Raw genomic sequence first — 57,671 nt, 5'->3', positions numbered from 1 at the left:
GCCGGCGAGCAGGCGCACCCCCGCGTAGGCCGCGAGGGCGAACGAACAGGACAGCAGCAGGAGATGCAGAGGGCTGCCGAGCGGGAGCCGCGGTGCGCGCATCACAGGTCTCCGAACGTCATGCGGGCCACCCACTTGGTGTTCAGCACACCGGGCGCCGCGGGCACGATGATCCGCGCCGGGTAGCCGTGGTCGGGGGACAGCTCCTCGCCGTTGACGTACAGGGCGAGCAGGGAGCGCGGGTCGGCCACCTGGTCGGCGCTCAGGGCGGCCTTGCGGAAGGCTCCGCGCCGCTGGAGGGACTCGACGAACACGTCCGGCGGGTCGTCCTCGTGGCCGACGAGGGCCGCGAGGTCGCGCAGCCTCACCCCGCGCCACCACTGGTCCGGTGTGGACCAGCCCTCCACACAGGCGATGGGCAACGCCGAGCTGTGCAGGGGAAGCCCGGCGAGCCGGGCGCGGCTGAGGCGGACCGTGCCCGTACGCCCCGTCAGCACGAGCCGCCACGCGTCCCCGGCCGTTTCCGCCGTGTCGATCCCGGCGTAGGCGGCGGTCTTGTTGATCTGGAAGCCGTTGGGGCCGTCACCGGGTTCGGCGCCGCCGTGCGGGGCGAGGAGGGCGGTGCGCCGGAGCGGGCCCCCGAAGTTCTGCCCCACGGTCGTGGCGAACAGCAGCAGTGAGCCGCCCCCGACGAACCACAGGGCGCCCCGCCGGGAGACGGTCGGCTCGGCGGGACGCGGGGACACCAGGTCGTTCCCCTCCTCCCGCAGCCGCCGCAGGTTGCGCAGTGCCGTGGGCGCCTTCAGCAGGGCGTGGGCCACGAAGGCGGCGAAGAACACCCAGGCGCCGTAGAAGTGCAGGGGGTAGAACGAGCCCGGGAAGACGTAGTCGAGCTGGACGTTGAGGACACCGGTCACGAACTCGAACAGCGCGCCGCCGACCAGCAGGAGCAGCGAGATCCGCTCCAGGGCGTGGGTGAGGGAGCGGGCCGGGGGCAGGGTGAACAGCCTCGGCACGACGGACCACAGCTTGGCGAGCAGGACGGGGATCAGGGTGATGCCGAGGGTGACGTGGACGCCCTGGTTCAGCCGGTACAGCCAGTGCGGGTTCGTCGGCCAGGAGAAGAGGTAGAAGCCGAGGATCCCCTTGTCCGGGGTCTTGTCGTTGACCGGCGACAGGTCCGGGTTGTAGGCGGCGTACGAGAGAAGTCCCGTCACGAACAGCACCGTGATGCCGACGAGCAGGACCAGCCCGAGCACCGAGGTGAACCAGGGGCCGCGCAGGGGGCTGCGCCAGAAACCGGGGGACGTGGGGAGCCGTGGATCGCGTGGATCGTCTCGCATGAGCCGACGGTAGGCCGGGAGCACCCCGCGGGAGGGTGTGCGACCCATGACGAAACGCTGACGTCGGGCCCGGTCGGCGGCCCGCGGCGGGCAGCGCGGCCTAGCGTGCCGGTGTGATCCGCACCCCGCCCTCCGCCCAGCCGTCCCGGGACCTGCGCCGTGACCTGTACGCCGCCGCGGCCGCCGTGCTGCTCGTGACGGTGTCCGTGGCGGCCGGCCGCCACATCGAGGACACCCGCCGGACGCTGTTCGTCGACTGGCCCCCGCTGCTGGCGTCCTGGGCGCCGCACCTGGGCCCCGGCACGCCGGCCGCCGTCCTGGTGGCGGTCGCCACCGTCGCCCAGGGTCCCGCGCTGGCGGCCCGCCTCCCCTGGCGAGCCCTGCTCCCGGCCGCCTGGGGCACGGCCATGGCGTGGATCTTCTCCCTCGCCCTGATCGACGGCTGGGACCGGGGCATCGCGCGCCGGCTCACCACCCGCCACGAATACCTCCAGGTCATCGACCGCTTCCATGACATCCCGGCGGCGCTGCGGGGCTTCACCGGGCACATCCTGCTGGACTCCCCCGACAACTGGCCCGCCCATGTCGCCGGGCATCCGCCCGCCGCCCCCCTCACCTTCGTGCTGCTCGACCGGATCGGGCTGGGGGGCGGGGGGTGGGCGGGGGTGTGGTGCATCACCGTCGGGGCGACCGCCTGCGTGGCCGTGCTGGTCACGATCCGCGCGCTGGCCGACGAGACGCTCGCCCGCCGGTCGGCTCCCTTCCTGGTCCTGGCCCCGGCGGCCGTGTGGATGGGCACCTCGGCCGACACGTACTTCGCGGCGGTGGCGGCGTGGGCGGTGGCGCTGCTGGCGCTGGCCGTCACCCGGGGGTCCCTGGGGTGGGCGGGCGCGTCCGGGCTGCTGTTCGGCCTGACCTGCTACCTGTCGTACGGCCTCACGCTCGTCGCGCTGATCGCCGCGGCGGTCCTGGTGCTCGGCCGCCGCGGGATCCGGGAGCGCCCGGCCCTGCCGGTGCCGTGGCTCGCGGGGCTGGCCGTGGTCCCCGTGGCGTTCACGATCGCGGGCTTCGACTGGTGGGAGGCCTACCGCCTGCTGGTCACGCGCTACGGCCAGGGCGCGGGCGGCATCCGCCCCTACGGCTACTGGGTGTGGGCCAACCTGGCCTGCACGGTGCTGGTCACGGGACTGGCGACGGCGGCGGGACTGCGGCGGACGGCGGACGCACTGGTCCGGCGTCGCACCGGACCCCGAGCCGGCGTCCGCCTGGCGTTCCTGGTCTCCGCCGCGCTCCTCGCCCTGCTGGTCGCCGACCTGTCCGGCATGAGCAAGGCGGAGACGGAACGCATCTGGCTCCCCTTCGCCCTGTGGCTGCTCCCGGCATGCGCGTTCCTCACCCGCCCCCGCGCCTGGCTCACCGCCCAGGCCCTGCTCGCGCTGCTCCTCAACCATCTGCTGATCACCGGGTGGTGACCGCTGCCTGCGGCAGGTCTCGTCATGGGCGTCAGGCGGCCGGGTTGGCGTCGATCTCCGCGGCGGTATCGACGTCGGGGGCGACGTCCGGTGCCGTGCGCAGGTAGGCGGTGACCTGCTTGCCGGTGCCCAGGGGCGCGACGGCGACGTCCGCGCTGACCGTGTGCACCACATGCATGCCGTGGCCGCCGAAGCGCTGACCGTCGCGTTCCCTGACCACCGGCTGCTCGGCGGAGGTGTCCCACACGGTGATGGCCAGCCCGTCGTCGGAGAACCGAATGATCATCCCGCAGGGGCCGGGTGCGTGCCGGATCGCGTTGGTGACGAGTTCGCTGACGACCAGTTCGGCGTCGATCGCCAGCGGCGCCGGTACGGCCGTGCGGCCGGTACACGGTACGTACGCCAGAAGCGCCTGCAGCGCCCGGCGCGCCTCGACGGCGCAAGCCGCGCCGTCGGCCCAGACCGCGCCGCAGCGCAGGGCGGCCTGCTCGTCCGTGCCCGGCTCATCTGCCGCCTGCTTCATAAGCGGGATGACCATATGGGGCTCTTTCGTTGTGGTTCATGTTGCTCAGGGGTGCTTCGGACGCTCGTCTACCCCGGCGCGGACCGGGCATACTGCCCTCCGCCCGCCGTTGTGATGTGCTCGCGCACACACTCGCCCGTCCGCGCCTCCCGCCACCGCGCGCGGCTGCACCCGGCCGAGCTGCTCATTCCTGCGCCAGGAGGTCCTTGAGCGCGATGTCGAGTTCCCGGACGTTCACCCGGGGCTCGCCCATGAAGCCCGGCGTGCGGCCCTCGGTGTGCCGGTCGACGAGCCGTTGCACCCGGGCGACGGGGAGGTGGTTGCGTTCGGCGACCCGGTGGCCGGCGGTCGAGTTCTCCTTCACCACCTCGGCCTTGGCCGCCCGCACCGCTGCGACCAGCTTCTCGTTGTCGGCGGAGAGGTTGGTGGCGCCGGACAGGATCAGCTGGTACCGCGTGTTGAGGGAGTTCTCGCTCAGGCCGTTCGCGGGGCGCGGCTGGAAGTAGTCCGGGCCGTAGTCCTGCCGGCCGATCAGGGACGAGCCGACGATCCTGCCGTCCGACGTGATCTCCGAGCCGTTGGCCTTCCGGGGAACAGCCCCTGGGCGATGCCGGTGACGGCCAGCGGGTAGAGGACGCCGGTCGCCAGGGTCAGCGCGAGCAGGGCGCGCAGGCCCGCCCCGAGCAGCCGGGCGGTGTTCTTGACGGAGTTGTTCATGGCGGTCAGCACGCTTTCGGAGATTTACAGCCCGGGGATGAGGGAGATGAGCAGGTCGATGGCCGGATCGGCCATCGCGAACTCCTGGGGTGAGGTCGGGTGTGTATCGGACGCTCGGAGGAAAACGCCCCCACGCCCCGATCCGGTCGGCGTTGACGGCTCCCATACGCCGACGGCCCCGGCTTGACGGGATGTTGACGCCCCTCCCCCAGCCCCTGCGCCGGCTCCTCCCGCTGCCCCTGACGGGTGTCTTCGTCAGCCGGACACCGGTGCGAGGAGGTCCGCGCACCAGGTGAAGCTCGCCGTCCCCGCTTCGTGCGCGACGACGAATCCCGTGGCGCAGGCGGCGATCGAGGAGACGGCGGTGGGCAGGTGGTACGGCGTGGCCAGCTCCTGCCGGGTCACGAGGTCCCAGACCACGACCCGCCGGTCCTCGCCCCCGCCCACGGCCAGGACTCGGCCTCCCGGCAGCCGCGCGGTGGCCAGAGCGGTCACCCGGCGCCGCAGACCGGTGAGCCGTTCGGCCACCCCCGGACGGCCGAGGTCCCACACGAGGACCTCTCCCCCGTCCCCGCCGGACAGGGCCACCGTCCCTTCCCCGGGCAGCTCCGCGGTGGCCACCGCGTCGATCCGTCCGCCGGAGCGGGTCAGCGCCGCGACCTCACGCCCGGTCGACACGTCCCACACCAGCAGGGCGCCCCGGCGGTCGCCGCTGATCGCGAGGCCGGGGGTGGGGCCGCCGTCGGTCAGGGTTGCCGCCAGCAGCCAGCCGCGGTGCCCGGTGAAGGTGCGCAGCGGCGCCCCCGTCGCCAGGTCCCACACCGTCGCCAGGGCCATGTCCCCACCGGCGACCAGTACCTGCCGGCCGTCCGCGGCACGGCCCGCCGCCACGGCCCTGATCCGTGCCGTGCCGTTGGGGAACGCGTGGACCAGACCGCCGTGCGTCAGCTCCCACATCCGCAGGGAACCGTCCCGGCCGCCCGCCACGGCGACCGGCCCCACGTCCGGCAGTTCGGCCGTCGCCAGCGCCCGCACCAGCAGCCGTCGCCCCGAGTCGTCCAGCGCGTGCCGGTGCTCGCCGGTCGCCAGGTCCCGCACCTCCGCGCCCCGCTCGCCGCCCCCGGCGACGCACAGGGCCGGCCCCTCCCCCGGCACGGCGACGGCCACGGCCTCCATCGCCTCCTCGTGGGCGGGTTCCGGGGCGTCGGGGCGGGTGTCCGTGTGCTCGTGGCCGGGCTCCGGGGCGTCGGGGCGGGTGTCCGTGACGTCCCAGACGACGGCGTGCCCGTCGGCGCCGCCGCTCACCGCCACGAGACGGTCGTCGATCAGCGCGACGTCGACGCCGTGCACGCCCCCGGGGTGCGCGGCGAAGACGTGGGCGGGGCGGCCGGTGCCGAGTTCCCACACGGCGACCCGTCCGTCGCGGCAGCCCGTGACGACCCACCCGCGCTCGCCGTCCCCGCCCAGCGCGAGGCAGGTGATCACCCCGTGACCCGCGGAGGCCGGCTCGTGCAGCGGTCGTCCCTCGGCGAGGTCCCACACCAGGACGCGCCCGGCGCGGTCGCCGCTCACGGCGATCCGCCGGCCGGCGACCGTGCCCGTGACCACCCGGGTCACCCAGCCCTCATGCCCCGTCAGCGTGTGCAGCCCGCGCCCGTCGGCCGCGTTCCACACCTGCACCCGGCCGTCGCAGCAGCCGGTGACCGCCACGACCGTGCCGTCGTCCAGCGTCGCGGTGGCCACCGCCCGGACGTAGTCGGCGTGCCGGCCCAGGGAACGGAGCCGGTGTCCCGTCCGCACGTCGAAGACCCGGGCTTCCCGGTCCTCCCCGACGGCGATCGCGACCGGGGTGCCGTCCGGCAGTCGCGCCGTGGCGAGCCCGGTGAGCAGCACCATCGAGGTGTCCAGCCGCGTCGGCGTCGTGCCGTCCGGGTCCCACAGGACCGCTTGGCGGCCGTGCCCGGCGGCCACCGCTCGGGTGCCGCCCTCGGGGAGGGACACCGTGACGAGTGCCCGGACGGGGCCGACACCGGCCGCCTGCCGGCGGATGCGGTCGCCGGTGCGCAGGTCGTGGACGTACAGAAGACCGTCCTCACCTCCGGAGACGAGGACGCGCCGACCGTCGGCGAGCTCTGCCGGCGCGACCGCCCGGGCCGGGCCGGACAGACCGCCGAGGGTGCGCAGGATCCGGCCGGAGAGCGGGTCCGACAGCCGTGTGCAATGGGTGTCCCCGGTGCTGAGGACCATGTACTCCCCGTGGCCGGGCGTCTCCCCGGATCCGTCGCGGCCCGGCGCCCGGGCGAGCAGCACCTGGGAGACCGGCCCGGCATGCGGACCGAGGGTCTGCAGCCGTGCCGGGGTCGCGGTCCGGCTCACGGCCCAGACCGGCCGGGCGGGCGGCGGGGGCGGGCCCGGCCGGGAGGCCAGTGCGTCGGACAGCCCGGTGTCCCGCCACACGGCCGCGTCGAGGCCGAGCAGGTCGCGCCGGACGGCCGTGAGGTGACGGAGCGGGTGGTGGGCGGTGGTCTGCCGGTAGACGTCGGCGCGCATCCGGGCGCGGCGGCCGCGGGCCCGGTGCAGATGCCGTACGAGCCGTTCCGGGTCCGCGTGCAGCAGGTACGACGGGTCCTCCAGCAGCGCGTCCAGCTGGTCCGGGCCGGCCTCGACGGCGTGGTCGGCCGCGTGCCGCCGCAGGTAACGGTCCGCCCTGGACCAGTCACGGGCTCCTCCCTCGGCCGGCACGGTCGACAGCAGGGCGCGCAGCACGGCGCCGCAGTCCGTGCGCCCTGCCAGGTGCTCGGCCGGCGCCCGGTGGAAGAAGCTGTAGAGCTTGCCGTCGTCCACGGCCGGGTCAGCGCCGGGATCGTAGGCGGTACGGAGGTAGAACCGGGCCCCGGCGAGGACCTCCGCCGTGTCCCGCAATCGCGGCGGCAGCGCCCGGTCACGGGCGTCGGGCCGCAGCGCGAGAGCCACCTGGTGCAGGAGGCCGGCCGGCATGCCCTGCCCGGCCGCCCGGGCGAGCACGGCCAGCACCGCCTCGGTCCAGGGCAGTTCGGCCGTGAGGGTGCGCAGGTCCAGGTCGAGCATGCCCGGCAGGTCGCAGGGAAGTTCCCGGGCGATCTCGGCCCCGGACAGGACGGTGCCGGCCCGGGAGAGCCGGCGCAGGTGCGCGCCGTACACGGCCGCGGTCAGGAACGCCCCGTGCTCGGCGGAGCCCGACAGGCGATACGCGATCATGTCGGTCACGTCGGTGGTGTAGTCGGTGTCCAGCAGCCGGCCCAGATACGTGCCGAGGTGCTCGGCCAGCGACGCGGGTTGCTCCGCGTCGAGGTCGAGGAGCCGCTCGGGGTGGCCGGTGAGGGCGGCGTGCAGGCCGGGCAGGCTGTCCGGCCACAGCCGGGTGCCGATCAGTACCCGGCAGCCGGGCACCGGATCACCGTCCTCGCCCGTCAGCGGCAGCAGTACGTGGCACAGCAGCCCGTCGGGGTCGTCGGCCTCGTCGAGCGCGTCGACCACGACGGTGACGTCGCCCACCGCACGCAGTGCGGCGGCCAGTTCCCCGAAGGTCGCGTGCGGCGCCCCGGCTCGCGGCTGTGCGCGCCCGCTCTGCTGCCGGGGCGGGCGCAGCGCCCGTGCCTGCCGGTGCAGGGAGTCCACGACGTCCTGGGTGGACAGGTGGTGGGCGTGCACGGCCAGCAGCCGCGGGTCGGGCGGCGGCCGGAAGTCGCGCAGGCCGAGGCGGTCGCGCAGGGGCCGCAGCCGGGGATGGACGGTGCACACCGTCACGCCGAGGAGCGCGGACTTGCCCGCCCCGGGTCTGCCGGTGACGGCCAGCAGGCGGTGCCGGAGGGGCCGGGGGGCGCCGAGCCACTCCTCGATGCGTTCGAGCTGGCTTCGGCGCCCGCTGAAGAAGAAGGCCTCCGCGTCCGGGGTGCCGGCGGCCCGGGCGGCGAAGTGGTGCAGGTCCAGCCGGGGATCCAGCCGTTCGGCGTACCGGCGCAGGGAGGCGACCGCTTCGGCCCGGAACTGCTCCTCGGCATCGTCGGAGTGGCGGCGGTTGCGCAGGAAGGGCGCCGGCGGCCCGGACGCCTCGTCGTGCCGGGTGCAGACCACGTCCTGTTTCGGCATGCCCGCGGCGGTGTCGACGCGTTCCAGTTCCTTGTCGATCTCCTCCGCCAGCAGGGCCACGGGTACGTGTTCCAGGTCCGGAGGGCCGTCCAGGGTGCCGCGGGCGATGCGGTCGATCACCGTCGCGGCCGCCTTGCTGAAGCGCGCTCCGTAGGTGATCTCCCCGGCGCCGCAGGCCGCGATCACCCAGGCGTTGCGGCTCTGCACACCGAGCAGGCGCTGGGCGAGCTGGGCGGTGAGGGCCGTGCCGCCGCCGCACACGTCGAGCAGGAACAACACCGGCCCGCCGTCCTCGTGTTCGACGTCCCGGAGCAGCTCGTCGGCGTCCACGCTGGTCCTGCGGATGCCGTTGGGGAGCGTGGTGGTGTTCCTCATCGCCAGGTACAGCACGGGCCCGACCGTCTGCGCGTGGCCGCTGAAGTGGACCACGAGGGGGTCCTGGCCCGCCCGCTCCCGCGCTGTCTCCCACGCGACGCGGAACTCGGCGGGCGTCGGGTCGAGCACGGGCCCGGTCACGTCGAGCCCGGCCCGCAGGAGCGCGTGGGCGACGTCGTGCACGGCCTCGGCCACGCTGGGCAGGGGTTCGAGCGGAACCACCCCCTCGGCCTCTTCCTCCTCGGTCGGGACGCGCGCGGGAAAGCCTCCCGCTCCCACCACGAGTGCGTGCACTGTCACGGCCGTGCTCCCCCTCCCGTACGGCATGAGTCCTCGGGCGTGCGCCCGCTGTCCGGGATCAGCCCGCGCAGTGGGGTGCGAGCGCGGCCGCCGTCAGCCCGGCCGCGAGATAGCCGCCGAGGGTGTGGGGATCGAAGAGGCCGATGTCCGTGGTGGCGTGGACGTCGACGGGGAAGGCACCGCCCAGCTCGCGCGGCACCGCCACCAGATCGCCCACGTCGGCGATGTTCACCCAGTGCCGCACCCCGGGGGGCCGGGCCCCGCGGCCGGCGGTGGGTTCGGGGTCCAGCTTGCGCATGACCGCCGGGAGGCCGAGCGGCGAGCCGAGGGTGAGCAACAGGTCGATTTCCAGGTCCGGATGGGCGTGCAGGGTCTCGTACGCGACCACGCTGCCCAGTGAGTGGGCCACGACGACCCGTGCGCCGTGGTCGCGGACGGCCTGGGCCACGGTCGCCCGGACGGCCTTGCGGCGGCCGGGACGTGAGGTGTAGGCGTCGGTGTCCTGGAGGGTGGCCACCACCAGGCGCGACAGCAGTTCGGCCAGCCGCTTGCGGGCCGCGGGCCGCGCGTCGCCGGCGCGCTGTTCCACGATCCGGTTCACGGCCCACCGCAGCGGCGAGAGCATGCCGGCCTGGCCTTCCGGGGGCCGCGCGGCTCCGGCCGTCTCCAGCCATTCCCAGGCCTCGTCCTCCTGAGCGCGTGTCAGGTCCTCCAGGGTGGCCGCGTCCGCGGACTGCCGTTCGGGGCGGTAGTCGTCGGCGAGCTGGTGCGCGTAGTACGCCATGACCAGTTCGGGCAGCGGCACATGGGACAGTCCGGCCGCGTCCAGCCCCTTGCGCAGCCGGTCCGCCGCGGCGGCGGCCTTGAGTTCCGCGGCCTGCTCCGGAGGCGCGCCCCGTACGAGGTTCCCGATTCCGTGCACGAGCACCACGGTTCCCATCCCCACCACCCCCATGGCCCGGCCTACGACCTGATGTGGGGGGACTTGTACCCCGTGCGCGGCGCCGCCCAACACCGGCCGGCCCGGCGGCCGGGGTGTCGGTGCCTCAGCTCCCCGTCGCCGCGGCCCGGTTGCGCTCCGCCCAGCGCGCGCGATGGTCCTCCGCCTGACTCCGTGCTTCCCGGACGGCGGACGCGGGCAGCGGCACGGTGCGCAGCTCGGCCAGGGCCTTGCCCATGGCGGCGACGAACCGGCGGCCGGTGCCGGTCAGTGCGCTCGGGTCGGCCAGCATCGCCTCCTTGGTCTCGGACGCCGCCTCGCGCCATCGGGCACACCGCACATGAGCCCGGTGCCGTTCCGCGGGGTCGGACAGGAAGGCGGCCTCGCGGGACCAGAAACGGGCCACGGACATGAAGGCGTACGTGCCGTGCAGCAGGCCGTACAGGGGCCTCGGGTCGTCCCGCCACGGCGCGTAGTACCGCGCTCCCGGCTCCTGCGTACCCGGCTCGGCGAGCAGGTCGACGAGGTGCATGACGGCGGCCAGTTTGCTGTGCTGCATCTCGTGGACCAGCGTCTCGGCCAGGTCGTGGGCGTGCAGGGGCCGGGACAGCGTCACTCCGCCGAACATCTCGGCCGCGCTGCCGCTGTGCCCCGCCGACGATCCCCCGGCCAAGGGCACCGGAGTCAGTGTGCGCAGGCCCGCGTCCAGTTCCCCGGCGTAGTCGGCGTGCCGGGCCCGCAGCAGCCTCATCGCGCCCGCGGCCGTGGCCCGCCAGAGCCGCAGTTCGTCCTCCGGCAGCCGGTACGGCCGTTCCGCGGCCGCCACCACGATCTGGTCGACGTCGTCGAGCAGGAACGACGTCCGCGGTCCGGGCGTCGCACCCCGCAGCGGCCACCAGCCCGGGCGCTCGGCACCCAGCGCCGCCGCGTGCGGCAGGCCGACGCGCAGGCCCGTCCCGGTTTCGAGGACACCGCCCGTGCGGTCGCCGCGCAGCAGCAGGACGGACCCGGGGGCGGTGTCCGGGAGCCGGACCGCCCCCAGCCCGGGCAGGACGACTCCCGGCGGGGCGGCGGTGAGACCGATCGAGACGTCCAGGCCGGTGGCGGTGGCGGCCGCGGCCGCCACCGAGGCCAGGGGCAGGGGGCCGGGCGCGCCGGGCGAGCTGTCGTCCAGTGTCCGCCAGGTCGTCACCAGCCGCGGCCCCACCGAGGGATGGCCGACGATGCGCCGGGTCACGTCGGGCGCCGTGCGCCAGGCGTCGGTGAGCACGCCGAACAGCCGGTTCACACCGCACGCCGTGTCCCCGCCGTGTTCCCCGGCCCGGTCCAGCGTGGCCCTGAGCAGCAGCAGCCGGCGGCTGTACTCGCTCTCCCGGAGCAGCCGCACGGTCGCGGCGCCCCCGCCGCCCCGGGCGAGGGCGGCGAGCAACCGGCCGTCCAGGCGGTGCCGGGGCGGGGCCGCCGTCGCGTGTTCCGGGCTCAGGTCCGCTCCCGGCGCCGCGCGGGGGCCTTCGCAAAACCCGGGAGCAGGGTCATTCCACCGTTCGCGGGAGCGTCGCGCGCCCCTTCCGGCTCACCCGTTTCGGTATCCATGGAGCTCCCGTGTGCGAACGAATTTGCGCCCCGGACCAAGAAGGATTCCTGCGGCGTACGAGACGATCCGAGGACCGCCCCAAGTGCCGCACTTGTCGGTAGACTCATTCGAGTCTGACAGCAAGTCATCAGTTTGGCAGCCGAGTTGAGAGGCCGAACCACAACTGTCCGGCAGTCCTCCACGCGTGGCGGATTCTCGACTCAATCGGGACGGCGGGCTCCGTATGGATGATCAGACCGAAACGCGGGAGGTGCTGGATTCTCCCCTGGTTGATCTTTCGAATTTACCCTTCGACGCAATCCGGTCACTGCCCGAATCCGTGATAGTGAGTGCCTTGCGGCGTGTGCGGCGCGAAGCGTCACGTCCCCAGGTCATGTTCACCACGAATCAGGAGAAGGAACCCGGCGGCGGTGAGGCGCAGAAGGAGTGACCGCCCGAGCCCGCCCACCGCCCGTCCCTCCCGTCCGATCACCACCGACGAAGCGAAGCGGAGCCGAGATGTCTGAGGCGGACGGCCGGATCTCCCGCCCCCGTGTGACCGCGTTCTGCTCCACGGCGGAGGACATCGGTCAGACGACGACCCTGCTCAACACGGCCGTGCTGCTGGCCCGTTCGGGCCGCAGGGTGCTCGTGCTCGACGGCCGTAACGCCGATGTGCGCACCCGGCACTACGTCCGTTCGGTCACCCCGGCCACCGCGTTGCTGCCGGACGAGGAGGGCGGCCCCTCCGTGGAGGAGTGGTATCCCGCCGGCGCGGCCCGTCCCATCGGGCTGGCGACCCTGAAGGGCCCGGATCCGCTGTCCGCGGTCTCCGGGGCGGGCCCGGACCATCCCGCCTTCGCGGGCTACGACGACGTCCTGATCGACGCGCCGCTGCCCCGTACCGAGGAGCAGACCGCACAGCTGGCACGGCTGCCGGACCTGCTCGTGGTCTGTTTCACCGCCGACTCCTCGTTCATCGAGGACGCCGCCGCGCTGGCCTGGGGCATCCTGCGGCACGCCGAACGCCCCCTGGACGTCATCGCCCTGGCCCTGCAGACCGACTGGTCGCACGAGGACCAGCTGCGCATCGCCCGCGACCGGGTCGGACCGAGCTTCGCGCGGCTCTACGGCCGCCCGGTGCGCTACCTGGAGATCCCGTACCACGCGATGTCGGCCCGCAGCGCCCGCCTCGGCACGGAACTGGACAGCGGCAACGGCTTCGCCGAACGGGTCCTGCCGGCGCTCGAACGCCTCGTCGCCGCCCTGGACCGGCCGGACCCGGTCGCACCGGCGGACGTGACCCTCGTCCACACCTCGCGCCACGCGGTCTGGGCCGACTGGATCGAGGCGCAGCTGCGCACCCTCGGCGTCGAGGTCGCACGGCGGACCTACAGCGGCTGGCGTCCCGAGCGCCCGGCCGAGGACGCCGCCGTACTGCTGCTGCAGCCGACCACGGTGCGCCCGGACGAACAGCGGGCGCTGCGCACCCTGTCCGATCCGGGCATCCGGATGGTGCTGATCGACGGCGAGACGCTGCCACCCGGGTTCGCCCACCACCAGCAGATCGACCTGCGCCGCCACGACGCACACCGCGCCGGCGAACTCCTGCTGCGCGGACTGTCGCTCCCCGTGCCGCGCCGCCTGCCGTGCTCCCCCCACCGCTTCCCCAGTGTCCCCAACCGCACCAACATCGCCGCCCGCAGCGTCACCTTCGTGGGCCGCGAGGATCTGCTCGACGACATCCGTGAGGCGCTGCGCGGCCTTGCCGGCCAGGGCCGCCCCTGCCTGCTCCGCGGCGCGCCCGGCGTCGGCAAGTCCGAAGCGCTGCTGGAGTTCTGCCACCGGTTCGGCGGCTCCTACGACGTCGTCTGGTGGCTGCGGGCCGACGCCTCCGAGAACGTCCGGGCCTCACTCGCCGCGCTCGGGGACGCCCTGGGCGAACCCACCGCCCAGGAACTGAGCGGCCACATCCGGGCGCTGCGGGCGAGGGCCGACGAGACCGGCGAGCGGTGGCTGCTGGTCTGCGACGAACTCGACGACGTGGCGCTGCTGAACGAGGTGACGGACCTGTTGCCGACGCCGTCCGGCGACTGCCACATCCTGCTCGCCGCGCGTGCCGGGCAGGGGCCCGCACCGGCCGGGGCCGTGCACGTCGCGCCCTTCTCCCGGGGCGAGAGCGAGGCCCTGCTGCTGACGCTGCTGCCCGGCCTCAAGCCGTCCCACGCACGGGACGTCGTCCACCGGGTCGGTCCGCTGCCGCTCGCCCTGCGCCTGGCCGCCTGCTGGATCAGGGCCGAGGCCACCCGGGTCGAGGAGCGGGACAACCTCAGCGAGGCCCAGGCCCGGCACACCGCCGTCGACGCGTTCCTCGACGCCTTCACCGACCAGCAGCAGACCTACGGACCGGGCGCGCAGGCGGGGACACAGATCCTGCTGCGCATGGCCCGCTCCTCCGTCCGCCACAGCGCGGCGGCCGAGGCATGGGCCCACGAGCCGGCGGGGGTGGCGGCGCTGAACTGGCTGATCGACGCCTGTGCGCTGATCACCGGAGCCGGGGTCGACCTGCGGATGCTGCGCTCCCGGCCGATGAGGGCGGCGCTGGCCGCGGCGGGCCCGGATCACACGGCGGACGGGAAGCCGGTCCGGCCGGCGGACATCCTCCTCGTCGATGCCGCGCTGTGGGTGCTGCACCAGCACGGACTGCTCGAGTTCGACTTCGCCCGTCCCGCACAGCCCGTCCGCCAGCACCGGGTGCTGCGGGACCTCATCGTGGGCCAGCTGGGCGACGCACCGCGCATCGAGACTCAGCTGCGCGCGGTGCTCGGCGCCGACCTGCTCGGCATGGCCGACGGCCCGGCCACTCCCACCCCCGAGGCCATCACCCGGCGCGGCAGACAGATCCAGGCGCTGCGGCTCTGGGAGGACACCCGCCCCATGGTGCAGCAGTCGCTGCTGATCCACCTGGCCGACCTCGTCCGCAGCCAGGAGGAGGAGGCGCTCAAGGAGTGCCTGCGCGTGGGCCGGCTCGCCCTGCGGAGCTGGACGGAGAACGACTGCCTCGAACACCGGCGACTGCGCGTTCTGCTGTCCGACGCGCAGCACCTGCGCGGCGAGTACGAGGAATCCGGCGCGCTCGCCCTCGAGGTGCTGCGGGAGTACCGGGGCAATCTCGGTCTCGCCCACCCCCGCTCCCTGCAGATGGCCGAGAGCTACGCGGCGAACCTGGGCTCGGCGGGCCATGTCGCCGATGCCCTCGACGAGGCCCTGCACGCCGCCCGCGGCATGAAGCGGCTGCTGGGCCCGCGGCACGGCAGCACCGAGCGGGTCCACCGCAACCTGGCCTGGTGCTATGCCGCCGCCGGTGATTACACCGAGGGCATGCGGCTGTACCGCCAGGTCTACGAACAGCGCCGGGCCATCGGCGGTGACGACGACCCCGCCGTGAGGGACATGGTCCCCTGGCTGGCGGAGATGCACCGGCTGCTCGGCCAGGACGCGGAGTCGTACCAGTTGCTCAAGCACGGCTGGACGCCGCGCGGCACGGCGCGGCCCGCGGTCAACCGGGTACCGATCACGGTCGTGGCGGAGAACGGTCTCGCCGTGAGCGAGCGCAGGCTCGGCGATCCCGACCGGGCCTGGGAACGCGACACGCGGGCCCTGGACATGGCCGTCAGCATGCTGGGAGAGCAGCACATGATCACCCAGCGGTGCCGGTTCAGCCTCGCCATCGACCATCATCTGCTGGGCGAGCACGAACCGGCGGTCGAGTACGCCGAGCGCTGCCTGACCGCCCTGTCGGGCCGGTTCGGCCCCGGCCATCCCTCGACCCACCTGTGCCGTATGCGGCTCGGTGTCCATCTGCGCGGCGCGGGCCGGCCGGAAGAGGCCCGGGAGGCCGGCCTCGCCGCCAAACGCGGCCTGGAGGCGGTGCTCGGCGGCCGTCACCCCTGGACCCTGGCGTCCGCCGTCGCCCTGGCGGGAACCCTGGTGACATGCGGAGCCGAGGAGGAGGCGGTGGAACTGGAGGAGAGCGCCCAGCGCGGCTACGACCATCTCGGCCTGAACCGGCACCCGGCCCGGGCGATCGCCGCCGGCAACCTCGCCATGACCCGTGCCGGGCAGCGGGGCGCGTCCGGCAGCGGCGAACTGCCCCGGGTGCGCCGGGACATCGACGTGGAACTGTTCGTGTGAACCGAAGGCGCGGTGCCCCGCGTACGCCGTCTGCGCAAAGGAGTTGCACCTAGATGAATCCGGACGCCTCGGCGGCGGTGAGCGAGCCCCGGCTCCTGAGCGTGCCGCAAGTCAGCCAGAGCTACGGGCACCTGAGCAAGGAGTGCCGTGCCGCGGTCGCGGCCTGCCCGGAGATCCGGTCCGTGACCCACGTCGTCCGCAACACCGTCGTCTTCGCCGTCCGCGAGGCGGAGGCCGAGCCGTTCCCCGGAGGGCTGGCCTGGGAGGACGAGGCCGACGCCGAGGGCCGGCCCGGACGCCGGCTGGTCCGCTGGGTCCTGGCGGCGGAGGAGGCGATGAGACGGCTCGACGTCGGCTACCTGATGCGGGTCCTCGTCGTCACCCCGGAGGGCGGTATGCAGTGCTCACGTCTGCACGACGCCCAGTACCTGGTGGGCATCAGTGCGTCCGGGCCCGGCTGCGACGCCATGGACAAGAAGATGAACAAGCTGGTCGGCAAGATCAGGACCGGGCGTCATCAGGTCGACGAACTGCTCGGCGGCAGCGACGAGGAGGGGAAGGAGCCCGTCGTCCCCTCGGGTTCGCTGTTCATGCACGTCCTCACCCGCGACATGCAGGAGGCCCAGCGGCTGCGGAGCACGTGGCACAGCCATCTCAATCCGGGTGACCTGCACTATGCGGCCTACTACCGCGACTGGTCGCTGGTCTGTTCCGGCGACACCTTCGAGCACCAGGAGCTGGAGGACTCCTTCGCGGTCGTCTCGGTCGCGGCCCGCCGGGCGATATACCGCGACCTCGTCAGCCGCCTGCGTGAGGAGCTGACGGACCTGGCGGGCGTCATCGCCCCCGTCACCCGTGCCCCGATCCGACGCCTCGTCCTCGACGTCGTGGACGGGGCTTTCTACATGCACTGGCTGGGCGACGGGGAGGGCGACTTCGTCGTCGGAGTCACGTTCCGCCAGCCCCAGGTGGCCGTGGCGGAGGAGCGCCTGCGCGATCTCATAGCCGAGGTGCGGAACCGCCGCTGAACGCCTCGCCCAGCTCGCGCAGCACCCGGTCGGCGAGTTGGGCGAGCCGGTCCTGCGCCCGTTCGCCGGGGTCCGTCGCGGCGCCCGGCGGGCCGCTCAGCGGGTCGGCGCCGCCCCGGTCCAGCCGGGGCAGCGACTCCAGTGAGATCTCGAACCCCCTGCAGATGGCGAACAGTTCTCCCTGGTCGCGTCCGGCGAGGCGTTCGGTGTCACCGCCGGGCGCCTCGGCCTCCCACCAGCCGACGATCGCGTCGCGGAACGCCTCCAGCAGCCGGCGGGCCAGGACGACCGCTCCCATGCTCCGCAGGGCGGTGTCGTCGACGAGCAGCCGGCGCGGACGCGGCGGACGGCCGGCGGCGCTCCGGGCGACGGGCACGAGGCTGAGGCGTGGCCCCTCCCCCTCCTCCAGCAGCCGGTCCAGTGCTTCCTGGGCCTCCCGGAAGTGCGCCCGCACCGGCTCCGGCAGCCGCTCCGCCAGAGAATCGGCCGTCGGAGCCGGGGAGAGGATCCGCGGGTTGTCGAGACGGTGGTCGATGCTGTCGACGCGTTCCAGGAGGGTCTGCTGCTGTCCCTGGAGGACGTCCAGCCGGTTGGACAGCTTCTCCAGCACGGTGCTGTCCCGGCTCGCCCGCAGCCGCTCGGCGAGGCTCTGGACACCGCTGCGCAGTGCGGTGTCGAAGCGGGGGTCGTCGAGGACCAGGGGCATGGTCCCGGTGGCGTCGGCGACCTGCCGGCGCATCTGGCGGCACGCGTGGCCGTTGACCACGACGAGCATCTCGATGCCGGCCGACCCCGCGACGTCGCGCGCGTGGCCGAGGAAACCGGCGATGTCCCCGACGCCGGAACGGGTCAGCAGCGACCGCACCGGCAGCAGCACGATCCACGCCGTCCGGGTGACCTCGATCCAGCGGGGTTCGCCCGAGCCCGGCGGCCCCGGCAGATCCGCCAGGTCACGCGGCGGCACGTTGTGCCACCACTGGTCGCCGGCGAGGACACGTTCCAGCAGGCGCGCGGCTTCGCCCATCGGCCGCTTCTCGTGGGTGGTCCGGATCGCCTCGTGCACGGCTTCGGTGTCGATCTTCGGACTGCGGCTGAGCGCGGCGTGGTCCCAGGCCCCTTCGCAGATCCGCAGGATCTGCCGGGGCACCCCGTCGGAGAGGGTCACGATCTGCGTCACGGCGGGGTCGGAGAACGGCGCGCAGGACTTGTCCGGTGGCACGCGGCCCGACCCGAGCAGGTGCTGTTTGATCAGTTCCTCGGTCGCGGGGCGCTCCCAGCTGTCGAGCCACAGCGGAAGCACCCGCTCGTGCAGGGAGGCGGGCAGCGAGCTCCAGAGGTCGGGCCGGACGCAGAAGACCAGCAGGCCGCCCTGGTTGACGTACCGGTTGACCAGCATCTCGAAGGCGTTCAGGAACAGCGCCCGGTCCTGTGCCGTCCAGTCGACGATCTTGTCGACCTCGTCCAGCACCAGCGCGTACGGGCGGTCGCTCTGGCCGTAGACGAGGCTGAACACCGCGAACGCCTCGAAGACCCCTTGGATGCCCTGGATCGGCTGGGTGACGCCCCGCTGTTGCAGGGAAGGCGCCGGGGCCTCGCCGGACAGCCAGTTGAAGATGTCCTCCTGGTACACCTGGTTGGGGAGCAGGGCGAGTGCGGTGGCGAAGGCCCGGTGGTCGGTGACGCCCCGCAGGTGCCGGCGGAGGTGGCTGTGGATGAGCTCCTCGTCGAGGTCGAAGGCCCGCGCGATCTTCTGCGGATCCAGCCGCCGGTCCCTGAGGCCGAGCAGGAACTCCTCACGGGCGGCCCCCAGCCGGCCGGTGTCGTCCTGTTCCAGCAGCTCCGCCGTGACGTCCGCGTAGTAGTCGGTGATGGCCTGCATGAAGTCGGCCATGGCTTCGATGTCGTCGTGCGGGCTCATGACACGGTGCTGGAAGACGGACCGCATGTCGACCGAGGGCTGACCGATCACCCACAGGGCGGGCAGGGGGGTGCTCTCCCTGAGGACGTCCGTGACCTGGGCGGCGAGGTGGCTCTTGCCCAGACCGAACTCACCGACGAGGGCGAGGACTCGGCCCCGGGTCGAGGAGTCTCCGGTGTGCTGGAGGTAGCGCTGCACGTGCTCCATGAGCTGCTCGTTGATCCGCCTGCGCACATGGATGGGCTCACGCGGGGGTCCGGTTCCGACCTGGGTGCTGTCGGCGAATCCCTCCAACTGGACGCTCGTACTGCCTCGGAAGGGGTTCTCCCCCTCGACCGGGAAGACGTCAGGGCTCATCGCGTCGGTCCTCTTCGTCGTCAGGAAGTTCATCTGGCTCAAAACCGGCCGTCTCAGGTGGTTCCTTCGCGGGGTCGTCCGGATCGGACGGGTCCCTTCTCAGGAAGTCGTCCGGGTTCGGTTGCTTCCTGTCGAACCGGGGAACAACGTGGTTTCGCCGCAAATAGGCCTCGTCGGCCTGCAGTGCTTCGTCGGCCGCCTCACGCAGAAAGGTCTGGAGTTTCGAAATGCTGACGAAGACCCAGGGCGCCGGCTCGCAGTCGAGCAGATCGTCATGGATGGCGACCTTCGGGTTCGGAATTCCCGGAAGCTCCATCCACAGCCGCAGATATCTGCCCCAGTCCTCCCGGGCGAGCGCTCCGGTCTTGAGGTGCGTGACGCCCCGCCGTTGAGTTTCATTGAAAATCAGGCCGATCTCCTTCTCCAGCTCGGTGTACTCCGTCTCGATGAAGAAGACCACCCCGCGGTCGGCCTTCTGATGACAGAACCGGAGGAAGGCCCAGCGGGAGACACGGTCCGCCCACTGGATGTGCGGAATGATCACCGCGAGTCTGCGGCCCAGTTGCGCCAGCGCGTCGGTGATGGCGTGCCATGAGCCCCAGTGGTCCGAGGAGTCGATCTCGGGACCGTACGCCTCTCTGAATCCGGGCGTTGTCTTCAGTTCGCGCAGGATGGAACGGAAGATACGGCTGATGACCGTCTTCAGCTCCGGCGGTTCCATGTGCCCGCTGGACGACGACTCCAGATCGCGCCCGTCGTTCCGCACACCGGTGACCGGCACGATGGAGATCGCACCGGAAGGATCGCGACCCCGCCATGACGCCGGATCGCCCCCCTGCCGCTCGGTGCCGGGCCGGCCGTCGGAGCCGCCCTCGGGCTCTTCCAGTCCTCGGGCGAACTCGTGGACGCACTGATGGAGGAGACTGCTCTTGCCGGTGCCGGGCAGTCCGCTCACCACGACCAGGTGACCGCGGCCGTCCCGGCCCGGAGTGATGGTGCGTGCCACTTGAACGACCTGGTTGCGGAAGGTGTGCACCGCCACGGGCACGTGATCGAGTTCCACCCACAGGTCCTCGTGACCCTCGACGCACCATGGCACCAGTGGCTCGTACGGGAGCCACGGCGGTTCGCCTCCCACGGGAGGCGTTCCGAACATGTTGCAGTGGATGTACGGCATGGTGTGTTCCCCCGAGATCGTGCTCCGGGCGTCCCGTCCCCTTGGATCGCCCGGTGTCGTACGTGGTGTGCGGTGCGGCCGGGATACCGGCGAGGCGTGTGACCGGCCCATGCCTCCCCCTGGCTCATCCGGGTTCCGGTTTCAGTTCCTGGCTCATCGGTGTGGCAGCGTGCTGAGGCTCCGGTGCCGTGGAGGGGTCCCGCCGCCACCGGTCGACACGGGCCCACTGGAAGGTGTGGTGCAGGAGGTTGACCGTCAGGATCGCCGGCCCGACGACGCCCACCGTGCCCGGGAACCTCGGCTCCAGGGCGAGGGCGAGAAGGATCGCGGTGATGCCGTTCTGCTGACCGAATCCGAGGTGAACGAGATCGGGCCAGGTCAGCCGGGGGCGCACCAGCAGCCGGCTGATGAGCAGCGTGACGAGCAGCTGCGCGGCGAACGCGCTCGCGCCGAGGACGAGCCCTTCCCGCAGGAGGACTTGGCCGGAGGCGAGGACCACGCCGAGGACGGCCGAGGCGATGAGGAAGGCCAGGGCGACCGCCGGTTCGAGGCCCGCGCCGAAGCGGCCCAGTCGTACGAGCAGTCCGGTCAGGGCCACGGCGAGGACCATCATGTCCTGCGCGGCGAACAGGATCAGCGCGACGACGAGCACCAGCGCCACGACGTCGGCGGGAGGCCGGGTGCCGGGCCGCCGCGCCGGGCCGCCGCGGCCGGACCAGACGGTGGCCGCCCACCAGAGGGCCGCCACCGCGGCGAACAGGACCAGGTTGAGGAGCAGATCGCCGAAGACCGTGACGGTGTCCGCGACGACCGAGCCGTCACCGGCCGGACCGGCGCCGTACCGGAGGGCGAGGGCGGAGAAGTAGACCGTGAGCAGGACCGTCATGGGGTCGTCGAACGCGGCCCAGACCGAGAGGATCGCCTTGGCGCGCGGCGACACCCGGTCGCTGCGCTGGGTGGCGGCGACCGACAGGGGGTCGATCTGGGCCACCGCGATACCGAGGACGAGGTATTCCGGCCGGTCGAAGGCCAGCACCATGACGGTGGCGATGAGGGAGGCCTTGACGACGACGCCGACGGTGACGGCGACCAGGACGACCTTGAGGGAGCGCCTGACTTCGGCGAAGTCGATGTCGTGCGTGCTGCCGTAGAGTCCGATGGCGAGAAGGAGTCCCGCGGCGTACAGGTATCCGGGCGTGTGCGCCAGGTCCTGAGGGTGGGTCAGCAGGCCGAGGACCGCTCCGGCGGCCAGGGCGACGCAGGCACCGACGACGATGCGCGGCAGTCCGGCCCTGGTTCTGCCGCGTAACAGACTCAGTCCCAATGCCCTTGCTCCGTCCGCCCTGATAACGGGTTCCGTCGCGCGGCGTGGGTCTGGGAACCATGAGGTTCGTCATTGCGGCGGCAGCGCGGGTGGTTCATCATGCACCACACGCGTACCACGGCAGTCGAAGTCCGGCTGACAAGCAACGCCTTCTCACCCCCCGTAGCTGCCCGCTCGACAAGGCGCACCCAATTCAGCGTATCGGGATACTCGCCTGTCGGGCAGGGGATCGACGTCTCTCATGCCGCTCATGCGGAGCATGGGGCGCAGGGATGCCGATCAGGCACGCACAGTACTCCGTCGGGGGATGCCGAGGGGTTGACATCGAGCACCCGTTCACTTTCCGTCTGTTCGGCAACCGGAATTGGCAGGGGAATGCGCTGGTTCTTTCGAAAGCCGCCCGAGGAGTCCCGGCACCTGAGCGCCGATCCTGCTCCTCTAGTACCTGACCTGCCCTGATTCAAGAGCGGCAGGTGGAGATCAGGACCACATTCTCGGCGAGGGAAAGGTCACAGCCGTGCCCACTGCTGCTCCTTCGTGTCCGTGACCTAGCATCCGAGCATGACGGTCCTGCCTGACGACGGGCTTGAGCTGGCCGGCGAATTCCCTGACGTGCCCCATGAGCAGTGGCAGCGCCTTGTGGCGGGTGTCCTGCGCAAGTCGGGCAAGGACGTGGAGGGCGCCGAGGCCGAGGAAGCCCTGTCCACCGCCCTGGAGGACGGGTTGCGCACCCGCCCTCTCTACACCGCCCGTGACTCCGCGCCGGAGCCGGGCCTGCCCGGGTTCGCGCCTTTTGTGCGCGGCGGCCGGGCCGAGGGGAACACCCTCGGCGGCTGGGACGTACGGCAGCGGCACACGGTGACCGACGGCGGCCCGGTGCTGACGGACCTGGAGAACGGCGTCACCTCCCTCTGGCTGGGCGTGGGCGGCTCCGGCATCCCGGTGCCGGAGCTCGGCCGGGTGCTCGACGGGGTTCATCTCGACCTCGCCCCGGTCGTCCTCGACGCCGGGCCCGACACCGAGCCCGCCGCGCGGGAGTTGCTGCGCCTGTACGAGGAGCGCGGTGTCGCCCCGGAGCGGGCGCGCGGCAACCTGGGCGCGGACCCGCTCGGCCAGGAGGCCCGCAGCGGGCAGCGGGGCGACGTCGCGCCGGCGGCCGGACTCGCGCGGCTGTGCGCCGAGGGGTACCCGGGGCTGCGGGCACTGACGGTGGACGCGCTGCCGTACCACGAGGCCGGGGGTTCGGCCGCCCAGGAGCTGGGCTGCTCGCTGGCCACCGCGGTGGCGTACCTGCGGGAGCTGACCGGCGCCGGGCTCAGTGTCGAACAGGCCTGTGCGCAGCTGGAGTTCCGGTACGCGGCGACCGCCGACCAGTTCCTGACGATCGCCAAGCTGCGGGCCGCGCGCCGGCTGTGGGCCCGGGTGGCCGAGGCCTGCGGGGCGCCGCGCGCGGGGGCGCAGCTCCAGCACGTCGTGACGTCGCCGGTGATGATGACGCGCCGCGACCCGTGGGTGAACATGCTGCGCTCGACGATCGCCACGCTGGCCGCCGGCGCGGGCGGGGCCGACGCGGTCACCGTGCTGCCCTTCGACCACGCCCTCGGCCTGCCGGACGCCTTCGCGCGCCGGATCGCCCGCAACACCTCCACGATCCTCATCGAGGAGTCGCACCTCGCCCGGGTGATCGACCCGGCGGGCGGCTCCTGGTACGTGGAGCGGCTCACGGACGAACTCGCCCACGCGGGCTGGGAGTTCTTCCAGCGGATCGAGCGGATCGGCGGCCAGGCGGCCGCCCTGCGCTCGGGCGACCTGGAGCGCGATCTCGCCGAGACCTGGCAGGCCCGCGCGGGCCTGCTGGCCAAGCGGCGCGAACCCGTCACCGGTGTCAGCGAGTTCCCGTTCCTCGCGGAGAAGCCGGTGGTCCGCGCGAGCGCGCCCGAGCCGCGTTCCGGCGGCCTGCCGCGCGTACGGCGTGACGAGGCGTACGAGGCGCTGCGCGCCCGCTCCGACGCCCACCTCGCGGCGACCGGCTCCCGGCCGCGGGTGTTCCTCGCCGCGCTGGGCCCGGCCGCGGCTCACACCGCACGTCTCACCTTCGCCTCGAACCTCTTCCAGGCCGGCGGCATCGAGCCGGTCACGGACGGCACCTTCGAGGAGAGCGGTGCGGCGGAGGCCGTGCTGTGCTCCAGCGACGCGCTGTACGCGGAGCAGGCCGAGGCCGCCGTCCGGGACCTGAAGGCCGCCGGTGCCCGGCATGTGTTCCTCGCGGGCCGTCCCGGGGAGTACCCCGGTGTCGACGCGTACGTGTTCGCGGGCTGTGACGCCGTCGCCGTGCTGTCCGCCACCCTCGACCGCATGGGAGTTGTGTCCTGATGGCAATCCCCGACTTCTCCGGGATCGAGCTGGGCACCCCGGCCCCCGACGGCGGCGCCGACGAGTGGCGTGCGGCGGTCAAGAACGCGTCCGGCGGGGACGACCTGCTCTGGGAGACCCCGGAGGGCATCGCCGTCAAGCCGCTCTACACCGGCCGCGACCTGGAGGGCCTGGACTTCCTGGAGACGTACCCGGGCGCCGCGCCGTATCTGCGCGGCCCGTACCCGACGATGTACGTCAACCAGCCCTGGACGATCCGCCAGTACGCAGGCTTCTCGACGGCCGAGGAGTCCAACGCCTTCTACCGGCGCAATCTCGCGGCCGGACAGAAGGGCCTGTCGGTCGCCTTCGACCTGCCCACGCACCGCGGTTACGACAGCGACCACCCGCGGGTGACCGGTGACGTCGGCATGGCGGGCGTGGCGATCGACTCGATCTACGACATGCGGCAGCTGTTCGACGGGATCCCGCTGGACAAGATGACCGTGTCGATGACGATGAACGGCGCCGTGCTGCCGGTGCTGGCGCTCTACATCGTGGCGGCGGAGGAGCAGGGCGTACCGCCCGAGAAGCTGGCCGGAACCATTCAGAACGACATTCTGAAGGAGTTCATGGTCCGCAACACCTACATCTATCCGCCGAAGCCGTCGATGCGGATCATCTCCGACATCTTCGCCTACACCTCGCAGCGGATGCCGCGCTACAACTCCATCTCCATCTCCGGGTACCACATCCAGGAGGCGGGTGCGACGGCCGACCTGGAGCTGGCGTACACGCTCGCGGACGGCGTGGAGTACATCCGGGCGGGCCGTGAGGCCGGCCTGGACGTGGACGCGTTCGCGCCCCGGCTGTCGTTCTTCTGGGCGATCGGCATGAACTTCTTCATGGAGGTCGCCAAGCTGCGGGCGGCGCGCCTGCTGTGGGCGAAGCTGGTGAAGCAGTTCGACCCGCAGAACGCCAAGTCGCTGTCCCTGCGCACCCATTCGCAGACCTCGGGCTGGTCGCTGACCGCGCAGGACGTCTTCAACAACGTGACGCGCACCTGTGTCGAGGCCATGGCGGCGACGCAGGGGCACACGCAGTCGCTGCACACCAACGCCCTCGACGAGGCGCTCGCGCTGCCGACCGACTTCTCGGCGCGCATCGCCCGCAACACGCAGCTGCTGCTCCAGCAGGAGTCCGGCACGACCCGGGTGATCGACCCGTGGGGCGGCAGCGCCTACGTGGAGAAGCTGACGTACGACCTGGCCCGGCGGGCCTGGCAGCACATCGAGGAGGTCGAGGCCGCGGGCGGCATGGCCAAGGCCATCGACGCGGGCATCCCGAAGCTGCGCATCGAGGAGGCCGCGGCCCGCACCCAGGCCCGGATCGACTCGGGCCGCCAGCCGGTCATCGGCGTCAACAAGTACCGGGTGGAGACCGACGAGCAGATCGACGTCCTGAAGGTCGACAACTCCTCCGTGCGGGCGCAGCAGATCGAGAAGCTGCGACGGCTGCGCGCGGAGCGGGACGAGCGGGCCTGCCAGGACGCGCTGGACGCGCTGACCCGGGCCGCCGGCGGCGAGGGCAACCTGCTGGAGCTGGCCGTGCACGCGGCCCGCGCGAAGGCCACGGTCGGGGAGATCTCCGACGCCCTGGAGAAGGTGTACGGCCGGCACGCGAGCCAGATCCGTACGATCTCCGGCGTGTACCGCAACGAAACCGGAGAGTCCCCGAGCGTGGACCGCACGCGCACCCTGGTGTCCGCCTTCGAGGAGGCCGAGGGCCGCCGCCCGCGCATCCTGGTCGCCAAGATGGGCCAGGACGGCCATGACCGCGGCCAGAAGGTGATCGCCACGGCCTTCGCCGACCTCGGTTTCGACGTGGACGTCGGCCCGCTGTTCCAGACGCCGGCCGAGGTGGCCCGGCAGGCCGTCGAGGCGGACGTGCACATCGTCGGCGTCTCGTCGCTCGCGGCCGGTCACCTCACCCTGGTCCCGGCGCTGCGCGAGGCGCTGGCCGAGGAGGGGCGCGAGGACATCATGGTCGTGGTCGGCGGTGTGATCCCGCCGCAGGACGTGCCGACGCTGCTGGAGATGGGTGCGGCGGCGGTCTTCCCGCCCGGGACGGTGATCCCGGACGCGGCGTACGACCTGGTGCAGCGGCTGTCGGACGGTCTCGGGCACGACCTGTGATCGATGTCGACGCGTATGTGAAGGGCGTGCTCGACGGGAAGCGGGCGATCATCGCCCGTGCCATCACGCTCGTCGAGTCGACGCGGCCCCAGCACCGGGCGCTGGCCCAGGAGCTGCTGACCGCGCTGCTGCCGCACAGCGGCCGGGCCCGGCGGATCGGCGTCAGCGGGGTGCCGGGCGTGGGCAAGTCGACGTTCATCGACGCCTTCGGCACGCTGCTGACCTCGCTCGGGCACCGGGTGGCGGTCCTGGCCGTGGATCCCTCCTCCAGCCGTACGGGCGGTTCCATCCTGGGTGACAAGACCCGGATGGAGCGCCTGGCAGTGGACCCGGCGGCCTTCGTGCGCCCCTCCCCCACGGCCGGCACACTGGGCGGGGTCGCCAAGGCCACCCGCGAGTCGATCGTGGTGATGGAGGCGGCCGGCTACGACGTGATCCTGGTCGAGACGGTCGGCGTCGGCCAGTCCGAGACCGCGGTCGCGAACATGGTCGACACGTTCCTGCTGCTCACCCTCGCGCGCACGGGCGACCAGCTCCAGGGCATCAAGAAGGGCGTCCTGGAGCTGGCCGACGTGATCGCCGTCAACAAGGCGGACGGGCCGCACGAGCGGGACGCCCGGGCCGCGGCGCGCGAACTGGCGGGCGCACTGCGGCTGATGCACGGCAAGGACGCGTTCTGGACCCCGCCGGTGCTGCACTGCAGCGCCCGTGAGGCGACCGGCCTGGACACGCTGTGGGAGCGCCTGGAGCAGCACCGCACGCTGCTGGACTCCACCGGCCGCCTCACCGCCAAGCGCCGCGACCAGCAGGTCGACTGGACCTGGACCATGGTCCGCGACGAACTCCTCGGCCGTCTGCAGGCCGACCCTGCGGTACGGGCCCTGGCGCCCGTGCTGGAGCAGCGGGTCCGGGAGGGCGAGCTCACCCCGACGCTGGCCGCCGAGCGGATCCTCGGCGCGCTGGGCGGCGGCTCCGAGGCAGCGAGTTCCTGAGCCGGACGGCACCCGGCAGCACCGGAAGCAACCGGAACGGCGACTTCGCATACCCGGCTTGCATGACTATGCAAAGTGATACATACTCTTTCTATGTCCAAGGTCCTCACCTCCCTGCCCGCCGGCGAACGCGTCGGCATCGCCTTCTCGGGCGGTCTCGACACCTCCGTCGCGGTCGCGTGGATGCGCGACAAGGGCGCCGTCCCGTGCACCTACACCGCCGACATCGGCCAGTACGACGAGCCCGACATCGCCTCGGTGCCCGGCCGTGCGAAGACCTACGGTGCCGAGATCGCGCGCCTGGTCGACTGCCGTGCCGCGCTGGTCGAGGAGGGCCTGGCCGCGCTGACCTGCGGCGCGTTCCACATCCGCTCGGGCGGGCGGGCGTACTTCAACACCACCCCGCTCGGCCGCGCCGTCACCGGCACGCTGCTGGTGCGGGCCATGCTGGAGGACGACGTCCAGATCTGGGGCGACGGCTCGACCTTCAAGGGCAACGACATCGAGCGGTTCTACCGCTACGGCCTGCTCGCCAACCCGCACCTGCGGATCTACAAGCCCTGGCTCGACGCGGCCTTCGTGACCGAGCTCGGCGGCCGCAAGGAAATGTCGGAGTGGCTGCTGGCCCACGGCCTGCCCTACCGGGACAGCACGGAGAAGGCGTACTCCACGGACGCCAACATCTGGGGCGCCACCCACGAGGCCAAGACGCTGGAGCACCTGGACACCGGCGTCGAGACGGTCGAGCCGATCATGGGCGTCCGGTTCTGGGACCCGTCGGTCGAGATCGCCGCCGAGGACGTGACGATCGGCTTCTTCGAGGGCCGCCCGGTGTCGGTCAACGGCAAGGAGTTCGCCTCCCCCGTCGACCTGGTCATGGAGGCCAACGCCATCGGCGGCCGGCACGGCCTCGGCATGTCGGACCAGATCGAGAACCGGATCATCGAGGCCAAGAGCCGCGGCATCTACGAGGCCCCGGGCATGGCCCTGCTGCACGCCGCCTACGAGCGCCTCGTCAACGCCATCCACAACGAGGACACCCTCGCCCAGTACCACGCCGAGGGACGGCGCCTGGGCCGGCTGATGTACGAGGGCCGCTGGCTGGACCCGCAGGCGCTGATGATCCGCGAGTCGCTGCAGCGCTGGGTCGGCGCCGCCGTCACCGGCGAGGTGACACTGCGGCTGCGGCGCGGCGAGGACTACTCGATCCTCGACACCACGGGCCCGGCGTTCAGCTACCACCCGGACAAGCTGTCCATGGAGCGCACCGAGGACTCCGCGTTCGGCCCGGTGGACCGCATCGGCCAGCTCACCATGCGCAACCTCGACATCGCCGACTCGCGCGCCAAGCTGGAGCAGTACGCCGGCATCGGCCTGATCGGCACCGGCAGCCCCACCATCGGCGCCTCCCAGGCCGCCGCGACCGGGCTGATCGGCACCATGCCGGAACTGCCGCAGGGCGGCGCCCAGGCCATCGCCTCCCGGGGCGAGGTCTCGGAGGAGGACGCCTGGCTGGACCGGGCGGCGATGGAGTCCGGCACGGACTGACCCCACGGCACAGCGGAAGGCCGGCCCGACGGAATGTCGGGCCGGCCTTCCGGCGTTCGGTCGGCGGCTCAGCGCGACGTGCCGGCCATGGCCGGTACCGGTGTGTCCAGGGCGTCGAGGCCGCGCAGGATGTCCTCGACGCGCTGCTTGGCGTCGCCGAAGAGCATCTGGGTGTTCTCGCGGAAGAACAGCGGGTTCTGCACGCCTGCGTAGCCGGCGGCCATGGACCGCTTGAAGACGATCACGTTGGACGACTCCCACACGTGCAGCACCGGCATGCCGGCGATGGGGCTGGTGGGGTTGTCGGTGGCGGCCGGGTTGACCGTGTCGTTGGCGCCGATGACCAGCACGACCGAGGTCGCGGCGAAGTCGTCGTTGATCTCGTCCATCTCCAGGACGATGTCGTAGGGCACGTTCGCCTCGGCGAGCAGCACGTTCATGTGCCCGGGCAGCCGGCCGGCCACCGGATGGATACCGAAGCGCACCTCGACGCCCCGCTCGCGCAGCTTGCGCGCCAGCTCGGCCACCGGGTACTGGGCCTGGGCGACGGCCATGCCATAGCCCGGGGTGATGATCACCGAGGTGGCGTTGCCCAGGAGTTCCGCGGTCTCCTCGGCGTTGATCTCCCGGTGCTCGCCCTGCTCGCCCTCCTCGGCGGCCGCCGCCGGGGTCCCGAAACCACCCGCGATGACCGAGATGAACGAGCGGTTCATCGCCTTGCACATGATGTACGACAGGTAAGCGCCGGAGGAGCCGACCAGCGCGCCGGTGACGATGAGCAGGTTGTTGGCGAGCAGGAACCCCGAGGCCGCGGCGGCCCAGCCGGAGTAGCTGTTGAGCATGGAGACGACCACCGGCATGTCACCGCCGCCGATGGAGGCGACCAGGTGCGCGCCGAGGGCGAGCGCGATCACGGTGACCGCGATGAGCAGGCCCATGCCGGGGCGGGCCACGAACGCCGCCGTGAGCCCCACGAAGGCCACGAGTGCGCCGATGTTGAGGACGTGCTTGCCGGGCAGCGTGAGCGGACGGGAGTTGATGCGGGCCGACAGCTTCAGGTACGCGACGACGGAACCCGTGAAGGTGACGGCGCCGATGAACACCCCGATGAACACCTCGGCGTGATGGATCGCCAGCAGCGAACCGGACAGTTCGGCGTCCACGTCCAGGTAGCCGTTCCAGCCGACGAACGCGGCGGCGAGGCCGACGAGGCTGTGCATGATGGCGATCAGCTCCGGCATGCCGGTCATCTCCACCACCCGCGCCCGCCACAGCCCGATCCCCGCACCCACAGCGGTGGCGACGGCGATCAGCACGAGCCCGGTCGTGGTGATGCTGCGCGAGGCGAGCCCGACCGTGGCGGCCAGCGCCACGACCATGCCCGCGATGCCCCAGACGACTCCCGAGCGGGACGTCTTGTGCTGGGAAAGCCCGGCGAGGCTGAGGATGAACAGCAGCGCCGCGACGACGTAGGCGGCCTGAGCGGCCGTGTCTGTGGTCATCCCTGATCAGCCCTTCGAGAACATGCCGAGCATGCGGCGGGTCACGGCGAATCCGCCGAAGATGTTGATGCTCGCCAGCAGGATCGCGGCGAACGACAGCACGGTCACGGCGGTGTCGCCCTGCCCGATCTGCAGCAGCGCGCCGACCACCACGATGCCGGAGATGGCGTTGGTCACCGACATCAGCGGCGTGTGCAGCGCATGGTGCACGTTGCCGATGACATAGAAACCGATGACGATCGCGAGAACGAACACCGTGAAGTGGCCGAGGAGTTCACTCGGCGAGAAAGCCGTCACCAGGAACAGCGCGAGCGCTCCGGCGGCGACCAGGGCGTAGGAGGACCAAGCGGGGCGGGCGGTCTTCACCGGTGTCCCGGCAGGGGCCGCCTCCGGCTCCTTCGCCCCGGCCGGGGCGGGCGCGGCCGACACCTGGACCGGGGGCGGCGGCCAGGTCTTCTCACCCTCGCGGACCACCGTGATCGAGCGCTGCACCACGTCGTCGAAGTCGAGGACGAGCCGGCCGTCCTTGCCCGGGGTGAGCAGCTTCATCAGGTTGACGATGTTCGTGCCGTACAACTGCGAGGCCTGGGCGGGCAGCCGGCCGGGCAGATCGGTGTAGCCGATGATCGTCACGTCGTTGTCGGTGACGACCGCCTTCCCCGCGACCGTGCCCTCGACGTTGCCGCCCTGGGAGGCCGCCATGTCGACGATCACGCTGCCGGGCTTCATACGCGCCACGTCCTCGGCGGTGATCAGCTTCGGGGCGGGACGGCCCGGGATGAGCGCGGTGGTGACGATGATGTCGACATCAGCGGCCTGCTCGGCGTAAAGCTGCGCGGCGAGCCGGTTGTAATCCTCCGAGGTGGCCTTGGCGTACCCGTCGGTGCTCACCTCCTGCTCGGCGGTCACCGTCAGGAACTCCCCGCCCAGCGAGCGCACCTGCTCGGCAACCTCCGGACGCGGGTCCGTCGCACGCACCACGGCGCCGAGGCTGCGGGCCGCGCCGATCGCCGCCAGCCCGGCCACGCCCGCGCCGGCCACCAGCACCTTCGCCGGGGGCACCTTGCCCGCAGCAGTCACCTGGCCGGTGAAGAAGCGGCCGAAGGCGTGCGCCGCCTCGACCACCGCCCGGTAGCCGGCGATGTTCGCCATCGAGCTGAGCACGTCCAGCGACTGGGCCCGCGAAATGCGCGGCACCGCGTCCATCGCCAGCACGGTGACCGGCCGCCGCGCCAACTCCTCCACCAACTCCGGGTTGAGGGCCGGGCTGATGAGCGCGATCAGCGTCGCCCCCTCGCGCAGCCGGCCGGCCTCCTCAGCCGAGGGGGCGTTGACCTTCAGCACGATCTCCGCCTGCCACGGGTCGCCGAGTTCGGCGCCCGCCTCCCGGTAGGCCGCGTCGGAGAACCGGGACGACGCTCCCGCTCCCGGTTCGACCACCACGTCGTACCCGAGCGCGACAAGTCTCCCCACGGTGGCCGGCGTGGCCGCCACCCTGGTCTCGCCCGCAGTGGATTCGGCCGGTACGCCGATCCGCTGAGGTTGCGGTTCCGCTGGGACCATCGTGTGCCTCTCCCGTCGTTCGACTGCCTGTCCTCCTTGGTGCCCGCATCCTGCACGTTCGACGCGGCATCCGTGGCGGGCCGTGGTCACATGGCCGAGGAGGCCGTCCTCACACCGCACAGGGGTTGCCGCGAGAGCGTTTCGGGGGTATCAGTGTGACCCCCGGGACGGAAAGAGTCCTGTGATGCGACATGCCACCGCCGGGCGCAGACTGATGTCGTGAGCAGCACGCGCCCGGGGGGCGGCGAGGCCGCGACCCCCTCTCGATCCGCACCGCAGCAGACTGTCGCGCTGGCGGCGATGATGTTCGCCGTCGCCATGACCTTCATCGACCAGACCATCGTGTCGATCGCGGCCCCGGACATCGTCCGCGAACTGGGGCTGTCGTCCTCCGGTATGCAGTGGGTGGTCAACGCCTATCTGCTGGCCCTCGCGGCGTTCTTCGCCCTCGGCGGGCGCCTCGCCGACCTCTACGGGCCGCGCCGGGTCGTCGTCATCGGCACGCTGGTGTTCGTCGTCTCCTCGGTGCTGTGCGGCTGTGTGCCCGAGGGCGGCGCCGCACAGGCCTGGCTGATCATCTTCCGCGCCACCCAGGGGCTGGGGGCGGCACTGCTGTTCCCCGCGGCCCTGGCCGTGGTGGTCGCGGTGTTCCCGGTCGAGCGGCGCGGGCGTGCCCTCGCGCTGTTCTTCGGGGTGACCGGCGCACTGACCGCCATCGGCCCGCTGCTGGGCGGCTGGCTCACGAACTGGACCTGGCGGGCGGTGTTCTGGGTCAACGTGCCCGTGGCGATCGTGGCGCTGGTCCTCACGGCCATGGCGCACATCTCCGACCGGCGGCGCTCCGGCACCCTGGACGTCCCGGGCGCCGCCCTGATCGCGGCCGGCATGGGCCTGAGCGTGCTCGGGTTCCAGCAGGCCTGGTCCTGGGGCTGGGACAGCTGGGCGACCTGGGTGTGCATCGCGGGCGGCCTCGCGATCCTCGCCGGATTCGTCCGTTTCGAGCGACAGGTGGAGCATCCGCTGATCGACCTGCGGGTCTTCCGGGACAAGGCGTTCACCATGGACGCGGCGGTGCTGTTCTTCTCGATGCTCGCCTTCGTCCCGCTGTTCTTCTTCACCTCCGTCTACGCCCAGGTGTCCCTGAGTGCCTCACCGAACCAGGCGGCCCTGTTCCTGCTGTACTTCTTCGTCGGTTTCGCCGTCGCCTCGCAGTGGGGCGGCCGGATCCTCGACAAGAAGGGCGCCCGCCCGGCCCTGAAGCTGGGCACGGCCGTGGGCTGCGTCGGCTTCGCCCTGTGGGCGAACAAGCTCACCGACCTGTCCATGCACGACCAGTGGCCCTACGCGGCCCTGGCCGGGGCCGGCATCGGCTTCGTCCTGGCACCGGCCTCCACCGATGCCGTCAACCGGGCCATCGGCGCCTCGTACGGCGAGGTCACCGGCATCACCCAGACCGTGCGCAACTACGCGGCGAGCGTCGGCATGGCCGTCTACGGCACGATCCTGACCCATGTGACGACGGACAAGGTGGTGGGCACCCTGACGGGCAAGGGCATGTCCGCCGCGGACGCGGACACCGTGGCCCGCGACGTCACCGAGTCGATCACCGGCAGCGGCGACTCCCAGCCGCCCACCGGCACCGGCCCCGCCGCCGAGGCGACCCGGGAGTCGATGTCCGCGATCCGCATGGACTTCGCCGAGGCCAACCAGTGGGTGTTCTACGGCATGGCCATCGCCCTGGGCATCGGCTACCTGTGCGCGCTGCGCCACCCGGGCGGCAAGGTGGACGCGGACGCGAAGGTGGAGGAACCGGCCGGGCAGGCCCGCTGACACCGCCCTCAGGTGGACAACTCGTCCGTACGCGCCTGGATCTGCTCGGGCGTCAGGTCCTCGATCGTCTGGGAGATCATCCAGAGGTGGCCGAACGGGTCGGCGAGACGGCCCCCGCGCTGCCCGTAGTGCTGGTCGGCGACGGGGTACACCACGGTCGCCCCGCCCCGCAGCATGGCCTCGGCCACGGCGTCGGCGTCGGACACGTCGAGAGCCATGATCACCGGGCTGCCGCCGAGGGACGCCGGTGCCGGGTCGCCCTCGTCGGCGTCCTTGACCGCGACGACCGAGCCGCCGAGGCGCAGCAGGGCGTGCACGATCCTCCCGTCGGGGCCGGTGTACCGCTCGGTCTCCTCGGCGCCGAGGGCGGCCCGGTAGAAGTCGATCGCCCGGGGCGCGTCGGGGACGACGAGCCGGGCGTAGAGCCGGGTGACGGTCTGCTGTGCGGATGTGTTCGTCATGCCTTCACGATCGCCGGGTCCGGGGATCGTGGATTGTAGGAATCGGCCGGTCCGGGGCCGTTCACCCGTCCAGCGGAACGTGGTTGCGTTCGAGCGGCGAGCGCGGCGCGTACGCGGTCGGGGTGATCCCGGCCAGCGCGCGGAACTCGTGGATCAGGTGCGCCTGGTCGTGGTAACCGCAGTCGGCGGCGAGCGCCGCCCAGTCCGGCGGCCGCGGCCCGGCGTTGACGCGGCCGAGGAGCCGCTGGAAGCGGCGCAGGCGGGCGTACCGCTTGGGCGGGAGTCCCAGCTGGTCGGTGCAGCGGCGGGCCAGCCGCCGGGTGGTCCAGCCCAGCCGGTCGGCGACCTCGGCGACGGGTGTTCCGCGGTCGAGCAGCACGGCGGCGAGGCGGACCGCCGGGTCGGGTTCCAGGGGGCCTCGCGCCCGGGCCAGCAGGGCCGCCTCCAGCTCCCGCAGCCCGGCCCGCGGGCCCCCCGCTGCCATGGCCTCCAGCAGCCGCTCGCGCAGCACCGCCCCGTCCGTGCCCCACAACTCGTCGAGGCCGACCAGGTCGTCGCGGACCGCGGAGACCGGGGCGGTGAGGAAAGGACGGGCGCCCGCGGGCCGGAACGCCACCCAGACGACGGCCCGCTGCTGCGCCGGGTCGATCAGGGCCGGCTGCGTGTACGGGCCGTGCACGGCAGCGCCCCCGGTCCGCCGGTCCGGGCCCCGCAGCGGGGAGGAGGACAGCGCGTCCCCGTCGAGGTTGACCAGCAGCTGCACCCCGCCCGTCGGCAGGGCCAGCTCGGCGGTGTGCGCGAACCGCCCCTCGGCACAGCCCATCGCGCCGATCAGCGGCGCCAGGGCCGCTGCCGACGGCCGGACGGTCAGCGAGACCGGCGTCCGCTCCGCCGCGGAAGCCGGACGGGCCGGACGGGCCTGACGGGCCGGACGGGTCATGGGTCCAGCGTACGGCCGGGCGACGCCCCGGTGCGGGGGCTACACCGCCGGCCACACCGCTTGGTCCGGCTCCAGCACCCCGCCCTCGACGGGGCCGCCGGCCAGCAGAACCTGGTGGTCGCCACCCCGGCGGGCGACAAGCGGGGTGCGGCCGAGGCGGTCGGCCGGCTGCTCGGGCTGCGGGAGCCGCCCACCGCGGTCTTCGCCGAGCAGGACGAGGTGGCCGTCGCCGTGATCTGGACGCTGCGGCGACGGGGATCGAGGTGCCCGGACAGATGTGGGTCGTCGGCTTCGACGACCAGCCGGTCGCGCAGTGGTTCGATCTGACCACGGTGGCCCAGTCGCCGTCGCGGATCGGTCGGGAGGCCGGTGAACTGGCCTTGTCCCTCATCGACGACCCGGGCGCGGACCGTGAACGGCACCTCGTGTTGCCGACCCATGTCATCCCCCGGACCACCACCGCCCCGCCGCCCGCCCCACGACCCGAGCCCCAACTACCGCCGGACTGAAGGAAATCAGGGCCGGCCGACCGATGCCCTGCCTACACTCGGCCCGACACGAGGGGGCCGTATGACCAGCGGGGCGAACACCGTCGGAGACGTCTTCAGCGCGGGAGCGGAGGAGTTCCACCGCTGGTCCGGGGCGCTGTGGGACCCGGTCGGGGCGGCCACGGCCGAAGCGGCCGCCCCGGCCGCCGGCGAGTCGGTGCTGGACGCCTGCTGCGGGGCGGGGGCTTCGGCGCTGCCGGCCGCACGGGCCGTGGGTCCGGCGGGGCGGGTGGACGCCGTGGACCTCGCGGCCGGGCTGCTGTCGATCGGCGAGCGGCGGGCGCGGGAGGAAGGCCTGGACAACCTCCGCTTCCACCGCCACGACGTCACCTCGTGGCCCGTGACCGGCGACGGCTACGACCTCGTGCAGTGCGCCCTCGGTGTGTTCTTCTTCCCGGACATGGACCGGGACGCCGCGGCCCTGACCCGGAAGGTGCGCCCCGGCGGCCGGTTCGTCGTGACGGTCTGGGAGAAGGGCGCGCTCGACGGCTGGCAGTCGGCGCTCCGGGAGGCCGTCCTGACGGAACGCGACCTCCCCCGTCGGCCGCAGCGGGACCAACTCGCCCGGATCGACACCGCGGACACCCTTACGGCCTGGCTCCGGGATCTCGGCGGCAGCGTGCCCCGGGTCGTGCGGCGGCAGTTCGACACTCCGCTGTCCCCGGACACGGCCTGGGTCCTCGCCACCGGCAGCGGCACGCGCGGGATGCTCACCGGGCTCTCACCGGCCGCAGTGGAGCGGGTGCGCACCGAGTTCACCACCCGGATCACCAGGGCCGGGGTCACCGACCTCGACGTACGCATCCTCACGGGAACGGCCCGCTTCACCGGCTGACCCGGCCGCCCCGGGGCCGGGCCGTTCGCCGTCCTCCTGCGTCACGCCTGCGCGAACCGTTGACGACGGTAAGAGGCGCCCTTATCTTCTGACCACTTCTTGGCCGAATTCACGAACTGCGTTCGAAATGACGGACAGAGGCGGCTTGTTCCCACCCTGAATCACCCGCTGGAGAACCCCTTGACACGCATAGCCGTTCGGCTGCTCCTGGCCGGCCTCATGGCCTTCGCCACCTGCCTGGCGTCAGCGCCCGCCCAGGCCGCCGTGCCCGACTCCCCCGCCGTCACGTACACCAACCCGATCGCGGAGAAGCGCGCCGACCCGCACATCTTCAAGCACACCGACGGCTACTACTACTTCACCGCGTCCGTCCCCGAGTACGACCGCATCGTGCTGCGCCGGGCGACCACCATCCAGGGCCTGAAGACGGCACCCGAGACGACCATCTGGACGAAGCACGCCGGCGGTGTGATGGGCGCCCACATCTGGGCGCCGGAGATCCACTTCATCGACGGCAAGTGGTACGTGTACTTCGCCGCCGGCGCCACCGAGGACATCTGGGCGATCCGGATGTACGTCCTGGAGGGCACCGGCGCCAACCCGCTCACCGCCACCTGGACCGAGAAGGGCCAGATCAGGACCCAGTGGGAGAGCTTCTCCCTGGACGCCACCACCTTCGTCGTGAACGGCGTGCGCTACCTGGCCTGGGCGCAGCGCGACCCGTCGGTGAACAACAACACCGACATCTACCTGGCGAAGATGGCCAACCCCTGGACGATCACCGGCACTCCGGTGATGCTGTCGCGGCCCACCTACTCCTGGGAGACCGTCGGCTACAAGGTCAACGAGGGCCCGGCCGTGATCCAGCGCGGCGGCAAGGTGTTCATGACGTACTCCGCGAGCGCCACCGACGCCAACTACTGCCTGGGCATGCTCACCGCCTCCGCGAGCGCGGACCTGCTCAGCCAGGCGTCCTGGAGCAAGAACCCCACCCCGGTGTTCGCCAGCAGCGCCGCGACCAGCCAGTACGGCCCGGGCCACAACTCCTTCACGGTGTCCGAGGACGGGAAGAGCGACATCCTCGTCTACCACGACCGCAGCTACAAGGACATCAGCGGCGACCCCCTCTACGACCCCAACCGCCGCACCCGCGTGCAGAAGGTCTACTGGAACGCCGACGGCACCCCGAACTTCGGCATCCCGGTGGCCGACGGCGTCACCCCGCAGCGCTTCTCCTCGTACAACTTCCCGGACCGGTTCGTCCGGCACTACGACTACCGGGCCCGGATCGAGGCGAACGTCACCAAGCTCGCCGACTCGCAGTTCCGCGTCGTGCCGGGCCTCGCCGGCAGCGGCACGGTGTCGCTGGAGTCGGCCAACTTCCCCGGCTACTACCTGCGGCACGAGAACTTCGAGGTGTGGCTGCGGAAGAACGACGGCAGTGCGCAGTTCGCGTCCGACGCGACCTTCCGGCAGCGCGCCGGACTCGCGGACCCGGCGGGCGTTTCGTACGAGTCGTACAACTACCCGGGGCGATACGTCCGCCACTGGGAGTACCTGCTGAACGTGCAGGCGGTGAGCACCGCCACCGACCGGGCGGACGCCACCTTCTACACCCAGTGACCGCATGGTAAATGCGCGTAATGCCCTGAATGTCTTGCCGAGAGGCGGGCACTCAGGGCCTGTGCAGACACAACAGGGCAAGCGACCGCGCAGGGTGCTGCTCACCGGCTGGTTCAGCTTCCGGGACCGGGAGGCGACCGCCGGGGACGTGCTGGCCCTGCGCCGGGTGGAGGACGTGCTTCTGGGGACGGGCATCCCGTACGACGTCGCCTGGAGTCCGCGTTTCCGTCCGGAGGCACTGCATCTGGACCGGCTGTGGCCCGAGGACTACACCCACCTCGTGTTCGTGTGCGGCCCGCTGCACGGACCGCAGGTGGAGGAGCTGCACCGGCGCTTCGCGCACTGCGTGCGGATCGCCGTGGGCACCTCGGTGATCGACCCCGGCAGCGCGGCCGTGACCGGCTTCCACCGGGTGCTGCCCCGCGACGGGCCGGACAGCGAGCCGGTGGAGGACCTCGCGGCCCGCGCCCCCGACGTGCCCGCGCGGCCCGTCGTCGGGGTGATCCTGGCGCACGGGCAGCACGAGTACGGGCAGCTGCGGCGGCACGGGCAGGTCGCCGAGGAGGTGACGCGCTGGCTGGCGTCCAAGGACTGCGGACGGCTGGAGCTGGAGACCCGGCTGGACACGCACGACTGGCATCTGAGCGCGACGCCCGCACAGCTGCAGTCCGTACTGGCCCGGCTGGACCTCGTCGTCACCGACCGGCTGCACGGGCTGGTGATCGCACTGCGGGTGGGCACACCGGTGCTGGCCGTCGACCCGGTCGCGGGCGGCGCCAAGCTGACCGCGCAGGCCCGGGCCTGCGGCTGGCCCGCGCTGGTGCCCGCCGAGCAGCTGGACGTGCGACAGCTGGACCGCTGGTGGGACTGGTGCCTGACCGGCGGCCGGGTGACCGCGCGGCAGATCCGCGACGGGTTCCGCGAGGGCTCCGTGCCGGACAGCGCGGACCGGCTCGTCGAGGCGCTGGCGCGGCCGGTGCCCGGTTAGCCGAGGGCCACCACGGGGCACCCGCTTGTACGTCCCCTGCTGTGCTTCCCCACTTCCCCGGCTGTACTTCCCCCGCCGCACGTCGCCTCGGGAGGAGAGACGGTCCGGCCGCCCGGAAGGAGAGAGCGTGTCCATCGGCCGACTTCCCGAGAACGAGCAGCGCATCCTCGACGAGATGGAACGCGCGCTGCGCCGCGACCGTCGCCTCGACCGCAAGCTGCGCACCCACCGAGTGAGCCGCCGCCCCGACCCCGCCGGCGTCCTGGCCCGACTGGCCTCCTACCGCCCCCGCGTCCGGACCGTCGTGTTCCTGCTCGCGGTGTCGGCCGGGCTGATGGTGGCCGGGATCGTCACGTCCGAGCCGGGTGTGATCTGGGCGTTCGCCGCGCTGTGGCCCCTGACGATGTTCGCCGCGTTCCGGCTGATGTGCCGGTGCTGCGACGGCTGAGCACGGCGCTGCCCTCTACGGACGCGGGGCGTGGGGCAGTTCGCCGACGGCTCCGAGGACGTCCTCGACGGTGACCCGCAGGAGAGCCGGTCGGGCCGGCGGCCGTGCGGGTCGCCCTCCGGGCCCTACCGCAGGGCGCGGTGACGCGTTGGGCCGGCGGGCCCCAGCGGCTCGGTGCGACCGGGCCGGACAGGGCGATCGAGCGTGTGCCGTGGGCGACCGCGAGGTGGGCGATGCCGGTATCGCCGCTGATCACGGCGAGGCGTCGGCCACGAGAGCGGACAGCAGTTCGAACGAGGCAGGCCGCCGTCGGACACGTCCGTGTCCGGCAGACCGGCGCTCTTGGCGAGCCTGGCCACCAGGTCGCCCTCGGCCGGGCCGCCGGTGACCACGACCCGCAGGCCACGGTCGCGCAGTCCGGCCGCGACGGCAGCGTACCGCTCGACGGGCCGGCAGCGCGCGGGTGACCCGGCGCCGGGGTGCAGGACGACCGCACCGGGCGCCGGGGACGCGGCCCGCGGGCGGGGCAGCAGCAGATCGCCCGGATCGGCGTCGATGCCGTACGCCCGCAGCAGCGTTTGCGCTCCTCCGGGTGCCAGGACGGGCCGTCGGTCCTGGGCGGGTCCGGGTGGCGGCTTCAGGGGGCGCAGAACAAGGAGCAGCCGGTGGCTGGGCGGGCCGTTGCCGTGCAGGCCGACGGCGATGTCGGGGGGGCGGGCCGGTCCAGTCGAGGGTGCGCGGGACGGCCCGGCCGGGGAGGGCGGAGGCGGGCAGCAGCCGGTCCACGGCCCCCGTGGCCTCCGCGACCGGCGCGAGTCCGGGGCGGGCGGCCGGCACGAGTCCGTGCCCCGGGTGGGCCCGCCGCAGGGCGCGCAGCGCGGGGACACCGGCGAGGAGGTCCCCGAGCCCGAGGGCGCGCAGGACGAGGAGGCGGGTCGTACGGGCTGCGCCGTCCGGTCCGGGGCCGTCATGCCGGCAGCCTGCCGCGCGCCCACGGCATCCGCCGCCGCAGACCCGCCCATCGGGTGCGGCGGGGCCGGGCCGGGCGGGGCCGGGGGGAAACGACCCCGTGCGGTACCGGCCAGCACCACGCACGAGCCGCCCGGCACGGGCAGCGCCTCTCTGCCCGGGCCGGTGAGGGTGACGGCTCCGGCACGGCTATGTGGGCACCCCGGCCGACCACGACCCCGCGCCGCACCGACCGACACGGGCACCTGTCCAAGCCCGACCGCGCCCCGCACAGCGGGCAGTCGGGAAGAGTCCGGGGGCCCTCCCCACACGGGCACCCGCCCGATCCGCACCGCGGCGGTCAGATCGGGCCCGCCCTGCACCCCTGCACCCAGACCAGTGCTGGCCACTACCCCGCCCCCGCGGCGGCGGCCACGGGCACCTGAAGCGACGTCAGCAAACGGTCGCAGTCCGCGCGGTGCCCCGACCTGCCACCGGGTCGGAGCGGGCGACAGCCCCTACGCAGCAGCCGTCAGGCGGGCCCGCCCGGTTGAGGGCCGGAGGTGAACGCCCTCTGGATGGGGCGTTCGTCGGCGAGGACGCGGCCCCGGGGCGGTTCGTCCAGCACCGCTCGTACGGCGGTGAGCAGGTCCGGGGCGATGTGGTCGGCCCGTGCGGTCTCCTCGGGGCGGGTGCGGCCGTTCGGGACGAGGATGCCGTGGGCGCCCGCGCGGCGCGCGGCCTCCGCGTCGGCGGCGGTGGAGCCGATGACGACGAGTTCGGCGGGGCCGGTGCAGATCCGCCCGCCGGCCCACAGCAGCATGCCGGGCTGTGGCCTGCGGCAGTGGCAGCCGTCGTCGGGGCCGTGCGGGCAGACGGCGAACACGTCGAAGGGGCCGAGGAGTTCGTCGACGCGGTGGTTGACGCGGCGGACGTCCGCGTCGCTGAGCAGCCCCCGGGCGACGCCGGGCTGGTCGGTGACGACGCCGGTGCGGATGCCGTGCTCGCGCAGCAGGGCGAGTGCCTCGCGGGCGCCCTCGACCGGGCGTACACGGTCGGGGTCGGCGGTGTCCGGGACGTCTTCGACGAGCGTGCCGTCGCGGTCGAACAGCACGGCCTTCACCGGGCTCACGGGGTGGCCTCCTCCTGCCAGGCGGGGGTGTGACGGTGGCGCCAGGCACCTGCCAGCCGGTGCCAGGTCGCGGTGGGCGGGATGAGCACGCTGGTGGCCAGCATCGTCGTCACCTCGTGGCGGGTGCGCGGACCGGGGGCGATCCGGGCGCGGGCGAACTCCGCCGTGCCGGCCGCCCAGCCGAGCGCGCAGGCCGTCGCGGCCCGGCCGTGCCCGGAGGCGGCGAGGGCGCAGGCCGCGACCCCGGCGGTCGTGATGGCCGCGTGGGTGCGGATCCGGCCGCGCGGCGCGACGGCCTTGTCCCACCAGTCGGGGCCGTGCAGATGCCGCATCAGGGCGTCGTCGGCGTTGCCGCGCTGCTGTCGCACGGACGCCCAGCGGGAGGCGGAGCGCACGGGGTGGCGGGTGGTGCGGCGGCCCTGCCGGATGCGCCAGCCCGAGTCGAGGACGCGCAGCGCGAGGTCGGCGTCCTCGCGGAAGGCACGGCGGAAGCGTTCGTCGAAGCCGCCGACCTGCTTGAGGACCTCCGTGCGGTAGGCCATGTCGGCGGTGACCCAGTGGGCCCGGACGAGCCCCTCGGTGCCGCGTTCCCAGTCGGTGGGGCGGCGTTCGCCGGGAAGCGGCACGGCGAGGACGCCCTGGACGCCCGCGGTGTCGTGGGACGCCTCGGCGAGGTCCTCGGCCAGCTGGTCGCACCAGTGGGCCCCGACCTGTACGTCGTCGTCGAGGAACACGGTCCACGGCGTACTCACGGCGCGCAGCCCGGTGTTGCGGGCGGCGGCGGGCCCACGACCGCCGCCGCCCAGCACGGTGGTCCGCTCGCGCAGGTCGCCGAGGACGCTCAACGGGTGCTGCAACCGCCCGGGTTCGCGGTCGGTCCGGTCGTCGACGAGGACGATCTCCTCGGGGTGCGGTCCGGTCGCCGCGGCGAGCGCGGCGAGACAGTCGGCGAGGGTGTCCGGTACGAGGGTGGGGATCACGACGGCGTACGGGGTCATGCGTGCGGCCCTCCCTCCTGCGGCGTGCGCGGACTACCGTGCTGGCGAGTGCCGCGGTACGGCTCCCTCAAACACCAGGTCAGGGCCGTCCGGGCATGTCTCGGTCAAACACCAGGTCAGGGCCTCCGGGCACGCCTCGGCGACTATAAACCGCGCGTATACACGCGATGTATAGTCCCGGCATGCCTTCTCTGACCAACAAGATGACGAAAACGGGGACCGCGTTCCGAACGGCCGGAGCGCTCGCGGCGACCGCCGCCCTCACCCTCGCCCTGACCGGCTGCACGGGCACCGACACCACGGCTCCCAGCACCGTACGGGCCCGCCCGGCCACGGACATGCAGCCGGCCCGCTTCGGCGCCGTCGACTGCCGCGAGGTCAAGTGCATCGCGCTCACCTTCGACGCCGGGCCGAGCGAGCACTCCGCGCGGCTGCTGGACATCCTGAAGGAGAAGCAGGTCCCGGCGACCTTCTTCCTCCTCGGGAAGCGGCACATCGAGAAGTACCCGGAGCTGGTGCGGCGCATGGCCGACGAGGGGCACGAGGTGGCCAGCCACACCTGGGACCACAAGATCCTGACCGAACTGAGACCCGAGGAGATACGCGAGGAACTGGAACGCCCCAACGAGGAGATAGAGCGCCTCACCGGCCGGCGCCCGACCCTGATGCGCCCGCCGCAGGGCCGCACCGACGCCACCGTGCACGCCATCTGCCGCGAACTCGGCCTCTCCGAGGTGCTGTGGAGCGTGACGGCGAAGGACTATCAGACGACCGACTCCGACCTGATCACCCGCCGCGTCCTCGCCCAGTCCTCCCGGGACGGCATCATCCTCCTCCACGACCTCTACGACGGCACGGTGCCGGCGGTACCGGGCATCATCGACGCGCTGAAGGAACGCGGCTACGTCTTCGTGACGGTGCCCCAACTCCTCGCACCCGGACAGACGGAGCCGGGCGAGGTGTACCGGTGACGCCCCGCGGGTTCCCTACGATCGGAGGGTGGCGAACTTCCTGATCGAACGCACCGTTCCGCTCCCCCTCGACGAGGCGTGGCGGCGGATCACCCGGTGGCAGCGGCACGGTGACGCGGTGCCGTTGACGGTGGTCAGGGTCGAGCCGGCCGGGCCGACACGCGAGGGCACGTTCGTCGTGGCCCGCTCGGGAGTCGGGGTGCTGGCCTTCGACGACCCGATGGAGGTGACGGTGTGGCAGCCGCCGCGGGACGGCGCCACCGGGTTGTGCCGGCTGGAGAAGCGGGGGCGGGTCGTCCTCGGGTGGGCGGAGCTGGAGGTGCGGCCGGGGCCGGGCGGGCGGGCGCGCGTGGTGTGGCGGGAGGAGATCCGGGTCCGGTTCGTGCCGTCGGCCTTCGACGCGGTGGTGCGGCGCTCCTCGCGGTACGTGTTCGGGCGGGCGCTGAACCGTCTGCTCAGGCAGGCCTGACGCACCGGCCGCCGGCCCGGCGTGCCCGGCCGGGGCTCAGGCCACCGACCCGATCCGGCCCGTGGCCGCCGGCTCCGGCTCGTGGTGGATCGGCGTGTGCGCCCCGGTCAGGGAGACTCCGCTGCCGCCACGCCGCGCGGCGACGATCTCCGCCGCGATCGACAGGGCGGTCTCCTCGGGCGTACGGGCGCCGAGGTCCAGCCCGATCGGCGAGTGCAGGCGGCTCAACTCCAGTTCGGTGACGCCGACTTCCCGCAGGCGGGCGTGGCGGTCCAGGTGGGTGCGCCGCGAGCCCATGGCACCGACGTACGCCACCGGCAGGCGCAGCGCCAGCTTCAGCAGGGGCACGTCGAACTTGGCGTCGTGGGTCAGCACGCACAGGACCGTGCGGACGTCGACGTCGGTGCGCTCCAGGTAGCGGTGGGGCCACTCGACGACGATCTCGTCGGCCTCCGGGAAGCGCGTCCGGGTCGCGAAGACGGGACGCGCGTCGCACACCGTGACGTGGTGGCCGAGGAACTTGCCGACGCGGACCAGGGCGGCGGCGAAGTCGATCGCGCCGAACACGATCATGCGGGGTGCGGGGACCGAGGACTCGACCAGGACGGTGAGGGGCGCTCCGCAGCGTGAGCCCCGCTCGCCGATCTCCAGGGTGCCGGTGCGGCCCGCGTCCAGGAAGGCGCCGGCCTCGGCGGCGACCGTGCGGTCCAGTTCCGGATGGGCGCCGAAGCCGCCGTCGTACGCACCGTCGGGGCGGACCAGGAGGGCCCGGCCCGTCAGTTCGGGCGGGCCCGACACGATCCGTGCCACCGCAGCCGCCTCCCCTTCGGCGGCGGCGGCGAGCGCGGACGCGACCACCGGGCGGACCGGATCGGCGGCCCGTACCGGGGTGACCAGGATGTCGATGACGCCGCCGCAGGTCAGGCCCACGGCGAAGGCGTCGTCGTCGCTGTACCCGAAGCGCTCCAGGACGGTTTCGCCGTCCCGCAGCGCCTGCTCGCACAACGCGTAGACCGCGCCCTCCACGCAGCCGCCGGAGACCGATCCGATCGCCGTGCCGTCGGCGTCCACCGCGAGCGCGGCGCCGGGCCGGCGGGGCGCGCTGCCGCTGACGGCCACCACGGTGGCCACGGCGAAGTCACGGCCCTGCTCGACCCACCGGTTCAGCTCCTCGGCGATGTCCAGCATCTGTCTCGGTCTCCTTGGGTTGCGGGAAGGCAGGCGTCAGTGGACGCCCAGCCAGCTCTCGATGGGGTTGAGGGCGAAGTAGACGACGAACACCGCCGTGAGGATCCACATGAAGGCGCCGATCTCGCGCCACTTGCCCTGGGCGGTCTTGATGGCGACGTAGGAGATGACACCCGCGGCGACACCGGTGGTGATGGTGTACGTGAACGGCATCAGCACGACCGTGAGGAACACCGGGATGGCGGTGGCCCGGTCGGCCCAGTCCACGTGCCGGGCGTTCATCAGCATCATGGCGCCGATGACGACGAGGGCGGCGGACGCGACCTCCTGCGGCACGATCGCGGTGAGCGGGGTGAAGAACAGGCAGGCCGCGAAGAACAGGCCGGTCACCACGGAGGCGAGGCCCGTGCGGGCGCCCTCACCGACACCAGTGGCCGACTCGATGAACACCGTCTGGCCGGAACCGCCGGACACGCCTCCGATCGCGCCGCCGGCCCCGTCGATGAACAGCGCCTTGGACAGGCCCGGCATGCGGCCCTTGTCGTCGGCGAGCTTGGCCTCGGTGCCGACGCCGATGATGGTGGCCATCGCGTCGAAGAACCCGGCGAGCACCAGGGTGAAGACGATCATGCCGACGGTCATCGCGCCGACCTCGCCCCAGCCGCCGAACCGCACGTCCCCGAAGAGCGAGAAGTCGGGCATGGAGACGGCACTGCCGTGCAGTTCGGGTGCGCCGCCCGCCCACTGCCTGGGGGAGATGACGCCGGCCGCGTTCAGGATCGCCGCGACGACCGTGCCGCCGACGATGCCGATGAGGATGGCGCCCGGGACGTTCCGGGCCTGGAGCATGAAGATCAGCAGCAGGGTCCCGGCGAAGAGCAGGACGGGCCAGCCGGCCAGTTCGCCCGCCGGGCCGAGGGCGAGGGGCGTGGCCTTGCCCTGGTGCACGAAGCCCGACTTGTAGAAACCGATGAGGGCGATGAACAGGCCGATGCCCATGGTGATGCCGTGCTTGAGCGCGAGCGGAATCGCGTTCATGATCATCTCACGCAGGCCGGTGACGACCAGCAGCATGATGATCACGCCGTACATCACGCACATGCCCATCGCCTGCGGCCAGGTCATCTCGGGTGCGACCTGGGAGGCGAGGACCCCGGAGACGGACAGGCCGGCGGCGAGGGCCAGGGGCACCTTGCCGACGAAGCCCATCAGCAGGGTGGTGAAGGCCGCCGCGAACGCGGTCGCGGTGATCAGGGCCGGCTGGGCGAGCGTGTCCCCGGCCGCGTCCTTGCCGGACAGGATCAGGGGGTTGAGCAGGAGGATGTACGCCATCGCCATGAAGGTCGTGATGCCGCCGCGCACTTCACGGGCGACCGTCGACCCTCTGTGGGATATGTGGAAGTACCGGTCGAGCCAGGACCGTCCGGCCGGGACGCGGGTGCCTTCACCCGCGTCTTCGGCTGTGGCCCTCGGCTCCACTGATTGCTGGGTCATGGGTGCCGTCTCCCAAGTTTCAAAGGGGGTTGGGATGTTCACGACCCGGGGGACGGCCCGAGACGAACAAGGGACCCTGGGGGACGAAGCCCCCAGGGGGATCGTGACTGCTCAGCCCTCGGAGAGCTGGGTACCCGTCAGGTGCTCGGGCCTCACCGGAGTCCGGTTCAGTTCGAGACCGGTCGCGTTCCGGATCGCCGCGAGGACGGCCGGGGTCGACGACAGGGTGGGTGCCTCACCGACGCCGCGCAGCCCGTACGGGGCGTGGTCGTCGGCGAGTTCGAGGACGTCGACCGGGATGGTCGGCGTGTCGAGGATGGTCGGGATCAGGTAGTCGGTGAAGGAGGGGTTCTTGACCTTCGCCGTCTTCGGGTCGACGACGATCTCCTCCATGACCGCCACGCCCAGTCCCTGGGTGGTGCCGCCCTGGATCTGGCCGAGCACCGACAGCGGGTTGAGCGCCTTGCCGACGTCCTGGGCGCAGGCCAGTTCGATGACCTTCACCAGGCCGAGTTCGGTGTCGACCTCGACGACGGCCCGGTGTGCGGCGAAGGAGTACTGGACGTGCCCGTTGCCCTGGCCGGTGCGCAGGTCGAAGGGCTCGGTCGGCCGGTGCCGCCACTCCGCCTCGACCTCCACCGTCTCGCCCTCCAGCACGTCGGCCAGGTCGCTGAGGACCTCGCCGCCGTCGGTGACGACCTTGCCGCCCTCCAGGAGCAGTTCGGCCGTCGCCCAGGCCGGGTGGTAGGAGCCGAACTTGCGGCGCCCGATCTCCAGGACCTTCTCGCGGACCAGCTCGCAGGAGTTCTTCACCGCGCCGCCGGTGACGTACGTCTGCCGGGAGGCCGACGTCGAACCGGCGCTGCCCACCTGGGTGTCGGCCGGGTGGATGGTCACCTGCGTGACGCCCAGCTCGGTGCGGGCGATCTGCGCGTGGACGGTGACGCCGCCCTGGCCGACCTCCGCCATGGCGGTGTGCACGGTGGCGACGGGCTCGCCGGCGACGACCTCCATACGGACCTTGGCGGTGGAGTAGTCGTCGAAGCCCTCGGAGAAGCCGACGTTCTTGATGCCGACCGCGTAGCCGACCCCGCGGACGACGCCCTCGCCGTGCGTGGTGTTGGACAGGCCGCCCGGCAGCTGCCGTACGTCGGCACCCTCGCTGGACTCCCACTGGCGCTCCGGCGGCATCGGCATCGCCTTGACGCGGCGCAGCAGTTCGGCGACGGGGGCCGGGGAGTCGACGGGCTGGCCGGTCGGCAGGAGCGTGCCCTGCTCCATGGCGTTGAGCCGGCGGAACTCCACCGGGTCCATGCCGAGCTTCGCGGCGAGCTTGTCCATCTGCGCCTCGTAGGCGAAGCACGCCTGGACCGCGCCGAAGCCGCGCATCGCGCCGCAGGGCGGGTTGTTGGTGTAGAGGGCGATGGCCTCGATGTCCACGTCCTCGACCACGTACGGGCCGACGGACAGGGAGGAGGCGTTGCCGACGACGGCCGGGGAGGCGGAGGCGTAGGCGCCGCCGTCCAGGACGATCCGGCACTTCAGGTGGGTGAGCTTGCCGTCCTGGGTGGCCCCGTGCTCGTAGTACAGCTTCGCGGGGTGGCGGTGGACGTGTCCGAAGAACGACTCGAACCGGTTGTAGACGATCTTGACGGGCTTGCCGGTGCGCAGCGCCAGCAGGCAGGCGTGGATCTGCATGGACAGGTCCTCGCGGCCGCCGAACGCGCCGCCGACACCGGACAGCGTCATCCGCACCTTGTCCTCGGGCAGGCCGAGCACGGGCGCCATCTGGCGCAGGTCGCTGTGCAGCCACTGGGTGGCGATGTAGAGGTGGACGCCACCGTCCTCCTCCGGCACGGCGAGGCCGGACTCGGGGCCGAGGAAGGCCTGGTCCTGCATGCCGAAGGTGTACTCGCCCGTGACGATCACGTCGGCCCGCTCGCGCGCCGCCGCCACGTCGCCGCGGATGATCGGCTGGCGGTGCACGATGTTGGGGTGCGGGACGTGACCGGCGTGGTGGTCGTCGCGGTTCTCGTGGACGAGGATCGCGTCCGGGGCGGTGGCGGAGGCCTCGTCGGTGATGACGGGCAGCTCGCGGTAGTCGACCTTGATCTTCGCGGCGGCCCGGCGGGCGGTCTCCGGGTGGTCGGCGGCGACGAGGGCGACCGGCTCGCCGTGGTGACGGACCTTGCCGTGGGCGAGGACCGGGGTGTCCTGGATCTCCAGGCCGTAGTTCTTCACGTCGGTGGGCAGGTCGTCGTACGTCAGGACGGCGTAGACGCCCGGCATGGCCAGGGCCTCGCCCGTGTCGATGGACACGATCTCGGCGTGCGCGACGGTCGAGCGGAGGATCTGCCCCCACAGCATGTCCTCGTGCCACATGTCGGACGAGTACGCGAACTCGCCGGTGACCTTGAGGGTGCCGTCGGGGCGGAGCGTGGACTCGCCGATCCCGCCCTTGGTCTGGGAGCCCTGGGTGATCTTCGTGGGGGTTCCACTGGGGGACGCCATGATCAGACCGCCTCTGACTGCCGGGCGGCCGCGAGGCGGACCGCGTCCATGATCTTCTCGTAGCCGGTGCAGCGGCACAGATTGCCCGACAGCGCCTCGCGGATGTCCGCGTCGGTCGGGGTGGGGTTGCGCTCCAGCATCTCGTCGGCGGCGACCAGCAGACCGGGCGTGCAGAAGCCGCACTGCACGGCGCCGGCGTCGATGAACGCCTGCTGGATCGGGGACAGCTCCGTGCCCTCGCCGGTCTGCGAGTCGGTGCCCTTCGCTTCCCACTGCTGGGCGTTCTGCAGCGACGTACCACAGGCGCCGGAGGCGCAGCCGCCCTCCGCGCGCTGCTTGGCGAAGTCGGCGAGCCCCTCGACGGTGACGACCTCGCGGCCCTCCACCTGCCCGGCGGCGACCAGGCACGAGCACACCGGCACACCGTCCAGGCGGACCGTGCACGAGCCGCACTCGCCCTGCTCGCAGGCGTTCTTCGACCCGGGAAGGCCCATGCGCTCCCGCAGCACGTACAGCAGGGACTCGCCCTCCCACACGTCGTCGGCTTCCTGCTGACGGCCGTTGACCGTGAAGTTGACACGCATCACGCAGCTCCCTCGGTGAGGCGGCGGGTGCCGCGGTAGGACTCCCAGGTCCAGGTCAGGGTGCGGCGGGCCATGACCCCGACCGCGTGGCGGCGGTAGCTCGCTGTGCCCCGGACGTCGTCGATCGGGTTGCAGGCGGCGGAGCACAGGTCCGCGAACTGCTTGGCGACCGACGGGGTGATGATCTGCCCGTTGTCCCAGAAGCCGCCCTCCTCCAGCGCGGCGTTCAGGAACTCCTCGGCGGCCTTGGCCCGGACGGGTGTCGGGGCGGCCGAGCCGATCCCGGTGCGCACGGTCCGCGTCTCGGGGTGCAGCGCGAGCCCGAAGGCGCACACGGCGATGACCATCGCGTTCCTGGTTCCCACCTTGGAGAACTGCTGCGGCCCGTCGGCCTTCTTCACGTGCACGGCGCGGATCAGCTCGTCGGCCGCCAGCGCGTTGCGCTTCACGCCCGTGTAGAACGCGTCGATCGGGATGCGGCGCGAGCCGCGCACCGACTCGACCTCCACCTCGGCGCCCGCGGCGAGCAGCGCGGGGTGGGCGTCACCGGCCGGGGAGGCGGTGCCGAGGTTGCCGCCGACGCCGCCGCGGTTGCGGATCTGCGGGGAGGCGACCGTGTGCGAGGCGAGGGCGAGACCCGGCAGCTCGGCGCGCAGGTTCTCCATGATCTTCGTGTACGGCACGGAGGCACCCAGCCGCACGCTGTCCTCGCCGACCTCCCACTCGCCGAGGTCGCCGATGCGGTTCAGGTCCAGGAGGTACTCGGGCCGGCGGTGGTCGAAGTTGATCTCGACCATCACGTCGGTGCCACCCGCAATCGGCACAGCGGAGGGGTGCTCGGCTTTCGCGGCGAGCGCCTCCTCCCAGCTGGCGGGGCGAAGGAAGTCCATGACCGGCTCTCTTCTTCGTCTTCTCGTGGGGCGTTCGGTTTGAGCCAATCCGTGTGCGGCGGTCCCGGCTCGTTCATGTGCTGTTCACGCGTAGTGGCCTCAGTACACAGCGCGGTGCGCCAAGCGAGTCAGTCACGGAAACCATGAAGGAGTTGGCTGGCCAGGACGGGCATCTTGTAGATTCGTATGAACGGAGGCCCTCAGAAACCTCCTCGTTCTCCTGTGGAAACGCGCGACACAGCCGCGTGACCTGGAACACAGCCGGGGCAGGGTTTGATTTCGAGACAAAGATCGGCGGCGACGAGAATGCGGCTGCGCGCACTGCTGGACACCGACGCGCTGGGCCTCAAGCTGCTCGGCGGCGAGGACGAGCTGGACCGCACCGTGCGGGGTGTGATGACCACCGACCTCCGCGACCCCAGCCGCTACCTCGCGGGCGGCGAACTGGTACTCACGGGCCTGGCCTGGCGCCGGGACGCGAACGACTCGGAGCCTTTCGTCCGGATCCTGGTGCAGGCGGGCGTGACGGCCCTCGCCGCGGGCGAGGCCGAGCTCGGGGACATCCCCGAGGACCTGGTCGTGGCCTGCGCCCGGCACCGCCTCCCGCTCTTCGCGGTGCACGAGTCGGTGGCGTTCGCGACGATCACCGAACACGTCGTACGGCAGGTCTCCGGCGAGCGCGCCGGCGACCTCGCGGCGGTCGTCGACCGCCACCGCCGGATGATGACCTCGGGCCCGGCAGGCGGCGGCCCCGACGTGGTCCTGGACCTCCTGGGCACGGACCTGGACCTGCGGGCCTGGGTCCTCTCCCCCACCGGCCGCCCGATCGCCGGCTCGAAGGCGGCAGGCCCCGCCCTGCCGGCCGAGACGTGCGCCCGGCTGGCCGGAGAACACCTGGCCGCCACCCGCACGGGCCGCCGCGGCCCCCACCGCGTCGCCCTCGGCGCCACGACGTACTCCCTGTTCCCGATCCGCTCCACGGGCCGCTCCCCGCAGCCCGCCCGGGACGTCCGCGAGACCGTCCTGTCGGACTGGCTGCTGGCCGTCGAGGCGGACGCCGGGGACTGGCCCGAGGAACGCCTGGACCTGCTCTACGGCGTCACCCAGCTGATCGCGGTCGAGCGGGACCGCCGCGACGCGGCCCGCACGGTCCGCCGCCGCCTGGCCCAGGAGGTCCTGGAGCTGGTCCAGACGGGCGCGGCACCCGCCGAGATCGCCGCCCGGCTGCGCGTGGCCGCGCCGGTGCTGCTGCCCGGCCTGGGAGCCGCGCCGCACTGGCAGGTGGTCGTGGCCCGGGTCGACTGGGAGGGCGGGGAGATCGAGGGCGGCCCGGTGGCGCAGGCCCTGCTGGAGGAGGTCCTCGTCGACCCCGCGGTCGCCGGCCCGGAGCACTCCGACCGTATCGCCGTGGCCCACACGGGCGACGAGGCCATCGCCCTGGTGCCCCTCCCGGCCGTCTCGGCGGAGCACGACGGCACGGAGGCGGGCATCCTCGCGGACACCCTCCTGGGATCGGTACGGGGCCCCCTCACGGCGGGCCTCGACGACGACGGCCGGCTCACCCTCGGCGTCAGCGCGGCCGTCCACTCGGCGGAAGGCCTGCGCGGTGCGCTGGAGGAGGCCCGCCACGCCCGGCGCGTCGCCGCGGCCCGCCCGGGCCGGGTCTGCGCGGCCGGCCACCAGGAACTGGCCTCCCACGTCCTGCTGCTGCCCTTCGTCCCGGACGACGTCCGCCGGGCCTTCACCGCCCGCCTCCTGGACCCGCTGCGCGACTACGACCGCCGCCACCGCGCCGAGCTGATCCCGACCCTGGAGGCCTTCCTCGACTGCGACGGCTCCTGGACCCGCTGCGCCGCCCGTCTGCACCTGCACGTCAACACGCTGCGCTACCGGGTCGGCCGGATCGAGCAGTTGACGAGCCGTGATCTGTCGCGGCTCGAGGACAAGCTGGATTTCTTCCTGGCCCTGCGCATGAGCTGAAACACGGGGTGTCCCGGCCCAAACCCGGGACGCCCCCGAGTCCCACGACTTTGTGAAATCCTTCACCCACCCTCTTGGCCCGGCCCGCCGATTCGTGCTGAGATGCCGCCACCACTCAACAGCTCGATGGCGTGCTCGGGGAGGGCAACGTGGCGCATACCGCCATGTCTGGTAACGGAACGACCGCCGGTGACGATCCCCTCCAGACCGCGGTATGGCGGCTGCGCTCCCGCGGATGCTGGGCCGACGCGGCCGCCCTGCTGCCGCCGACCACACCGGCGGCGGCGCTGCAACGCGCGTCGTTGCTGGTGGAACGGTGTCTGTACACCGAGCAGGGCTGGGAGGAGGCCGAGGACGCGCTGCGCACGGCCGAGGCGATGGCCCACAGCGACGACGAACGCGGCGCGGCCGCTTGTGAACGCGGTTACTTGGCCTACGCGGCGACGCTGCTCGCGGTGCGGGACCGGGCCGACGAGGCGCGGGCCGCGCTGGGGCGGGCGGCGGCGCTGGTCCCTCCGGGGGCTCCGGCGCGGGCTCTGCTGGACTTCCGGCGCGGGCTCCTGGCGGAGAACCTGACGAGCGCGCCCCAGGCCGCCCGCGCGGCCTACCGCCGTGCCCACGCGGGCGCGACGGCGCACTCCGACCCGCTGCTGCTGTCCTTCACGTGGCGCCATCTGGCCGGACTCGCCCTGCGGGAAGGGGAGTTGGCGGAGGCGCGGCACGGTTTCACGGAGTCGCTGCGGATCCGGGAGGAGCTGGGCTATCTCGTCGGCACGGCTCCGGCGCTGGTGTCCCTCGCCGACACCGAGACGGAGCCGGAGGCGTCCCGGCTGCGCGAGGAGGCCCGGCGGCTGTTCCGGCTGCTCGGGGGCGTACCGACGTGGCTGTCCCGCCAGTTGGCTCCGCCGGTTCCGCCGGCTGCTACGGCTTGAGGAGGGTGCGGGGTACTCGGCGTCAGGGCTGAGGCCGGGTGGGTCCGCAGCCGGGCGGTGCGGGTGCCGCTGCGCCCACCCGTGCCGCCCTTAGCGGCACGCATGCCCGCAGCTAGGGCGACCCGCACCCGCGTACGGCGAGAAGGGGCCGTGCCGGGGGGTGTCCGCCCGCAGCGGTCGGCGCGTCGACGGACAGTCAGTCGGCGTCCGACCCCATCGCGCCGTTCCGAGGACGGACACCCCCCGGCGCGGCCCCGACCCACCACCCGGCGTCAGGCGCCGCCCGCACCCGCACCCGCGAAGTGCTCCCCCACCAGCGCCCGCACCACGTCCAGGTCCCGAGCGACCAGCGCGTCCAGCAACGCCGTGTGCTCGTGCGCATCCGCGACCAGGTCGGCACGCCCCCGGAACCCCGGTCCGCCGCCGACCAGCGGCCACTGCGCCCTGCGGTGCAGGTCCTCCGCGATCTGGACCAGCTGCTCGTTGCCCGAGAGGGACAGCACGGCCCGGTGGAACCCGCGGTCGGACTCCGCGTAGGTCGCGCGGCAGCCGGTGGACGCCGCGCGGACCGTCGCCTCGGCGAGGGGCCGCATCTCGGCCCAGCGTTCGGCGGGGACCGTACGGGCCAGCCGCAACATCACCGGGACCTCGATCAGCGCCCGGACCTCGGCCAGTTCGGCCAGTTCCCGCACACCCCGCTCGACCACCCGGAACCCGCGGTTCGGCACGACCTCGACGGCCCCTTCGAGGGCCAGTTGCTGCATGGCCTCCCGGACCGGCGTCGCCGAGACCCCGAACCGCTCGCCCAGCACCGGCGCCGAGTAGACCTCGCCCGGCCGCAGGTCCCCCGCCACCAGCGCCGCCCGCAGCGCGTCCAGGATCTGCCCGCGCACGGAGGCCCGCTGGATCACCGGCCGGGCCCGCGGGAGGACCGGCACGGCCGGCGCGGGCGGCTCGCTGTGCGTGTGCTCCCCCCGGACCGCCCCGGCCTGCTGCGGCACCCGCGCGGACCTGGCCGGTGCCACCGGCTGCGCCGGCTCCGCCGCTGCCGCTGAAGCCGCCGCCGCCCACGGAGTCCCCGTGTCCGCGGAGCCCTGCGCTCCCTGCCTCACGGGTCCTCCTCCGGACGTATCGGTACTTGGGGTCATTACGGCGGGTTGTTACTCGTCCGTCAAGCACCATAAGCGCCCCGGCGCCCAGTTCAAATCTCGGTTCGAATTTCGGAGATCTTGAGTAAGGTTAGGCTTACCTTCAAGAGCCCCGTTTCAGCCCGACGGATCGGTGATCACATGCCTGCGCCCCTTTCGGCCGTCTCCGGCGCCTACGCACGCCTGGCCGAGGTCCTCCCAGGGCTGGCCGTCACCGAACTGGACGCCGTCGACGGGACCCCGCACGGCGGCGGCTGGGCCACTGCCGCCGACCTCGCGGCCGCGGGACCCGCCCTCGACCGCTACCTGGCGTGGGACGTGGACCAGATCCAGCGTGACTACGGCCGGCAGGCCCGTCCCGACGTCGTCGCCACCTTCGGCCTGCACCGCTACGCCTGGCCCGCCTGCCTGCTGATCACCGTGCCGTGGTTCCTGCACCGCAGGGTCCCCCGCTACCCCGTGACACACGTCTCGTACGACCGCACCGCCCCGGGCCACGCCCTCGGGCACCTGGCCGTCCGTCCCGCCGGCTTCGCCTGCCTGCCCGGCGACGAGGCGGCCGCGCTGCCCGGCGCCCGGGTCGTCCCCGACGAGGAAGCGCTGCGGGCCGAGGTGCGGTCGGCGGTCGCCGAGCACCTGGAGCCCGTCCTGGCCGGTTTCGGCCCCCGGATGCGGCGCCGCGGACGGGCCCTGTGGGGCATGGCGACGGACGAGATCGTCGAAGGCGTCTGGTACATCGCCCAGTTGCTCGGCGAGATCGAGGAGCGGCGCGCGATGCGCGAGCTGGAACTGCTCCTGCCGGGCGCGACCAAGCCGTACGTCGGCACGGCGGCGTTCCGGGAATTGACCGGTCCCGGCGGCGAGCCGCTGCTCACCCGGGACCGCGCGAGCTGCTGCATGTTCTACACGCTGCGCCCGGAGGACACCTGCGCCACCTGCCCGCGCACCTGCGACACGGAGCGGGTCACCAAGCTGCTGGCCACGGCCAGTTGACATAGGGGCGGGGTCGATCCGTCCCGTCGTCCCGTAAGATCACCGCGGTACCGGACACCCGCACGCCCACAGGCGATTCACAACTTCCTCACGCGTCACGGGAACTTTCCGGAGAACCACTCGTACGGGTAGTCTTGTTCGAACTCAACTCCCGCCCCTCAAGCGGCAGTTCGAGCAGAACGCCGCCCTGAACAATCCCTTGCACTTCCTTGGCGGCCTCTTGCCCCGAAACCCCCTGAGGGCCGATGGGATTGGGCCACTATGGCGGGCGTTACGCCCTATCCCAATGCAAGGGACCACCCAGATGAGACTGACCGACATATCGCTGAACTGGCTGCTTCCGGGCGCCGTGCTTCTCCTGGGCATGCTGGCGGCGGTGGCGGTGCTCGCGCGCGGCAAGCGCTCCTCGGTCAAGAACACGAGCGCGGACGACTCCTGGGAGCGCAGCGAGGAACGCCGCAGACGCAAGGAAGCCCTCTACGGCACCCTCTCTTACCTCCTGCTCTTCTGCTGTGCGGCCGTCGCCGCCCTGCTCTCCTTCCACGGCCTGGTCGGCTTCGGCGAGCAGAACCTCGGGTTGTCCGGCGGCTGGCAGTACCTCGTGCCGTTCGGCCTGGACGGCGCGGCGATGTTCTGCTCCGTCCTCGCGGTGCGCGAGGCCAGCCACGGTGACGCCGCGCTCGGCTCCCGGATACTGGTCTGGACGTTCGCCTTCGCCGCGGCCTGGTTCAACTGGGTGCACGCGCCCCGGGGCGTCGGCCACGCGGGTGCCCCCCACTTCTTCGCGGGCATGTCCCTGTCGGCGGCGGTGCTCTTCGACCGCGCGCTGAAGCAGACCCGCCGGGCCGCCCTGCGGGAGCAGGGCCTGGTGCCCCGCCCGCTGCCGCAGATCCGCATGGTGCGCTGGCTGCGGGCCCCCCGGGAGACCTACCGCGCCTGGTCGCTGATGCTCCTGGAGGGTGTGCGCAGCCTGGACGAGGCCGTCGACGAGGTGCGCGACGACACGCGCAAGAAGGAAGAGGCCCGGCAGCGGCGGCGTGACCAGCAGCGCGTGGAGCGGGCCCAGCTGAAGGCGATCAGCCGCGGCCACCGCGGTCACTTCGGCCGTGGTGGCGGACGGCAGCTGGAGGTGCAGGTGGAGCGCGACTCCTCACAGGTCACCGCGGAGCCTGCCATATCCGCGCCGGAGCCCCTGCCCGTGCGCTCGCGTCCCTCCCTTCAGCCGGTACGCAAAGGAACTGACCCGGTGACCGTCGACCTCACCGCGGAGGACGACACCATGGCGCTGCCGCGCCTGGACTCCCTGGAGCGCAAGCTCAAGGACCTGGAGCAGCAGTTCGGTTAGCCCGGCCGCGTCGACGCGACGAGGGGGCGTGGCCTGCGGGCCGCGCCCCTTCGGCGTTCACGCCGCCCCTGCCTCCAGTTCGAACCAGACGGCCTTGCCCACGCCGTGCGGCCGGACGCCCCAGGCGTCCGCGAGGGACTGCACCAGGAACAGGCCCCTGCCGTTCGTGCCGTCGTCGGCGACCGGTACGCGCAGCCGGGGCCTGCGGGCCACGAAGTCCCGTACCTCCACCCGCAGTCCGCTGGGTCCGACGGTGGCCGTGAGCACCGCGTCGTGGTCGGTGTGGACGATCGCGTTGGTGACGAGCTCGCTGGTGAGCAGTTCCGCCACGTCCGACTGCCCCTGCTTCCCCCACTGTCCCAGCAGTTCCCGCAGGGCCCTGCGGGCTTCCGGGACGGCCCGCAGGTCCGCCCGCCCGAGTCTGCGCCGCAACTGCGGTGCCGTTTCCCGCTCCGTGACGTCGTCGGTCCTGTCCTCCACCGTCTTCGCCGAGAAGCCCCCGATCGCTATGGGACCGCCTCGTCGTGCCTGCCTCTCCATGACCCCCGCCCGCGCGCCGATGTCGGTTCCCCTCCTGCTCGAACACGTTCACGGGGATCCATGCCCCATCGCGAACGCGGCAGTCATGTCGAATCGTCAACGACCGGGTGTTCGGCCACTGGAACGGCGCGGACGGTCCGGGCGGCGGGTCGCCGAGCGGTACGGCGATGGAGGGGAGGGGGACAAGAGGGTAGCCGGTCATCGTCCCCGGTCGGATCCTGACCGCCGGAGATCGGACGATGGGCCGACGTCCGGCTGCCGATCCCTGCGTACGCGGTGAAGGGCTGGGGCGACAGGCCAGGGTCCGTGGCGCTGCGGTGAAGTTGGCCGAAGTACGACGGTCTTGACGGGCGC

General features: G+C 72.7%; 43 protein-coding genes and 1 pseudogene. 21 read left to right on the top strand and 23 right to left on the bottom strand.

The window, feature by feature from the left end; translation table 11 throughout:
• Nucleotides 1-101: 101 nt before the first annotated feature.
• On the bottom strand, nt 102-1,343 hold the full coding sequence (locus RFN52_RS31995) for a molybdopterin-dependent oxidoreductase (RefSeq protein WP_184851442.1): 1,242 nt from the start codon (nt 1,341-1,343) through the stop codon (nt 102-104).
• 113 nt (nt 1,344-1,456) lie between these two features.
• On the opposite strand from RFN52_RS31995, the gene RFN52_RS31990 reads away from it, so the two are divergent.
• Nucleotides 1,457-2,815, top strand: a complete 1,359-nt coding sequence (locus RFN52_RS31990; protein ID WP_311241098.1) for a hypothetical protein — start codon at nt 1,457-1,459, stop codon at nt 2,813-2,815.
• 31 nt (nt 2,816-2,846) lie between these two features.
• Here the strand turns inward: RFN52_RS31990 and RFN52_RS31985 are convergent, their stop codons facing one another.
• From RFN52_RS31985 to RFN52_RS31965, 5 genes and pseudogenes are all read right to left on the bottom strand, one after another.
• Complete coding sequence (locus RFN52_RS31985; protein ID WP_184851440.1) at nt 2,847-3,353, bottom strand: ATP-binding protein; 507 nt, start codon at nt 3,351-3,353, stop codon at nt 2,847-2,849.
• A gap of 169 nt (nt 3,354-3,522) precedes the next feature.
• Nucleotides 3,523-4,055: pseudogene (locus RFN52_RS31980) on the bottom strand (potassium-transporting ATPase subunit C).
• A gap of 255 nt (nt 4,056-4,310) precedes the next feature.
• Nucleotides 4,311-8,858 carry a WD40 repeat domain-containing protein gene (locus RFN52_RS31975; RefSeq protein WP_184851438.1) on the bottom strand — a complete coding sequence of 1,516 codons (4,548 nt, stop codon included), beginning with the start codon at nt 8,856-8,858 and terminating at the stop codon, nt 4,311-4,313.
• A gap of 58 nt (nt 8,859-8,916) precedes the next feature.
• The gene (locus RFN52_RS31970; RefSeq protein WP_229856071.1) at nt 8,917-9,798 is read right to left on the bottom strand and encodes a hypothetical protein; all 882 of its coding nucleotides are present in this window, start codon (nt 9,796-9,798) and stop codon (nt 8,917-8,919) included.
• 106 nt (nt 9,799-9,904) lie between these two features.
• Nucleotides 9,905-11,227, bottom strand: coding sequence for an HEXXH motif domain-containing protein (locus RFN52_RS31965; protein WP_311241097.1), 1,323 nt, complete (start codon nt 11,225-11,227; stop codon nt 9,905-9,907).
• Nucleotides 11,228-11,615: 388 nt separating this feature from the next.
• On the opposite strand from RFN52_RS31965, the gene RFN52_RS31960 reads away from it, so the two are divergent.
• The 3 genes from RFN52_RS31960 to RFN52_RS31950 all read left to right on the top strand — a co-directional run bounded on the left by RFN52_RS31960 (nt 11,616) and on the right by RFN52_RS31950 (nt 16,593).
• Nucleotides 11,616-11,822: an FxSxx-COOH-like cyclophane-containing RiPP peptide gene (locus tag RFN52_RS31960; protein ID WP_184851433.1), complete on the top strand. Its 207-nt coding sequence runs from the start codon at nt 11,616-11,618 to the stop codon at nt 11,820-11,822.
• Between the two features lie 68 nt (nt 11,823-11,890).
• Nucleotides 11,891-15,565, top strand: coding sequence for an FxSxx-COOH system tetratricopeptide repeat protein (gene fxsT, locus RFN52_RS31955; protein ID WP_184851431.1), 3,675 nt, complete (start codon nt 11,891-11,893; stop codon nt 15,563-15,565).
• A 53-nt stretch (nt 15,566-15,618) separates the two neighbouring features.
• Nucleotides 15,619-16,593 carry a hypothetical protein gene (locus tag RFN52_RS31950; RefSeq protein ID WP_184851429.1) on the top strand — a complete coding sequence of 325 codons (975 nt, stop codon included), beginning with the start codon at nt 15,619-15,621 and terminating at the stop codon, nt 16,591-16,593.
• Here RFN52_RS31950 and RFN52_RS31945 read toward each other — a convergent pair.
• The 3 genes from RFN52_RS31945 to RFN52_RS31935 form a co-directional block, all read right to left on the bottom strand.
• Nucleotides 16,565-18,868, bottom strand: a complete 2,304-nt coding sequence (locus RFN52_RS31945) for a hypothetical protein (protein ID WP_311241096.1) — start codon at nt 18,866-18,868, stop codon at nt 16,565-16,567. The genes RFN52_RS31950 and RFN52_RS31945 overlap by 29 nt on opposite strands.
• A complete protein-coding gene (locus RFN52_RS31940) occupies nt 18,858-19,931 on the bottom strand; it encodes an ATP-binding protein (protein WP_184851425.1) in 1,074 nt (357 codons plus the stop codon). The genes RFN52_RS31945 and RFN52_RS31940 overlap by 11 nt, the downstream gene beginning before the upstream one ends.
• Before the next feature lie 238 nt (nt 19,932-20,169).
• Nucleotides 20,170-21,369: a cation:proton antiporter gene (locus RFN52_RS31935; RefSeq protein ID WP_184851423.1), complete on the bottom strand. Its 1,200-nt coding sequence runs from the start codon at nt 21,367-21,369 to the stop codon at nt 20,170-20,172.
• A 561-nt stretch (nt 21,370-21,930) separates the two neighbouring features.
• On the opposite strand from RFN52_RS31935, the gene RFN52_RS31930 reads away from it, so the two are divergent.
• The 4 genes from RFN52_RS31930 (at nt 21,931) to argG (ending at nt 28,456) form a co-directional block, all read left to right on the top strand.
• On the top strand, nt 21,931-23,742 hold the full coding sequence (locus tag RFN52_RS31930; protein ID WP_184851421.1) for a methylmalonyl-CoA mutase family protein: 1,812 nt from the start codon (nt 21,931-21,933) through the stop codon (nt 23,740-23,742).
• Nucleotides 23,742-25,916 carry a methylmalonyl-CoA mutase gene (gene scpA, locus RFN52_RS31925; protein ID WP_184851419.1) on the top strand — a complete coding sequence of 725 codons (2,175 nt, stop codon included), beginning with the start codon at nt 23,742-23,744 and terminating at the stop codon, nt 25,914-25,916. The genes RFN52_RS31930 and scpA overlap by 1 nt, the downstream gene beginning before the upstream one ends.
• Nucleotides 25,913-26,908 (top strand): methylmalonyl Co-A mutase-associated GTPase MeaB, encoded by a 996-nt coding sequence (gene meaB, locus RFN52_RS31920; protein ID WP_184851417.1) that lies wholly within the window; start codon nt 25,913-25,915, stop codon nt 26,906-26,908. Before scpA ends, meaB begins: the two co-directional genes overlap by 4 nt.
• Nucleotides 26,909-27,001: 93 nt before the next feature.
• Entirely contained in the window at nt 27,002-28,456 is a 1,455-nt protein-coding gene (gene argG / locus RFN52_RS31915; RefSeq protein WP_184851415.1) for an argininosuccinate synthase, read from the top strand.
• 68 nt (nt 28,457-28,524) lie between these two features.
• Here argG and pntB read toward each other — a convergent pair whose 3' ends face one another.
• Together pntB and RFN52_RS31905 are read right to left on the bottom strand one after the other, a co-directional pair.
• A complete protein-coding gene (gene pntB, locus RFN52_RS31910) occupies nt 28,525-29,958 on the bottom strand; it encodes a Re/Si-specific NAD(P)(+) transhydrogenase subunit beta (RefSeq protein WP_184851413.1) in 1,434 nt (477 codons plus the stop codon).
• A gap of 6 nt (nt 29,959-29,964) precedes the next feature.
• Nucleotides 29,965-31,521, bottom strand: coding sequence for a Re/Si-specific NAD(P)(+) transhydrogenase subunit alpha (locus tag RFN52_RS31905; RefSeq protein WP_184851411.1), 1,557 nt, complete (start codon nt 31,519-31,521; stop codon nt 29,965-29,967).
• 300 nt (nt 31,522-31,821) lie between these two features.
• Here RFN52_RS31905 and RFN52_RS31900 point away from each other — a divergent pair, with 300 nt between their 5' ends.
• On the top strand, nt 31,822-33,351 hold the full coding sequence (locus RFN52_RS31900) for an MFS transporter (protein ID WP_184854101.1): 1,530 nt from the start codon (nt 31,822-31,824) through the stop codon (nt 33,349-33,351).
• An 8-nt stretch (nt 33,352-33,359) separates the two neighbouring features.
• On the opposite strand, the gene RFN52_RS31895 is transcribed toward RFN52_RS31900, so the two are convergent.
• Complete coding sequence (locus tag RFN52_RS31895) at nt 33,360-33,812, bottom strand: VOC family protein (RefSeq protein ID WP_184851409.1); 453 nt, start codon at nt 33,810-33,812, stop codon at nt 33,360-33,362.
• A 61-nt stretch (nt 33,813-33,873) separates the two neighbouring features.
• Nucleotides 33,874-34,752, bottom strand: a complete 879-nt coding sequence (locus RFN52_RS31890; protein WP_184851407.1) for a helix-turn-helix domain-containing protein — start codon at nt 34,750-34,752, stop codon at nt 33,874-33,876.
• A 60-nt stretch (nt 34,753-34,812) separates the two neighbouring features.
• Here RFN52_RS31890 and RFN52_RS31885 point away from each other — a divergent pair, with 60 nt between their 5' ends.
• From RFN52_RS31885 to RFN52_RS31860, 6 genes are all read left to right on the top strand, one after another.
• Complete coding sequence (locus tag RFN52_RS31885) at nt 34,813-35,079, top strand: substrate-binding domain-containing protein (protein ID WP_311241095.1); 267 nt, start codon at nt 34,813-34,815, stop codon at nt 35,077-35,079.
• Entirely contained in the window at nt 35,028-35,261 is a 234-nt protein-coding gene (locus tag RFN52_RS31880) for a substrate-binding domain-containing protein (RefSeq protein WP_311241094.1), read from the top strand. Before RFN52_RS31885 ends, RFN52_RS31880 begins: the two co-directional genes overlap by 52 nt.
• A 61-nt stretch (nt 35,262-35,322) precedes the next feature.
• Nucleotides 35,323-36,135 (top strand): class I SAM-dependent methyltransferase, encoded by an 813-nt coding sequence (locus tag RFN52_RS31875; RefSeq protein ID WP_184851405.1) that lies wholly within the window; start codon nt 35,323-35,325, stop codon nt 36,133-36,135.
• A gap of 219 nt (nt 36,136-36,354) precedes the next feature.
• Nucleotides 36,355-37,758, top strand: a complete 1,404-nt coding sequence (locus tag RFN52_RS31870; RefSeq protein WP_184854100.1) for a family 43 glycosylhydrolase — start codon at nt 36,355-36,357, stop codon at nt 37,756-37,758.
• A gap of 61 nt (nt 37,759-37,819) precedes the next feature.
• Entirely contained in the window at nt 37,820-38,746 is a 927-nt protein-coding gene (locus RFN52_RS31865) for a polysaccharide pyruvyl transferase family protein (protein WP_184851403.1), read from the top strand.
• Nucleotides 38,747-38,873: 127 nt separating this feature from the next.
• Nucleotides 38,874-39,194: a DUF3040 domain-containing protein gene (locus tag RFN52_RS31860; RefSeq protein WP_184851400.1), complete on the top strand. Its 321-nt coding sequence runs from the start codon at nt 38,874-38,876 to the stop codon at nt 39,192-39,194.
• Here the strand turns inward: RFN52_RS31860 and RFN52_RS40135 are convergent.
• The 3 genes from RFN52_RS40135 to RFN52_RS31845 all read right to left on the bottom strand — a co-directional run bounded on the left by RFN52_RS40135 (nt 39,097) and on the right by RFN52_RS31845 (nt 42,272).
• On the bottom strand, nt 39,097-39,450 hold the full coding sequence (locus tag RFN52_RS40135) for a glycosyltransferase family 9 protein (RefSeq protein ID WP_374050188.1): 354 nt from the start codon (nt 39,448-39,450) through the stop codon (nt 39,097-39,099). The genes RFN52_RS31860 and RFN52_RS40135 overlap by 98 nt on opposite strands.
• Before the next feature lie 1,224 nt (nt 39,451-40,674).
• Nucleotides 40,675-41,274: a D-glycero-alpha-D-manno-heptose-1,7-bisphosphate 7-phosphatase gene (locus RFN52_RS31850; RefSeq protein ID WP_184851398.1), complete on the bottom strand. Its 600-nt coding sequence runs from the start codon at nt 41,272-41,274 to the stop codon at nt 40,675-40,677.
• The gene (locus tag RFN52_RS31845) at nt 41,271-42,272 is read right to left on the bottom strand and encodes a glycosyltransferase (RefSeq protein WP_184851396.1); all 1,002 of its coding nucleotides are present in this window, start codon (nt 42,270-42,272) and stop codon (nt 41,271-41,273) included. The genes RFN52_RS31850 and RFN52_RS31845 overlap by 4 nt, the downstream gene beginning before the upstream one ends.
• A 182-nt stretch (nt 42,273-42,454) precedes the next feature.
• On the opposite strand from RFN52_RS31845, the gene RFN52_RS31840 reads away from it, so the two are divergent.
• Nucleotides 42,455-43,243 (top strand): polysaccharide deacetylase family protein, encoded by a 789-nt coding sequence (locus RFN52_RS31840; RefSeq protein ID WP_374050187.1) that lies wholly within the window; start codon nt 42,455-42,457, stop codon nt 43,241-43,243.
• 28 nt (nt 43,244-43,271) lie between these two features.
• Entirely contained in the window at nt 43,272-43,712 is a 441-nt protein-coding gene (locus RFN52_RS31835) for an SRPBCC family protein (RefSeq protein ID WP_184851393.1), read from the top strand.
• Between the two features lie 36 nt (nt 43,713-43,748).
• Here the strand turns inward: RFN52_RS31835 and RFN52_RS31830 are convergent, their stop codons facing one another.
• The 5 genes from RFN52_RS31830 to RFN52_RS31810 all read right to left on the bottom strand — a co-directional run bounded on the left by RFN52_RS31830 (nt 43,749) and on the right by RFN52_RS31810 (nt 50,379).
• On the bottom strand, nt 43,749-44,900 hold the full coding sequence (locus RFN52_RS31830) for an XdhC family protein (RefSeq protein WP_184851391.1): 1,152 nt from the start codon (nt 44,898-44,900) through the stop codon (nt 43,749-43,751).
• Nucleotides 44,901-44,936: 36 nt separating this feature from the next.
• On the bottom strand, nt 44,937-46,394 hold the full coding sequence (locus RFN52_RS31825; RefSeq protein ID WP_184851390.1) for an NCS2 family permease: 1,458 nt from the start codon (nt 46,392-46,394) through the stop codon (nt 44,937-44,939).
• Between the two features lie 111 nt (nt 46,395-46,505).
• Nucleotides 46,506-48,905: a xanthine dehydrogenase family protein molybdopterin-binding subunit gene (locus tag RFN52_RS31820; RefSeq protein WP_184851387.1), complete on the bottom strand. Its 2,400-nt coding sequence runs from the start codon at nt 48,903-48,905 to the stop codon at nt 46,506-46,508.
• Between the two features lie 2 nt (nt 48,906-48,907).
• Nucleotides 48,908-49,489, bottom strand: a complete 582-nt coding sequence (locus RFN52_RS31815) for a (2Fe-2S)-binding protein (RefSeq protein ID WP_062929847.1) — start codon at nt 49,487-49,489, stop codon at nt 48,908-48,910.
• Nucleotides 49,489-50,379: an FAD binding domain-containing protein gene (locus tag RFN52_RS31810; RefSeq protein ID WP_184851385.1), complete on the bottom strand. Its 891-nt coding sequence runs from the start codon at nt 50,377-50,379 to the stop codon at nt 49,489-49,491. Before RFN52_RS31810 ends, RFN52_RS31815 begins: the two co-directional genes overlap by 1 nt.
• Nucleotides 50,380-50,685: 306 nt before the next feature.
• Between RFN52_RS31810 and RFN52_RS31805 the strand changes: the two genes are divergently transcribed.
• Together RFN52_RS31805 and RFN52_RS31800 are read left to right on the top strand one after the other, a co-directional pair.
• Nucleotides 50,686-52,359 carry a PucR family transcriptional regulator gene (locus tag RFN52_RS31805; protein ID WP_184851383.1) on the top strand — a complete coding sequence of 558 codons (1,674 nt, stop codon included), beginning with the start codon at nt 50,686-50,688 and terminating at the stop codon, nt 52,357-52,359.
• A 164-nt stretch (nt 52,360-52,523) separates the two neighbouring features.
• Nucleotides 52,524-53,291: a hypothetical protein gene (locus RFN52_RS31800; protein ID WP_229856084.1), complete on the top strand. Its 768-nt coding sequence runs from the start codon at nt 52,524-52,526 to the stop codon at nt 53,289-53,291.
• A gap of 272 nt (nt 53,292-53,563) precedes the next feature.
• On the opposite strand, the gene RFN52_RS31795 is transcribed toward RFN52_RS31800, so the two are convergent.
• Nucleotides 53,564-54,403 (bottom strand): GntR family transcriptional regulator, encoded by an 840-nt coding sequence (locus tag RFN52_RS31795; protein WP_184851378.1) that lies wholly within the window; start codon nt 54,401-54,403, stop codon nt 53,564-53,566.
• A gap of 177 nt (nt 54,404-54,580) precedes the next feature.
• Here RFN52_RS31795 and RFN52_RS31790 point away from each other — a divergent pair, with 177 nt between their 5' ends.
• Nucleotides 54,581-55,432, top strand: coding sequence for a (2Fe-2S)-binding protein (locus RFN52_RS31790; RefSeq protein WP_184851376.1), 852 nt, complete (start codon nt 54,581-54,583; stop codon nt 55,430-55,432).
• 304 nt (nt 55,433-55,736) lie between these two features.
• A complete protein-coding gene (locus RFN52_RS31785; protein ID WP_184851374.1) occupies nt 55,737-56,777 on the top strand; it encodes a DUF2637 domain-containing protein in 1,041 nt (346 codons plus the stop codon).
• Between the two features lie 57 nt (nt 56,778-56,834).
• Here the strand turns inward: RFN52_RS31785 and RFN52_RS31780 are convergent, their stop codons facing one another.
• A complete protein-coding gene (locus tag RFN52_RS31780) occupies nt 56,835-57,317 on the bottom strand; it encodes an ATP-binding protein (RefSeq protein WP_229856087.1) in 483 nt (160 codons plus the stop codon).
• Between the last annotated feature and the right edge of the window lie 354 nt (nt 57,318-57,671).

Origin of the sequence: Streptomyces collinus (assembly GCF_031348265.1) — a bacterium.
In the GTDB taxonomy this organism is placed as follows: Bacteria; Actinomycetota; Actinomycetes; order Streptomycetales; family Streptomycetaceae; genus Streptomyces; species Streptomyces collinus.
The sequence above is the reverse complement of the archived record's forward strand: the minus strand, read 5'-3'. Positions and strand labels throughout refer to the sequence as shown.

Excerpts from the sequence above, each read along its gene's own strand:
- RFN52_RS31840 (WP_374050187.1), top strand. The coding sequence starts at position 42,455 with ATGCCTTCTCTGACCAACAAGATGACGAAAACGGGGACCGCGTTCCGA.
- RFN52_RS31985 (WP_184851440.1), bottom strand. The coding sequence starts at position 3,353 with ATGGTCATCCCGCTTATGAAGCAGGCGGCAGATGAGCCGGGCACGGAC.
- RFN52_RS31815 (WP_062929847.1), bottom strand. The coding sequence starts at position 49,489 with ATGCGTGTCAACTTCACGGTCAACGGCCGTCAGCAGGAAGCCGACGAC.
- RFN52_RS31830 (WP_184851391.1), bottom strand. The coding sequence starts at position 44,900 with ATGCTGGACATCGCCGAGGAGCTGAACCGGTGGGTCGAGCAGGGCCGT.
- RFN52_RS31825 (WP_184851390.1), bottom strand. The coding sequence starts at position 46,394 with ATGACCCAGCAATCAGTGGAGCCGAGGGCCACAGCCGAAGACGCGGGT.
- RFN52_RS31785 (WP_184851374.1), top strand. The coding sequence starts at position 55,737 with ATGAGACTGACCGACATATCGCTGAACTGGCTGCTTCCGGGCGCCGTG.
- RFN52_RS31810 (WP_184851385.1), bottom strand. The coding sequence starts at position 50,379 with ATGGACTTCCTTCGCCCCGCCAGCTGGGAGGAGGCGCTCGCCGCGAAA.
- RFN52_RS31960 (WP_184851433.1), top strand. The coding sequence starts at position 11,616 with ATGGATGATCAGACCGAAACGCGGGAGGTGCTGGATTCTCCCCTGGTT.
- RFN52_RS31890 (WP_184851407.1), bottom strand. The coding sequence starts at position 34,752 with ATGACCCGTCCGGCCCGTCAGGCCCGTCCGGCCCGTCCGGCTTCCGCG.
- RFN52_RS31820 (WP_184851387.1), bottom strand. The coding sequence starts at position 48,905 with ATGGCGTCCCCCAGTGGAACCCCCACGAAGATCACCCAGGGCTCCCAG.
- RFN52_RS31970 (WP_229856071.1), bottom strand. The coding sequence starts at position 9,798 with ATGGGAACCGTGGTGCTCGTGCACGGAATCGGGAACCTCGTACGGGGC.
- RFN52_RS31880 (WP_311241094.1), top strand. The coding sequence starts at position 35,028 with ATGTGGGTCGTCGGCTTCGACGACCAGCCGGTCGCGCAGTGGTTCGAT.
- RFN52_RS31790 (WP_184851376.1), top strand. The coding sequence starts at position 54,581 with ATGCCTGCGCCCCTTTCGGCCGTCTCCGGCGCCTACGCACGCCTGGCC.
- RFN52_RS31895 (WP_184851409.1), bottom strand. The coding sequence starts at position 33,812 with ATGACGAACACATCCGCACAGCAGACCGTCACCCGGCTCTACGCCCGG.
- scpA (WP_184851419.1), top strand. The coding sequence starts at position 23,742 with ATGGCAATCCCCGACTTCTCCGGGATCGAGCTGGGCACCCCGGCCCCC.
- RFN52_RS31945 (WP_311241096.1), bottom strand. The coding sequence starts at position 18,868 with ATGAGCCCTGACGTCTTCCCGGTCGAGGGGGAGAACCCCTTCCGAGGC.
- RFN52_RS31875 (WP_184851405.1), top strand. The coding sequence starts at position 35,323 with ATGACCAGCGGGGCGAACACCGTCGGAGACGTCTTCAGCGCGGGAGCG.
- RFN52_RS31870 (WP_184854100.1), top strand. The coding sequence starts at position 36,355 with ATGGCCTTCGCCACCTGCCTGGCGTCAGCGCCCGCCCAGGCCGCCGTG.
- RFN52_RS31995 (WP_184851442.1), bottom strand. The coding sequence starts at position 1,343 with ATGCGAGACGATCCACGCGATCCACGGCTCCCCACGTCCCCCGGTTTC.
- RFN52_RS31900 (WP_184854101.1), top strand. The coding sequence starts at position 31,822 with ATGATGTTCGCCGTCGCCATGACCTTCATCGACCAGACCATCGTGTCG.
- RFN52_RS31780 (WP_229856087.1), bottom strand. The coding sequence starts at position 57,317 with ATGGAGAGGCAGGCACGACGAGGCGGTCCCATAGCGATCGGGGGCTTC.
- RFN52_RS31905 (WP_184851411.1), bottom strand. The coding sequence starts at position 31,521 with ATGGTCCCAGCGGAACCGCAACCTCAGCGGATCGGCGTACCGGCCGAA.
- pntB (WP_184851413.1), bottom strand. The coding sequence starts at position 29,958 with ATGACCACAGACACGGCCGCTCAGGCCGCCTACGTCGTCGCGGCGCTG.
- fxsT (WP_184851431.1), top strand. The coding sequence starts at position 11,891 with ATGTCTGAGGCGGACGGCCGGATCTCCCGCCCCCGTGTGACCGCGTTC.
- RFN52_RS31950 (WP_184851429.1), top strand. The coding sequence starts at position 15,619 with ATGAATCCGGACGCCTCGGCGGCGGTGAGCGAGCCCCGGCTCCTGAGC.
- RFN52_RS31800 (WP_229856084.1), top strand. The coding sequence starts at position 52,524 with ATGTCTGGTAACGGAACGACCGCCGGTGACGATCCCCTCCAGACCGCG.
- RFN52_RS31930 (WP_184851421.1), top strand. The coding sequence starts at position 21,931 with ATGACGGTCCTGCCTGACGACGGGCTTGAGCTGGCCGGCGAATTCCCT.
- argG (WP_184851415.1), top strand. The coding sequence starts at position 27,002 with ATGTCCAAGGTCCTCACCTCCCTGCCCGCCGGCGAACGCGTCGGCATC.
- RFN52_RS31805 (WP_184851383.1), top strand. The coding sequence starts at position 50,686 with ATGCGGCTGCGCGCACTGCTGGACACCGACGCGCTGGGCCTCAAGCTG.
- RFN52_RS31845 (WP_184851396.1), bottom strand. The coding sequence starts at position 42,272 with ATGACCCCGTACGCCGTCGTGATCCCCACCCTCGTACCGGACACCCTC.